Origin of the sequence: Variovorax fucosicus (assembly GCF_030316825.1) — a bacterium.
In the GTDB taxonomy this organism is placed as follows: Bacteria; Pseudomonadota; Gammaproteobacteria; order Burkholderiales; family Burkholderiaceae_C; genus Variovorax; species Variovorax fucosicus.
Map to the genome: position 1 here is coordinate 442,295 of NZ_JASZYU010000004.1, position 56,959 is coordinate 499,253.

The window sequence follows — 56,959 nt, forward strand, 5'->3', positions numbered from 1 at the left end:
GCGGTTCGGTGCGCGCGACTTGCCGTCGACGATGTTGATGCTGCGGCGGTTGATGGGGGTGCTGCTGTCGGCCATTGGCTTGCCTCTTTCGTGGGATATCTCGTGGAGCGCCGAGTATCGGCCGCTTCTGTGATTGGTGCCAATCCATTCCACCAACACTATTGATATGCTGTGTGAATGACAGCATCGATCGACCTGCGCGTCTGGCGCCAGTTTCTGGCCGTGGCCGAAGAGCTGCATTTCGGCCGCGCGGCCGTGCGCCTGCACATGACGCAGCCGCCCGTCACCCAGGCGATCGCCCAGCTCGAAACGGCCATCGGCGTGCGCCTGTTCGACCGCACGCGCCGCAGCGTTGCGCTCACGCCGGCCGGCGAGGCGCTGGTTCCCGACGTGCGGGAGCTGCTAGCGCGCGCGCAGGCGCTGCCGGCGCGTGCGCGTGCCGCCGCAGCTGGCGAGGTCGGGCGCGTGCGGCTGGCCTTCGTCTCGACCATCGGCTTCGAGCGCCTGCCGGCCTGGGTGCGCGAGTTCCGCACGCTCTGTCCGCAAGTGGCACTCGAGCTGGTCGAAGCCACTGGCGATGTGCAACTGGAAGCGCTGGCACGCGGCGAGATCGACGCCGGGCTGATGCTGCATTCGCCCGGTTTCGCCCCTGCCGGCCTGAAGCGCGTGGCGGTCGCAGCCGAGCCGCTGGTGCTGGCGGTGCCGGCGCGCCATCCGCTGGCGCGTGCGAAGCAGCTCATGCTCGACACGGTGCTGGCCGAGCCGCTGGTGGTGTTTCCGCGCCGCATCCTGCCCTCGGTGCACGACGCGATCTTCGCGCTCTACCATGCGGCCGGCCGCGTGCCGGCCATCGCGCAGGAGGCGATCCAGATGCAGACCATCGTCAACCTCGTGTCGGGTGGCCTTGGCGTGGCCTGGGTGCCCGAGAGCGTGACGCAGTTCAGGCGCGAGGGCGTGGTGTACCGCGGTGCGGCCGAGTTCACTGCGACGGGCCGGCGCCGCGCGGCGCTGGACTTGCCCGGCTGTGAAACCAGCCTGGTCTGGCCGGCGCAGAACGACAACCCGGCGTTGGGGCGTTTCGTCGACTTCGTGCGGGAACGCTGAGGGTCCGGGGTGGGCTCAGGGCGGCGGGGCACGCTGCTCCGCGAATGTCCCCCGGCCTGCGGCCTCCTCCTTTATTTCGCTGCGCAGCGTGCCCCACCGCCCTGATCCTGGAAGCGATGTGACTGTTCGCGTTGAACAGGCAGAGCGTGCCCAAGGCCGATGGTGGTGGGTGGCCCCTGCAGCGAAATAAAGGAGGAGCCGAAGGCGGGGGACATTCGCGGAAGGGGCCACCCGCCGCCAGCGGCCCACCCCAGAACGTCAAGATAAGTGCGCGAAGACCGGGGGCGAAACCTAATGCGCCGGCACCAGGAAGTCTTGGCTGATCCGGCCGCCCAACTCGTTCACGCGATCCAGGAACTGCGTCAGATAGGCATGCAGCCCGGTCGCGAGGATCTCGTCGACGCGCGCGTACTGCAGGTCGGCCAGCAGCTTGCCGGCGCGGCGTTGCGTTTCGGCACTCTGGTCGTTGGCGACCTTGGCCAGGTTGCCGACCACTTCGTGCAGGCTCGCATGCAGCGAACGCGGCATGTCGGCGCGCAGGATCAGCAGTTCGGCTACGCGCTCGGGCTTGATCACGTCGCGGTAGACCTTGCGGTAGACCTCGAAGGCCGAGACGCTGCGCAGGATCGCGCTCCAGTGATAGAAGTCGTATTCCTGGTCTTCCTCGGTGGCGGCGCCGAAGAACTCGCTGTTGAGCGCATGGAACTTCACGTCGACCAGCCGCGCGGTGTTGTCGGCGCGTTCCAGGAAAGTGCCGAGGCGCGAGAAATAGAACGCCTCGTCCTGCAGCATGGTGCCGAGCGTGACGCCGCGTGACAGGTGCGAGCGGAACTTGACCCACTCGAAGAACTGCGCCGGGTCTCGCTCGAACTCGCCGGCGCGCAGCATGCGGTTGACTTCGAGCCAGGTGGTGTTCTGCGTTTCCCAGGCCTCGGTGGTGAGCGCGCCGCGCACCGCGCGTGCGTTCTCGCGTGCGGCCCGCAGGCACGACAGGATCGACGAAGGGTTGTCCTCGTCCTTCACCATGAACTCCATCACCTCGTTCGGCAGGATCTGGTCGTGCTTCTTGTTGTACGACGGCAGCAGTTCGCTGATCGACAGCAGGCCTTGCCAGCCGTACTTGGCCACTTCGGCCGATTGCGGCAGCAGCGACGTCTGGTAGTTGACGTCGAGCATGCGCGCAGTGTTTTCCGCGCGCTCGGTATAGCGCGACATCCAATAGAGGTGGTCGGCGGTGCGTGACAGCATCTCGGTGGCTCCCTGTTGTTATGCCGATTGGATTTGCGACTGCGACGACGTGGCTGCGACCGGCTTCATCGCCGAGCGCCGGTCGGCTTCGAGCACCCAGGTGTCCTTGGTGCCGCCGCCCTGCGACGAGTTGACGATCAGCGAGCCTTCCTTCAGCGCCACGCGCGTGAGGCCGCCCGGCACCATCTGCACTTCCTTGCCGGACAGCACGAAGGGCCGCAGGTCGATGTGGCGCGGCGCGATGCCGGCATCGACGAAGGTCGGCGAAGTCGAGAGGCTCAGCGTCGGCTGCGCGATGTAGCCGTCGGGCTTGGCCAGCACGGCCTTCTTGAAATCTTCGATCTCGGCCTGGGTCGAGGCCGGGCCGATCAGCATGCCGTAGCCGCCGGCACCGTGCACCTCCTTGACGACCAGATCCTTCATGTTGGCAACGACGTAGTCGAGTTCGTCCTTGTTGCGGCACATGTAGGTCGGCACGTTCTTCAGGATCGGCTTCTCGCCGAGGTAGAACTCGATCATCTTCGGCACGTAGGGGTAGATCGACTTGTCGTCGGCCACGCCGGTGCCGACCGCGTTCGAGATCGCGACATTGCCGGCGCGGTAGGCACGCATCAGGCCGGCGCAACCGAGTGTCGAGGTCGGGCGGAACACCTCGGGGTCGAGGAAGTCGTCGTCCACGCGGCGGTAGATGACGTCGACGCGCTTCGGGCCGCGCGTGGTGCGCATGTAGACGAAGTCGTCCTTGACGAACAAGTCCTGTCCTTCGACCAGCTCCACGCCCATCTGCTGCGCAAGGAAGGCGTGCTCGAAGTAGGCGCTGTTGTACATGCCGGGCGTGAGCACGACCACGGTCGGCTCGGCTGTGGCCGGCGGCGCGATGGCACGCAGCGTTTCGAGCAGCAGGTCGGGGTAGTGCGCGACCGGCGCGACCCGGTTCTGGTTGAACAGGTCGGGGAACAACCGCATCATCATCTTGCGGTTCTCGAGCATGTAGCTCACGCCGCTCGGCACCCGCAGGTTGTCTTCGAGCACGTAGTACTCACCGTTGCCGTCGCTGTCCGGGGCGCGGATGATGTCGATGCCGGCGATGCTGGAGTAGACGTTGTTCGGCACGCTCACGCCGATCATCTCGGGTCGGAACTGCGCGTTGTTGTTGATCTGCTCGGCCGGAATGATGCCGGCCTTGACGATGTCCTGGTCGTGATAGACGTCGTAGATGAAGCGGTTGAGCGCATTCACGCGCTGCACCAGGCCTTTTTCCATCTCGGCCCACTCGTGCGCGGGAATGATTCGCGGCAGCAGGTCGAACGGGATCAGGCGCTCGGTGCCCGAGCCGTCCTCGTCCTTGGCGCCATACACCGCGAAGGTGATGCCGACCCGGCGAAAGATCATTTCCGCCTCTTCGCGCCGCGAACGCATCACCTCACCGGGTTGCTTCGCGAGCCATTGGTCGTAGCGCTGGTAGTGGCTCCGGATCGCCGCGCCTGCGTAGGGCAGCTTCTCATACATCTCATCGAATTTATGCATAGAACGACCAATCTCCTTCGCCATAGCTTAGCAAGTTCGAGGCCAATCCCCGCCCCTGCCCGCCCTGAATTCGCGCTCACGGCACCCGGTGATGCCAATAGCGCTGTGCCGTCGAACGCTCGCATCGCCACGCGTCCGGCGCCCTACTGTGCCACCACATGGCACCGCAGTGCGCCGAATCGACCACCGCGATGCCGCGCTCCCGGTATCGCTGCATGACCTCGTCGGCCGGGTGGCCGAACCGGTTGCGATAGCCGGCCTGTACGACGGCGATGCGCGGCCTGGCCGCATCGAGCAGCGCTGCGGTCGACGAGGTCTTGCTGCCGTGGTGCGGCACCAGCAACAGGTGCGCGGCGAGCGAAGCCTCGCGCCGGAGCAGCGCACTTTCCTGGTCGCGCTCGATGTCGCCGGCCAGCAGCGCGACCGCATGGCCGTTGGAGATGCGAAGCACGCACGAGACCGCATTGGGTTTGCCGGCCGTTTCGTAGTCGGCCGGCAAGGGATGCAGGAACTCGAAATGCACGCCGTCCCAGTCCCACTGCTGGCCGGCCTCGCAGCGCTGCGAAGGCCGCAGCGCCTGCAACGGATGGGAGGGCTCGATCGAACTGCGCAACCGGGCCTGCGGCTGCATGGCCAGCACCGCGGCGGCGCCGCCGGTGTGGTCGACATCGCGGTGGCTCAGCACCAGCGTATCGAGCCGCTCGTCGAGCGCCCTCAGCAACGGCACCAGCACGCGGTGGCCGGCATCGCTTTCGAGGCTGTAGCGCGGGCCGGTGTCGTAGAGCAGGCTGTGGCCCGCGGTGCGCACCAGCACCGCGTTGCCCTGCCCGATATCGGCGGCCAGCAACCCGAACTCGCCGGCGGACGGCCGCGCGGGCTGCCAGAGCAGCACCGGCAGCAACAGCGGCAACCCGAGCGCGCGCACCGAAGGCGGCAGCCGCATCGCAAGCAACACGCCACCCGCGACACCACACAGGGCCAGCCAGCCTGGCGGCGCACCGGTCGACACGGTGGCGAAAGGCCAGCCCGCGAGCCATTGAAGCAGCAGCGCCAGCGCCTGCACGGCCCAGGCCGCCGCATTCCACAGCGGCGGCACGAGCACGCCGAGCATGGCCAGCGGCGTCACCACCAGCGTCACCCACGGAATCGCCACTGCGTTGGCCACGAGCCCGACCAGCGAGACCTGCTGGAACAGCAGGAGCCCGAGCGGCGCCAGCGCCAGCGTGACCACCCATTGCTCCCGGAACATGTGAAGCAATCGAGCTGCAGCACCTGTCCTGCCTTCGCGGGGCGCTCCTGAATCTGTAGCAAACAGCACGCCGACCGCAATGAAGCTGAGCCAGAAGCCGGCTTGCATCAGGGCCCAGGGGTCGAGTGCCACCACCACGGCGCAGGCGGCGAGCCAGAGGTTGGGCGCGGGCCAGCGCCGCCCGGTCAACCGAAGCAGTGCGACGGTAGCCAGCATGCATACGGTGCGCTGCGACGGCACGCCCCAGCCGCTGAAAACCGCGTAGAGCGTGGCCAGCAGCACCCCTCCCACCAGCGCCGCATGTGGCGCCGGCCACCACAGCATGCAGCGTGCACTGCGTCGCCAGAGCGCACCCACGAACGCCGCCGCAAGCCAGGCGAACATCGTGATGTGGAGCCCCGAGATGCTCATCAGATGCGCCACGCCGGTGGCCCGGAAGATGTCCCAATCGGCCCGATCGATCGCGCTCTGGTCGCCCGTCACCAGCGCGGCGATCACGCCCGCAAGGCGACGGTCGGCGACGCGCGCGAACACCGCGTCCCGCACCGCTTCGCGGGCCCGCTCGACCGGGTGTTGCCATGTGCCACCGATGCGCTCGGGCGCCACGTCGCGCGCACCGGTGCGCACATAGCCGGTGGCCTGAACGCCCTGCTCCCACAGCCACAGCTCCTGATCGAAGCCGTGCGGATTGAGATTGCCGTGCGGCGCCTTGAGCCGCACGGTCATGCGCCAGCGCTCGCCGGCGTGCAGTGCGGCCGGCGGGCGCGGCGTTTCAGGCGGATTGTCGAGTTGCGTCGCGGACGGCGCAGGGCGCCCCCAGAGCCCGGTGTTTTCCGCGTACCAGCCCAGTGAAATCGTGGCGGGCCAGCGCCGCAGCTCGCGAGGTTCGGCATCCTGTGGCTGGCCGGCCCAGCGGGCCGACTCGACTTCGAGCCGGAAGCGCAGCGCACCCTCACCGCGTTGCGGCATCTGGGCGACCACACCGAGCACCTGCAAGTCGCGCCCTTCCAGCACCGGGTCGAGCCCACCCTCCGCATAGACCGCCGCACGCGCGCCCGCCAGCGCGAAGCCCATCAGCGCACCCAGCATCAGCGCCAACGGCCAGCTCGCGCGGCCGACGCGCTGGCGCTTCTGCCCAAGCAGCCACAGACCCAACAGCGACACAGCCCCTGCGCAGGCATAGGCGGCGACCGGCCAGAGCGCCGGCTGCTGCAGTTGCAGGCCCGCGCCCAGCACCGACCCGGCCATCGCCGCAAAGGCCCAGCCCCGGCGCAGGGCAATGCCGCTGTCATGGCCGACGCTCACGATCGGAGTCTCCCTCGCACGATGCCCATCCTCCCCGTTGACGCGCCGTGTGGCGCGTTAATTGCTTGACCGGTGGGCTAGTATGCGTGTGTCACCGCGCCCTTTCACGACACCTCAAAAACATGTCCATTCACGCCGCGCTCCATCACGTCACCCACTACAAGTACGACCGCCCCGTGCAGCTGGGCCCGCAAGTCGTCCGCCTGCGTCCCGCGCCGCACTGCCGCAGCAACGTCATCTCGTATTCGCTGCAGGTCGAGCCGACCGGCCATTTCGTCAACTGGATGCAGGACCCGTTCGCCAACTACCAGGCGCGGCTGGTGTTTCCCGAAAAGACCACCGAATTCAAGGTCACGGTCGACCTCGTGGTCGAGATGGCGGTCTACAACCCGTTCGACTTCTTCCTCGAGCCGCAGGCCGAGAACTTCCCCTTCAAGTACACCGAATCGCAGGCCGACGAACTCGCGCCCTACCTGGTCACCGAGACGCCGACCCCGCTGTTGCAGGCCTACATCGACAAGGTCGATCGCAAGGCGCAACGCACCATCGACTTCCTGGTGGGCATCAACCAGCAGGTGCAGAAAGACGTCAACTACCTGATCCGCATGGAGCCGGGCGTGCAGACGCCGGAAGAGACGCTCACCAGCGGCAGCGGCTCCTGCCGCGACTCGGGCTGGCTGCTGGTGCAGCTGCTGCGCCATTGCGGCCTGGCAGCGCGCTTCGTCTCGGGCTACCTGATCCAGCTCACGCCCGACGTGAAGGCGCTCGACGGCCCGAGCGGCACCACGGTCGACTTCACCGACCTGCATGCCTGGTGCGAAGTGTTCCTGCCGGGCGCCGGATGGATCGGCCTCGACGCCACTTCCGGCCTGCTGGCCGGCGAAGGCCACATCCCGCTCGCCTGCACGCCGACACCCTCGAGCGCCGCGCCGATCGAAGGCGTGGTGGACGATGCCGAGGTCGAGTTCGCCCACGAAATGAAGGTGTCGCGCATCTACGAATCGCCGCGCGTCACCAAGCCCTACACCGAAGAGCAGTGGGCCGAGGTGCTGGCCCTCGGCGAAGCAGTCGACAAGCGCCTCAAGGCCGGCGACGTGCGCCTCACGATGGGCGGCGAGCCGACCTATGTGGCCACCAGTGACCGCGATGCGGCCGAATGGAACACCGATGCGCTCGGCCCCACGAAGCGCGGCTACGCCACCGAACTCGTGCAGAAGCTGCGCGCCGAATACGGCGACGGCGGCTTCCTGCATTTCGGCCAGGGCAAGTGGTATCCCGGCGAGCAATTGCCGCGTTGGGCGCTCTCGATCTTCTGGCGCGCCGACGGGCAAAGGCTGTGGCACGACCCCGAGCTGTTCGCCGACGAGCGCCATCCCACGCACTACACGAGCGAAGACGCACGCCGCTTCACCACCGTGCTGGCCCACAAGCTCGGCCTGACCGAGCGCTACATCCAGGCCGGCTACGAAGACGTCTACTACTACCTCTGGCGCGAACGCCGCCTGCCGGTCAACGTCGACCCGTTCGAATCCAATCTCGACGACGAGCTCGAACGCGTGCGCCTGCGCCGCGTGTTCACGCAGAAGCTCGATGCGGTGATCGGCTACATGCTGCCGATCGAGCCGGCCAGCGCCGAGAACGACGCGCCCGCGCTCGAAGGCCCCGGCTGGAAAACCGGCCCCTGGTTCCTGCGCGACGACCGCCTGTTCCTGATCCCGGGCGATTCGCCGATGGGCTATCGCCTGCCGCTCGATTCGCAGCCCTGGGCCAACAAGAGCGACTACCCCTACCTGATCGACCGCGACCCGAGCGCGCCGCGCGACGTCCTGCCGAGCGCGGCCGTCTATCGGGCCCGCTACACCGGGATGGCAACAGCACCGGCCGGCAGCGCGCTCGGCGATGGCACGGGCGGCGCCAACGGCTCGACCGGCGACCTCGGCGAAGTGCCGTACGCCTTCGGCACGCCGCCGGTGCTGGCCAGCCAGCTGCGCATGCAGGGCGCTGGCGGCCCGGCCGCGGTCGACACCAACAAGCACCCCGTCACGCGCCAGCCGCTGCGCGGCGAGTCGGCGCACTGGGTTACCCGCACCGCGCTCTGCGTCGAAGTGCGCGACCCGCGCCGGGCCAACGGCCCGGCCGCAGAAAAGCTCGGCAGTGCCTCGGGTGTGCTCTATGTGTTCATGCCGCCGCTCAAGCGCCTCGAAGACTACCTCGACCTGGTCGCCGCAGTGGAAGCCACCGCGGCGCAGCTCGGCGTGAAGATCGTGATGGAAGGCTACCCGCCGCCGCGCGACCCGCGTCTGAAGATGCTGGCCGTGACGCCCGATCCGGGCGTGATCGAGGTCAACATCCATCCGGCCCACAACTGGAAGGAACTGGTCGACCATACCGAGTTCCTCTACAACGCCGCATTCGAGACGCGCCTGTCGGCCGAGAAGTTCATGACCGACGGCCGCCACACCGGCACCGGCGGCGGCAACCACTTCGTGATGGGCGGCGCCACGCCGGTCGACAGCCCGTTCCTGCGCCGGCCCGAACTGCTGGCCAGCCTGCTGCTCTACTGGCACAACCATCCCTCGCTGTCGTACCTGTTCTCGGGCATGTTCATCGGCCCGACCAGCCAGGCACCGCGCGTGGACGAAGCGCGCAACGACCAGGTCTACGAGCTGGAGATCGCGCTCAAGGAAATCGCGCGCAACCGCGAGATCTATGGCCAGAACATGCCGGCCTGGCTGGTCGACCGCACGCTGCGCAACATCCTGATCGACGTCTCGGGCAACACGCACCGCAGCGAGTTCTGCATCGACAAGCTCTACTCGCCCGATTCCAGCACCGGCCGCCTCGGCCTGCTGGAACTGCGCGCATTCGAGATGCCGCCCCATGCGCGCATGAGCATTGCGCAGCAGTTGCTGATTCGTGCGCTAGTGGCCCGCTTCTGGGACGAGCCCTACAAGGCGCCCGTCACGCGCTGGGGCACCGAGCTGCACGACCGCTTCCTGCTGCCGACCTTCGTGAAGATGGACTTCGACGACGTCATCAGCGAGATGCGGCAGGCCGGCTTTGCGTTCGATCCGGACTGGTTCGCGCCGCATTTCGAGTTCCGCTTCCCGCTGCTCGGCCAGGTGCAGGCGATGGGGGTCGAACTCTCGCTGCGCAACGCGCTCGAGCCGTGGCACGTGATGGGCGAGGAAGGTGCGGCCGGCGGCACGGTGCGCTACGTGGACTCGTCGCTGGAGCGCATCGAGGTGCGCGTGACCGGCCTCAACGAGAGCCGCTACGTGGTCACCGTCAATGGCAAGGTACTGCCGCTGCAGCCTACGGGCGTGGTGGGCGAGTTCGTGGCCGGCGTGCGCTACAAGGCCTGGAACCCGCCCTCGGCGCTGCATCCGAGCATCGGCGCCCACGCACCGCTGACCTTCGACATCGTCGACACCTGGATGAAGCGTTCGCTCGGCGGCTGCCAGTACTTCGTGGCGCATCCGGGTGGTCGCAACTACGACACCTTCCCGGTCAATGCCTACGAGGCCGAAAGCCGTCGCCATTCGCGCTTTGCGCGCATGGGCCACACGCCCGGCCTGCTCAAGACACCGCCCGCGACGATCGAGCTGCCGGGCAGCCGCGAGTTTCCATTCACGCTGGATCTGCGTCGCTGAAGTGTGAGCCCAACGGCTTTTCACTTCGCCTCGCCGCGTGGCAACTCGGTCACACCGAGGGCAAAAAAAGTGCCATGTCCGCTGTTTATCGCATCGCGCCAGCCACGGCACCGTGACGACGATGTGACAATCAGCAGGCTGTGGAACCCTTGAACGAATCCCTGTTCGGCAATAGCTCGCTCGAAGCCCCTGCGGTTTTGGCGTCCGCGCTTGCGCCGCCCGCCCAGGCGGGCCATTTCGACGAGTTGCGCGGCGTGGCAACGCCGCTCGCGGCACCCCGCCCCGGTACGCTCACGCCGCCGGGCGCCCTGTTGTACGACGCGGCCGGCGAACCTCGACCGCCCGCAGCCCCGGTCGACCCGACGGCGGAGCCCGGCGCCAAATCGCCACTGGCTCCGGCCTGGACGCATTTCTTCGAGGAGATCGGCTCCGGCGGCTTCGACGATCTGCCGCGCCGCGCTGTCAGCCTTGCGCGCCAGATCCGCGACAACGGCGTCACCTACAACGTCTATGCCGATGGCGACGGCCCGCAGCGGCCCTGGTCGATCGATCTGTTTCCGCTGATCGTCTCGCCCGAAAGCTGGGCCCAGATCGAGGCCGGCGTGCTGCAACGCGTGCGCGTGCTCGACCGCGTGATGGCCGACGTCTACGGCCCGCAGCAGCTGCTGGCCGAAGGCCTGCTGCCGGCCGCGCTGGTGCGCGGCCATCCGGGCTACCTGCGCGCCATGCATGGCGTGAAGCCGCCCGGCGACACCTGGCTGCACATCACCGCCTTCGACCTCGCACGCGGACCCGATGGCAACTGGTGGGTGGTGTCGCAGCGCACCCAGGCACCTTCGGGCCTGGGCTACCTGCTGGAGAACCGGCTCGCCATCTCGCGCCAGTTTCCGCAAGCGTTCGAGGCACTGCATGTGCAGCGCCTGGCCGCCACCTACAACGCGATGATGGACGGGCTGCAGGCCATGTGCCCGGCCGGCGCGCCGCCGCACATCGCCCTGCTGACGCCCGGCCCGTACAACGAAACCTATTTCGAGCACGCCTACCTGGCGCGCTACCTCGGCATCACGCTGGTCGAGGGCAACGACCTCACGGTGCGCGACCAGCGGCTCTACCTCAAGACCCTGCAGGGCCTGCGCCCGGTGCACGGCCTCATCAAGCGGCTCGACGACCAGTACCTCGACCCGCTCGAGCTGCGCCCCGACTCCACGCTCGGCGTGCCCGGCCTGCTGCAGGCCATCCGCGCCGGCAACCTGCTGGTGGCGAACATGCCGGGCTCGGCGTTTCTCGAATCGCCTGCGCTGCTCGGCTTCCTGCCAGCGCTGGCGCGCCGACTGATCGGCGAAAAGCTGCGGCTGCCGGCGCTGCCGACCTGGTGGTGCGGCGAGCGCGCTGCCATGGAAGCCGTGCTGCCGCAGCTGGGCGACTGCGCCATCAAGCCCACCTACCCTGGCTCCGCTTCGCACACCAGCTTCGACGCGGTGCTCGGCAGCCAGCTGGGGCGGCGCGAGCTCGACGAATGGGCCGGGCGCATCGTGCGCCAGGGCGATGCCCACACGGTGCAGAGCTACCTGCCGCTGTCGCAGATGCCGACCTGGGCTCAGGACTTCGGCGCCGGCCACATTGCGCCGCGCGCCATGATGCTGCGCGTGTTCGCGGTGAGCGACGGCGCGCAGTCGTGGCGGGTGTTGCCGGGCGGGCTGGCGCGGCTGGCCGGCACCAACGCGCAGATCGCCTCGATGCAGCGCGGAGGCAGCAGTGCCGACGTGTGGGTGCAGACACGCGGCGAGGTCGACCGCACCACCCTGCTGCAGCCCCACGCGACGCCGGCTTCGCTGGCAAGGCACCGCGCACCGGTGACCAGCCGGGCGGCCGAAAACATGTTCTGGCTGGGCCGCTACACCGAGCGCGCCGAAAACGCAGTGCGGCTTTCGCGCCTCACGCTCGATCTGCTGAGCGGCGAAGACCAGTCTTCGCGCCCGTTGCTGGCCTGGCTGCACCGGCTGGCGTTGCGCAATGCGCTGGTGCCGCAAGAGGTGCCGAGTGCGCCGAAGTCGCGCCGCGTTTTCGAGCGTGCATTGATCGCCGAGCTGGGCGACGCCGACAAGGGCGGCAGCGTAGGCTTCAGCCTGCGCTGTATCCGCGAAACCGCTGCCGCCGTGCGCGAACGCCTGTCGCAAGACCATTGGAGCCAGATCGTGCGCGCCGAAGCCGAGTTCCTGCGGCGCGCCGCCGAGCAGGCCGGTGAAGTCAGCGAAGGCAGCTATGCCACCGGTGCCGCACTGCGCTCGCTCGAAGCGGCCAGCGCCGCACTGGCGGCCATGACCGGTGCCCAGACCGACCGCATGACGCGCGACGATGCCTGGCGCCTGCTCTCGATCGGCCGGCACATCGAACGGCTGGCTTTTCTGTCGAGCGCGCTGGCCGCCGGTTTCGAAGACGGTGCGGTGCACGAAGTCAGCGGCTTCGAGGCCATGATCGCGCTGTTCGACAGCACCATCACCTTCCATGCGCGCTACCAGCAGCGCCGCGATGTCGCGACCATGGTCGACCTGCTGGTACTCGACGGCGACAACCCGCGTTCGCTCGCCTGGGTCACGCAGACGCTGCGCGGCCGCATCGCGCGGCTGGCCGGCAGCGCACCGGGCAAGCTCACCGCGCTCTCGTACGAACTGCCGGATCCGGCCAACTGGACGCTCGAGAAACTCTGCGACGCCGGCGCCAAGGCCGACTACCCGGCGCTCGTGCACCTGTTCGAAAGCTGCGAAACCGCCGCCTACCACGTGTCCGATGCGATCGGCACGCGCTACTTCACCCTGACCTCGGAGTCGCTGCGGTCGGTGGGCGCCTGACTGTTGCCTGCGGGCGAGTAAAGTCCAGCTCATGTTGCTGCACGTCACCCACGAAACCCGCTACGACTACGTGCCGCCGGTCGAGACGGCACAGCACCTTGCGCACCTGAAACCGCTGGCGACTGCATCGCAGCGGCTGGTGAGCCACCAGCTGGTCATCACGCCCGAGCCCGTGCAGCGCAGCGAGTCGCCCGATGTCTACGGCAATGCGCGTGCCTTTTTTGCGCTCGATACGACGCACGAGGAACTCGTGGTCACGGCCGAAAGCGTGGTCGAGACCTCCCAACCCCAGCTGGGGCCGAATGCGGAACGCGCACTGCCCTGGGAGCAGGTGCGCGAACGCTTCCGCTACCGCAAGGGCACGCGCTACGACGCCGCCTCGGAGTTTGTCTATCCCTCGCCCTACGTGCCGCGGCATGACGACTTCGCGGCCTATGCGCGCCCCAGCTTCGCGGCCGGCGAGCCCCTGTTCGACGTGGCGATGGACTTGTGCCTGCGCATCTACCGCGAATTCCAGTACGACGCCGACAGCACCGAGGTCAACACGCCTGCCGTTGACGCGCTGGCGCAGCGGCGCGGCGTGTGCCAGGACTTCGCCCACATCATGATCGCCTGCTTCCGCACCATGGGGCTGCCCGCGCGCTACGTGAGCGGCTACCTGTTGACGCAGCCGCCACCGGGCCAGCCGCGCCTGGTCGGCGCCGATGCCTCGCATGCCTGGGTGTCTGTCTACCTGCCCGGGCTCGACGGGCCCGGCGACTGGGCAGACTTCGATCCGACCAATGGCCGCCAGCCTGGCGAGGACTACGTCGCGCTGGCGATCGGCCGCGACTACTCCGACGTGTCACCGATGCGCGGTGTGCTGCACGGCGGCGCGCGCCACACGCTCAAGGTTGGCGTGACGGTACGGCCGCTGGAAGAACTGCGCGAGGAAGCAGCGCGGATCGCGGCGCAAGGCCCGTCGCCATCCCAGTCCCAGTCACAATCCCAGACCTCTTCCTGATTCCGGAGCATCTTTCCCATGAGCGTCTACGACAAGCTGTCCCAACTCGGCATCACCCTGCCGCCCGTTTCCGTTCCTGCTGCCGCCTACTTGCCGTTCGTGCAGACCGGCAAGCTGGTGTTCCTCTCCGGCCATATCGCGAAAAAAGATGGCAAGCCATGGGTCGGCCAGCTCGGCGCCACGCTGACGACCGAAGACGGCAAGGCGGCTGCGCGCGCGGTCGCGGTCGACCTGCTCGGCACGCTGCACGCGGCCGTCGGCGATCTCAACAAGGTCAAGCGCATCGTCAAGCTCATGAGCCTCGTGAACTCGGTCGGCACCTTCACCGAGCAGCACCTCGTGACCAATGGTGCGAGCGAACTCATGGCGGAAGTCTTCGGCAGCGAAAAAGGCGCGCACGCGCGCAGCGCGTTCGGCGTGGCGCAGATCCCGATGGGCGCCTGCGTCGAGATCGAGCTGATCGCAGAAATCGCCTGAAGCAGCCCGGGTTTTGCACCTTCGCGTGCGCGGGAAAACACTCTGCGCCGTGCGGCGCTGCTGTTCCTACAGTCGTCCCACCGGTCACGCCGGTGAGGAGACAAGGAAATGGACTTCGACTACGTCATCGTGGGCGGTGGTTCGGGCGGTGCCACGCTGGCGTCGCGCCTCAGTGAAGACCCCTCCGTCCAGGTCTGCCTGATCGAGGCTGGCGGCGATGGCCGTGGCATTCTGGTTCGGGCGCCGGCCGCCGTGGTGCTCATGCTGCCGGGCCGCCCGAAGATCAACAACTTCGCATTCCAGACGGTGCCGCAGCCCGGCCTGAACGGCCGGCGCGGCTACCAGCCGCGCGGCCGCTGTCTCGGCGGCTCCAGCGCGATCAACGCAATGCTCTATGTGCGCGGCCATCGCACCGACTACGACGACTGGGGCCGCCTCGGCTGCGAGGGCTGGTCGTTCGACGACGTGTTGCCCAGCTTCAAGCGTGCCGAAGGCAACCAGCGTGGCGAAAGCGCGCTGCATGGCGGGAGCGGCCCGCTGCAAGTGGCCGAGCAGCAATCGCCGCGGCCGATCACCGAGGCCTTCATCCAGGCCGGCATCGAATGCGGCCTCGCGCGCAACGATGATTTCAACGGGCCCGAACAGGAAGGCATCGGCCTCTACCAGGTCACGCAGTTCCACGGCGGGCCCAAGAACGGCGAGCGCTGCTCCGCCGCCGCGGCCTACCTGCACCCCGTGATGAACCAGCGCCCCAACCTGCATGTCATGTCCGACACGCAGGCGCAGCGCGTGCTGCTCGAAGGCCGCCGCGCCGTCGGTGTCGAGGTGATGCGCGCAGGGGTGGTCGAGCGCATCGGCGCGCGGCGCGAAGTGGCCTTGTGCGGTGGTGCCTTCAATTCGCCACAACTGCTGATGCTGTCCGGCATCGGCGACCCCGGCGAGCTGGTGCGCCATGGCATCGCGGTGCAGCATGTGCTGCCCGGCGTGGGCCAGAACCTGCAGGATCACACCGACTTCGTCCTCTCGTACAAATCCGGCGAGACAGACCTGTTCGGCATCGGCCTGGCCGGCACGGTGAATCTGGTCAAGGCGATCGCCGAGTGGCGCAAGACCGGCAGCGGCATGATCGCGACGCCGTTCGCCGAGGGCGGAGGCTTCATCAAGTCGTCCCCCGACCTCGCACGGCCCGATCTGCAGTTGCACTTCGTGATCTCGATCGTCGACGACCACGCGCGCAAGCTGCATCCGGGCTACGGCTTCTCGTGCCATGTATGCGTGTTGCGGCCCAAGGGTCGCGGCGAGGTTGGCCTGCACGACGCGAACGCCGCGTCGGCGCCACGCATCGATCCGCGCTTTCTGTCGCACCCCGACGACGTGGCGCTGCTGCTGAAGGGCGTTCGCCGTGCGCGCGAAATCATGCGCGCACCCGCCCTTGCCAGATACCGGCGGCGCGAGCTCTACACCGAGGGCGTGGAAAGCGACGAAGACCTGATCCGGCACATCCGCTCGCGCGCCGACACGATCTACCACCCGGTCGGCACCTGCAGGATGGGCACCGACGCGATGGCCGTGGTCGACCCGCAATTGCGCGTGCACGGCATCGAGGGCCTGCGCGTGGTGGATGCCTCGGTGATGCCCACGCTGATCGGCGGCAACACCAACGCGCCGACGATCATGATCGCGGAGCGCGCGGCCGACTGGATCCGCGCGGCCGATGGTGCACGCGCCTTGCAGCAGGCGCCTGCGGCGATCCGCGTATCACCAGTTGCACCGGCAGCAGCAGTCGACGCGGCGCCGGATCGAATCCCCGAAGTCGCTCGATCAGGCAGCTAGCCGCGGCGGCTCAGAGCTTCGCCTGTTCGAGCTGCGCCCGCGTCGGCAGCCCTTCGGTATCGCCGAGCACCTGCACCGCGCGTGCGCCGATCCAGGCACCGCGGCGCACGGCGTCTTGCACGCTGCGGCCTTCGAGCAAGGCGCTCACCACACCGGCCGCGAAGCCGTCGCCGGCGCCGACCGTGTCGATCACCTGCGCCACCGGAAAACCTTCGACACGGCCCGTTCCGGCCGTGTCGCTGTCGTAGTACGCGCCGGCCGCGCCGAGCTTCACCACCACCAGCTTTGCGCCGCGCCCACGGTAGAAACGTGCGATACCTTCGGGTGTGCTTTCGCCGGTGAGCAGCAGGCCCTCTTCGATGCCGGGCAACACCCAGTCGGCGCGCGCCGCGAGTTCATTGAGCCAGTGGCGCATCGTGTCGGTCGACGACCAGAGCGTGGGCCGCAGGTTGGGGTCGAACGAAATCGTGCGGCCGGCCGCGCGCACCACGTCCATGCACTTGAGCGCAGTCTGCAGGCTGGTGTCGGAGATCGCCGCGAACACGCCGGTGGCATGCAGGTGTCGCGCCGAGCACAACCAGGCTTCGTCGACATCGGCCGGCCCCATCTGGCTCGCGGCCGAGCCCTTGCGGTGGTACTCGACCGGCGGGTCGCTGCCGTCGGTCACGCGGCCCTTGAGCATGAAGCCGGTGCGTTGTGCCGGGTCTGAGATCACGTGCGAGCAATCGATGCCCTCGGCCTTCATGCTGGCGATCAGCGAGCGCCCCATCGAATCGGTGCCGAGCCGGCTGGCCCAGCCGACCTTGAGGCCCAGCCGCGAAAGACCGATCGCCACGTTGGTCTCGGCACCGGCCGTGCGTTTGTGGAAGCCGGTGGCCTCTTCGAGCGGGCCCGGCCGGTCGGCCACCAGCAGCAGCATGGCTTCGCCGAACAGCGCCACGTCGAAAGCGAAAGGTGCACTCATCATGCTGCCCTCAGGGCGCGCAACTGCGCCACTTCGTTGCTGGTGACTGCCAGCAGGTCATCCCCGGTGAGCGGGTACTCGATAGCGCACGGCACTTCGGCCGGCAGCGCACGCAGGATCGAACGCCAGGGCGCCAGCGAATCGGCGAGCGGCACCGCGACCCACTTGGCGGGCAGCCGCTGCACGCCCTTGGCATGCACGTAGCGCACGCGCGAACCAAAAGCCTTCGCCGCCTGGAGCGGGCATTCGCCGAGCCAGTGCCAGTTGCCCATGTCGAAGGTCATGCCGAGCTCGACGCCGGCGCGATCGGCCACGTCGAAAAAATTCTGCAGCGCCGGCACGCTGCCGGCCGCCGCGGTCTGGTCGTTCTCGATCACGAGTTCGACGCGCGTTTCGGCCAGCTGCACCTTCAGGCCCCAGAGCGAGCCGTGCGACGAGGCGCGAAAGTCGCCCAGCGACATCTTGAGGCGGCGCGCGCCGAGCGTGGTGGCGGCCGCGATGCCGCGGTACAGGGCCGCGCTGTCGAGCCAGCCGCCCTCGGCCCAGAGCCGCTCCGGGCTGGAGTAGACGCTGGCGAGCCCGGCCAGTGCCGGCAGTTCGCTGGCCGGGTCGCGCAGCAGTTCGCCGCGCACCTCGACCGAGTCGGCCCCCGCCGCGCACGCAAGCTGCGCAAAAAAGAGCTGGCCATGGCGGCCGACTTCGGCGGCGCCGAACGAAGAAAGGGAAATCAGCACATCGCTCATCAAGAAGAACGCCCCGGGGAAAAACCGGCGCAGTTTCTCATGCTTCGGACGGCCGGCGCCGGGCCCTTCCCCGACGGTTCAGAACCCGATCGGGGATTCCCCCGATCGATATCCCTGTCTAAACTGGGGGCATGTCACACGTCGCCACGCCCTCCTCCGTTCAGCATTTCCGCCAGGCCCTGCTCTGGCCCCTGCGGCTGATGCCGACCGAGGCGGCGCATGCACGCCACCACGGCCCCTGGCAGGTGCTGCGCGACATGGGCGACAAGTCGCCGTGGCAGGAAGTGGTCGACGAATACACCGGCGACGCGAGCCGCTTCCACGAACGCCACTACAACGAGTTCGTGAGCTTTCTGCCCTACGTGCAGCGCTTCCTCTATGGCGAGGGCCGCGCGCGCGGCACCGCGGGCAACGACGGCGACTCGCCGATGCGCGTGTTCCGCCGCAACGACATCGCGGCGGTGCGACTGGTGGCGCGGCCCGGCGATGCGCCGGTCACGCTGCAGGTCGTGCACACCGACCTCTACTTCTTCTTCGATATCGACGTCGTGATACTCAACGTCGAGGTCGGCGCCGACAACCTGAGCCTGGCCCAGGCAGAAGAGTTGCTCTACCGCTTCGGCCGCGCCTACCCGGCCGGCTGGGATGCGAATGGCGCGGCGCTGCACTGCATGAGCAGCGTCGAATGGCTCGCGGCCGACGGCAGCGTGCTGTCGCGCTCGGACGCGCAGCAGCGCGAGGCATTCCTGTCGCACGTGGCCGAGCACCGCGCGCCGCGCATCTCGGCGCATTGGGCCTACGTAATGCAGCCGCTGGTGAGCGACCATTCCGACGAGCCCGGCGCATTGCGCTACCGGCAGATCGAGTACTACCGCATGCCGACCATGGCGTACCTGTCGCTCGACGATCCGAAGCAGCTCAGCCGCAATGACTTCATCCGTCTCGGGCTGGTCACCGGCGCGGGCGAAAGCGATGCCACCCTGCCCTATGCGGAGCGGCACCTGGCCGATTTCGAGCAGAAGTACTGCTATGACCGCTTCTGGGTCGATGCTGGCGCAGCGCCCTACACGCGCTACATCTGCAACGGCCACGCGCTGGTGGTGGTGGGGGATGCGCACTCCGAATTTTTCTGCTGCAGGGATCGCGGTGTGCTGGCCCAGTTCCGCCACCAGCATTTCCTGCTGTTCCTGATCGCGCACTTCCAGAAGGCTTCGCTGCTGATGTTCTCCGACCAGCTGGTCGAGGCGCTCAAGCAGATGAACATCCACAGCACGCCGAGCGTCAAGCGCTTCAAGCGCTCGATCCGCGGCAACTTCGAGCGCTTCCTGCGCTTCACGCACCGCTACTGGTTCCACGAGATCTCGGAGCAGGCCCAGGTGCGGGCACTGTCGCGCCTGTGCGCCACGCACCTCGGGCTCGACCCGCTCTACGACGAGGTGCGCGTGCGCATTGCCGACATGAACACCTACCTCGATGCCGACAGCCTGCGCCGCCAGGCCAACACCGTGGTGCGGCTCACCGTTGTCACGCTGTTCGGGCTGATCGGCACCGTCACCACCGGCTTCCTCGGCATGAACCTGCTGGCCGAGGCCGAGTCGCCGCTGCTGACCAAGCTGCTGTGGTTCGGTGTCGTGTTCATTGCCACCACCTGGCTCACGATCTACACGATGGTGAAGTCGCAGCGCCTGTCGGACTTCATCGACGCGCTGTCGAACGACAGGCTCACGCTGCGCGGCAAGTTGGCGGCGCTGGTGCGGGTGTGGAAGCCGGGATCGGACTGACGAATCGCGCGATGCCGCACGCCGATCACGGCACGAACACGTCGCCGGTGCGCGGCAACCACACTTCGATTGCATCGGGCGCGCCCTGGATCGATTTGGGCAGGCGCTTGATCACCCAGGGCTGGCCGGTCGGCGACGCGGCCGAGCGTACCAGCGCGTCGGCGCAGGCGCGGGCAGTCTCTTCGCCGATCAGCACGGTCGGCTCGTAGTAGCCCGTGGGCGGCGAGCGGCCGGCCCGGCGCGAGGTGCTGAGCACATCCTCGGTCGGCGGCACCGATGCCCCCAATGCGCGCCACGGCTCCCGCCAGGTGCGCACCTTGTCGCGCAGCCCGCGCCCGTAGGTCTGGATGTAGACCACCCTGCCCGTGCACACCCCGTCGGGTGCGGGTGCGGTGCTCTGGTTGACGTTGTTGGGCAGGCCGAGCCCGTAGGGCGGATTCGCGCCCGCATCGGTACCTGCGGCGGCGCCTGCGGCCGGCGGTGGCGCGACGGTGGCCACCGATGCAGGGGCATCCGGCCGCGCGACCATGTCGCGCAGCCACACCACTACCGGCGACGGCACCGGCAGGGTGCCACTGCAGTTTTCCTTGGAGGCGGTCTGGCCCGTGTAGTCGCGCGCCCAGTAGCGCGGCACGCAGGGCGGCGCAACCACGGGCTGCAGGCAGTCGATGCCGTTGCCCGCGTCGAGCAGTTGCTTGCAGGCCGGCGCGCGCTGGTCTTCCGCGTCCTTGGCGCAGGCCGCCTTGGCATCGTCGACGATGCGCACCGAGAGCCTGAACTTGGCCATGAAGTTGTCGCGGCCTTCGCGGCACAACAGGTCGCCGGTGCGCAACAGCTCGGCCGCCAGCAAGGCCGGTGCGTCGCTGCCCACGCTCGCGGCGGTGCCGACGCGAAGACGCGCCCACAGTTGCGAAAGATCCTTGAAGGCCGCGTTCTCCGAGCGTTCGGCCTCGGCCCGCTGCACCCGCCAGGTGTCGATGCCCTGCCAGGCGGCGACGCCGAAGGTGGCGGCGGTGCCGAGCCCGACCGTCGCGGTGACTGCGCCGGCCCGGATCACGCGTGCCTGCAGCCGGCTCACCGTCGCGACCACGGCGGTGGCCGTGCTGCTGCCATTGCCATTGGCCGCGCCGACCGGCGGCGACGACGCGGCCTGGGCCTGCCCGTCGTCCGGCACGAACAGCCCCGGCGCGCCGAGCGCCACCTTGTCGAGCAGTTCGCCTTCGAGCCGCGTGCCGATCTCGGCGCCGAGCCGGAAGTAGCTTTCCCACTGGGCTTCGTCGAAAAACTGGTCGGTGGTCGGCTGCTGCGGAAACAGCGGGTTCGCGGCCTTGAAGTTCACCAGATCCACCGGCAGCGAGGCCGACACATTGGGCTTGACCAGCACCAGCTGCCCGGTGGCGCCGCTCGCATAGCGCACCTGCGCGAGGGCCAGGCAAGCCTGGCTGCTGGGCGAGGCCAGATCGTTGAGCGAGCCGAAGGCTTCCAGCGGCTGCCAGTCGGCGCCGGGGCGCGGCTTCATGAAGGTGATCTCGGCGTTCAGGTCGATGCGGGCGCGGCGGATCAGGTTCTCGAGGTCGCAGAAGCGGTAGTCTGGATCGGCGCCGCAGTCGGCAATCACGATCAGCGCGGCCTGCTGCCGCAGCAGCGCGTAGGCGCCGGTGTTCTCGAAATGGCCGCCGTCGCTCAGGTACCAGTTGGCCGAGCTGCTACCCGGAAACGCGCCGAAGCATTCGAGCAGCATGAAGCGCGTTTTCATCAACAGCTTGCTGCCGCGCACGGCGGCGCCGCGCTGCAGGATGCCGGCATCGGCGCTGTTCCACCAGTAGCCCAGGCGCAGGCCAGCGAACACCGTGAGCGCCGCAATGCCGCGCTTGGTGAGCCGGCCCAGCCCCGGCGCAAATGCGGCACCCGAAATCGCCGTCCACGCCCCCAGCGTCATGGCGCCGTCGCCATGCGCCTGTGCCCAATCGGCGCCGCCGGCCTGCATCCAGCCCAGCGGGCCGATGGTCAGCGGCTGGCTCTTGCGATCCCGGTTGAACAGCTTCTGCCGGGTGTCGTGCGTCTGGTTGATGCATACGTTGGCCAGGTGCACCGGCCCGCCATGCAGGTGCGGCGCATAGCGCAGTTGCGGGATGTCGTCATGCGCATCGACCTCGCCCACCGGCACCTGCGGCGGCTGCAGTCCCGAGACCTCGTCGGTCGGGCTCGCGCCGAGCCGCCGGGCGTTGGCCGCGCCGAGGTAGCCGCGCACGATGCGCGCCTTGTAGAACATGTGCAGCGACGAGATGTTGAGAAACGCGAAGTTGGACCCGGTGAGCACCGCATAGGCGCCAATAACCGTGCCGATGGCGCCGAACCAGGCCCAGCCGCGCCAGAACTCGAGCCCCTGGGGCTGAAACACCGGCAACAGCACCGCCGCATAGATCACCCCGATCCACCATGCCGCCAGGCAGAAGGCCAGCGCCAGCCCGAGCAGGCTGGCGAGCGTGAGCATCAGGTTCTTGCCGATGCCGGGCGCCTGCTGCTTCTGCGACAGCAGCATGGGCAGCACGGCGCGCAAGCCGGCCGCCACGACCAGCAGCACCGCGCCGTAAGAGGCACGCTGCCCCTGGTTCTCTGCGGCCAGCCACCAGGCACTGCGGTCGAGCAGGCCGAGCAGGCCGATCAGCAGCGTGGTGTTGAGCACCGACGCCAGTGCCTCGGTCAGTTCGTTGCGCTGCTGGGGCGCGGTGCGATGGCGGCTGCGCCAAAGCACCCAGAGCAGCGCCACCACCCAGCACAGCGCGAAGCCGACGAACAACGGCGTCAACCAGCGCGGGCCGCTGGCCAGTTCGACCAGCATCGGGCCGAGTTGGCAGGCGCCGATGATCAGCACGCACCACATGCCGATCTGCCTCCAAAGGAAGGCGATCGACGGCTTGTCGCGCACCGACCAATAGGCACAGGCCAGCACGATCGACGCGACGAACGGCCCCGCGGCCGCAAACCACAGCGTGGGCAACTGCGTCGCCCCTTTCACCAGCAGTCCGATGGTGGCCTGCGCCGTGGACGGCTGGGTGTTGTTGAGGTCGACCGCGCGAAACACCGCGTCCCACATCAGCAGGTTGGTGGCGGCCAGGGCCAGGCCGATCAGGCTGGCCGCGATCGCGATCTCGATGTGCGTGCCCAGCAGGTTGCGCAGGTAGAGCGCGGCCGCGAACAGCGTGTCGCGCAGGCCGCCCGGAATCAGGTAGCGCCCGTTGCCGCGCAGCCACCAGCCGAAGCGTGCGCGGTCGACGTCGCCCATCGCGCGCTCGATGTCGCGCACCTCGTCGGCCGACTTCGCGTCGGTACACAGGCGGCCGAGCGTGGCGCCGACGTAGCCGCCGCCCGAGACGGTCGACACGATGTCGAACTTGAGCAACTGCCGCCGCGCCGCCAGCGACTTGAGTAGCCCCAGGCAGAAGGTCGCGCTGCGGATGCCGCCCCCCGACAGCGCCAGGCCCCAGGGGCGATGCCCGTCGTCGACCCCGTGCAGCGCCTCGCGGCGCGTCCTGACCAGCTCTTGAAGCGTCTCGTCCATCCGGCTCCTCGGTGTCGAGCGTGAAATATTTCACGGTCGACCGAGGGCGGCAATTTGGCGGATGGTCTATGGCACAGGTAGGGGTGATAGGCGCACCTGCAGGTCAGGCTCACTCTTTAACGCCACGCACTCACCTCCAGCCGCACCTTGCCCGAGATGCCGGGTGCGGCCGGCGCCGCGCCCATGGTCGACAGCGGCACCACGAACTGCAGCTTGCCGTCGATCACTTCCTGGTAGCTGACCGGCAAGGTGGCGCGGCCGGCGGTGTCGGTTTGCCAGCCGTACTGCACCTGCCACTTTTTCGCCGGGTCGGCGGCCGTCGGCGGCGCGATCTCGATCACCAGGGTGTCGCGGAACAGCGAGCTGCCTTCGTAGTGGCCGTCGACCCAGAACTTCTTGTTGACCTGGTAGTCGGGCACGCGCACGCCGAGTGTCATCGCATAAGCCAGGGTCGGGCGATCCTGCTTCACACGCGCCTTGTTGGCGAGGAACACGGTCGACAGATAGATCGAGCGCTTTTCAGGCGTCGCCGGATTGGTCAGTTCCTTGTGGGTGCGGCAGGCGGGCGAATCTTCTTCGGCGATGCGCCGGCTCAGATACCAGCGCTTGCCGCGCGGTGCGGCCAGCAGTTCGACCTGGTAGAGCGCGTCGACATCGGCATCCTTCGGAATGTCGGGCGGCAGGCTGACGCCGTCGACGTCGAACCACAGGTCGACCCGAACGTCGCCGAACAGGAAGCGCACCAGGTTCTGGTACGCCTCTTCCGAATTCACGATGCCGAAGTAGCCCGAGTGCGAACGGTAGGTATAGGCGGTGGCCACCGGGCGTGTCTGCCCGGCCGGGTCGCGCGACCAGAGCGATGCGTTCTCGATGCGCACCAGCCCGTCGCTGCCGTGGCCCGCGAACATGCGCGACAGTCCCTTGGCCACCTCGTAGTCGCCGCGGTTGGAGCCGACCATGCAGAAAAACCGCTCCGGCGGAAACGCGGCCGGAGGCAGATAGTCCATGCGGCCGTCGACCGCCGGCGTGGCCAGAAACTCGGCCATCTTGTCGCGGTTGAAGGTGTTCATCTCGTTCAGCGTGAGCCAGCCAGGCACGTTGATGCCGCCCACGTCGATGCCGTTGTGCGGCGTGGCATAGGTGAACACCTTGTCGACACAGGCGCGCGCCGCGGCGTCGCCGAGCGCGGGGTTCTGCAGAAACGCACGCACCACCAGCCCGCCCATCGAATGCGCGACCAGGTAGCAGCGAAAGCCTTCGGGCCCCGGCGGGCCTTCGCGGGTCGCGACCAGTTCCTTCACGCGCAGGATCAGCTGGCTCAGCCCCTGCGCATAGAACTTGACGTCGCGTGCGCTGCCGTCGCCGAGCAGCCCGGAGCCGGCGTCGTAGTAGCGGTAGATGATCACCGAGGCGGCGGCAATGCCCTCCACGTCCTTGCCGGTTTCGTCGGGCGAGGGCTTCCAGTCTTCGTCGAGGATGTCGAGCCCGTTCTGGTAGACGCTGCGGTACTGGTAGTCGGCCAGCAGCCGCACCACCGGCGACTCGAACACGAACTTCTGCGCCGGCGCCTTCTTGTCGACCGTGGCGCGGTAGACGGTGGAGCCGACATTGAAACCGCAGAACGGATCGGCCGCCGTTTCGTCGCGCTCCGACTCGGTCATCGCGTAGCCGCGCACATAGATGATGGGGTAGCGCCTGTCGCTCATGGTGTCTCCTTTGCCGCGCGCCTCGCGGCCGAGCCCGACTGTGCCGGCCGCGCCCTGCGGCCGCCATAGCGCACACGGCTTAGGACGCCCGGCCAGCCGGCCCCGCTCCTACAGCGCGCGACGCTCTGCACCGACGGTTTGCCGGCGAGGCGCCACTTAGCTTCAGCTCGCCGCCAACGAAGAGACAAGAGACAACGCCATGCTTGCCCCTACCACCGACGATCCGTTCGCCCGTCTGCAACAGCAACACGGCCGCAGCCTCACGCTGGCGCACCTGGTCGCCGCAGGCCTCGATCAACTTCCGCTGCCCGGATCGGGCCGCACCCTCGCCCGCTGGCAACGGCTCGCTGCGGTGGCGGCGCACGACCTGCCGCTGGTCAAGCTGTTCGAAGGCCACACCGACGCGATCGCGATCCTGGCCGAACTCGACGGCCCGACGCCCGCGCCCGGCACCCGCTGGGGCACCTGGTGCGCCGAGCCGCCCGACGCCCGGCTGGCGTTTGCGCCCCTGGGCGAAGGGCCCGAGCTGCGCATCGACGGCACCAAGGCCTGGTGCTCCGGGGCGCCGAGCATGACCCATGCGGTGGTCAGTGGCTGGAACCTGGACGGCGAACCGTGCCTCGCAGCAGTGGCGCTCGACCAGCCCGGCGTGCGGGTCACCCACAACGGCTGGAAGGCGGTCGGCATGGCGGCGAGCGAAAGCGTCGATGTGCAGTTCGACAACGCACGCGGCCTGCAGGTTGGCACGCCCGGCGACTACACGCGCCGCCCGGGCTTCTGGCAAGGCGGCGCCGGCATTGCGGCCTGCTGGTTCGGCGGCGCGCTGGGCATCGCCACCATGACGCGCGACCTGTCGCGCGGCGCGAGCGACCCGCACCGGCTCGGCCATCTGGGTGCGATCGACGTGGCCATGGCAGGTGCGGCCGCCCTGTTGCGCGAAGCGGCTGCAGCCATCGATGCCCAGCCCGGCGCCAACGTGCAGGCGCTGACGCTGCGCACGCGCCTGGCCATCGAGGCGGCGGCCGAATCGGTGCTGCGCCATGCCGGCCGCGCACTCGGCGCCGGCCCGCTGTGCCGCAACGAACGCTTCGCGCATGCCATGGCCGACCTGCCGGTGTTCATGCGCCAGAGCCATGCGGAGCGCGATCTGGCCGCCCTCGGCCAGTGCCTGACCAACACCACGCAGGCCCTGTCATGGCAGCTGTGATGGACCACGACCGCCTGATCGACAGCGGCGAAGGTACGCCCGAAACGGATTGGCTGGCCTGGCCGGGCCTGGCGAGCATGGCGTCGGTGACCGCCGCAACACTCGCGCCCGACGGCTCGCGGGCCGTGGTGGTCGCGCCGCACCCGGACGACGAAGTGCTTTCCGTCGGCGGGCTGCTCGCGCAGCTCGCCGCGCTCCACCGCGAGATCTGCATCGTTGCCGTGACCGATGGCAGCGCCAGCCATCCGGGCTCCAGCGAATGGCCTGCCGACCAGCTGGCACGCATCCGCCCGATCGAAAGCCAGCGCGCGCTGCAACGGCTCGGCGTGCCCGAAGCGCCCGTGCGGCTCGGCTTGCCGGATGGCGGGCTGCTGGCGCTGCGCAGTCTGCTGGCCGACCGCCTGTTGCCGCTGCTGCGCCCGGGCGATGTGGTCTTCACCACCTGGCGCATGGACGGTCATCCCGACCACGAGGCATGCGGCCACGCCTGCGCGTTTGCGGCCGCACGCGTCGGTGCCCGGCTGGTCGAGGTGCCGGTGTGGGCCTGGCACTGGGCCCGGCCCGGCGACGCCCGCATGCCCTGGCGGCGCGCGCGTCGCGTCACGCTCGGCGCCGACGCCGCGCGCCGCAAGCGCCAGGCGGTTCAGGCCTTCAAGAGCCAGTTAGCGTCCGACCCTTCCACCGGCGCTGGCCCGATCCTGCGCAACAGCACGGTGGCGCGCGCGGCGCGGCCGTTCGAGGTGCTGTTCGCATGAGCGACAAGAAGGGCTACTTCGAAGGCCTGTACGGCGCGGACGAAGACCCGTACGCGCTGCGCACCCGCTGGTACGAACAGCGCAAGCGCGCCGTGCTGATGGCCGCGCTGCCGCACGCGCGCTATGCGCGGGCCTACGAGCCAGGTTGTGGCGCGGCCGAACTCACGGTGGAGCTCGCGCAGCGCTGCGACGCCGTGCTGGCGAGCGATTTTTCCGAACATGCATTGGCGGTGGCCCGCCGTCGCACCGCCGGCCTGCCCAACGTGCAGATCGTGCAGCAGCGGCTGCCGGCCGACTGGCCGCGCGACGCTGCGCCGTTCGACGTGATCGTGCTCAGTGAGGTCGGTTACTTTCTGGATGCACGGGCGATGCAGCAGCTTGCCGAAGATTGCGATGCGTCACTCGCCGTCGACGGCACGCTGGTCGCCTGCGACTGGCGACCCGACTTCGCGGAACGCGCCCTGCCGACCGCGCAGGTGCATGCCGCACTGGCCGGGCTCGGCTTGGCCCGGCTCGTCCTCCACGACGAAGCCGACTTCCTGCTGCAGGTCTGGTGCCGCACCCCGCACTCGGTCGCGCAGCGCGAAGGCATCCGATGATCGGCATCGTCATTCCGGCCCACAACGAGGCCGGGTACATCGGTGCCACGCTCAGCGCCGTGCGGCTGGCCGCGGCGCATGCGGATCTCGGCGGCGAGCCGGTGCGCACGGTGGTGGTGCTCGACAGCTGCAGCGACGCTACCGCGACCGTTGCGAGGCAGCACGACGTATGCACGCTCGAAGTGTCCGCGCGCAACGTCGGCCGCGCGCGCGCCGCCGGCGCCCAATGGCTGCTGGACGAAGGCGCGCGCTGGCTGGCCTTCACCGATGCCGACACCATCGTCTCGCCGCAATGGCTTGTGCACCAGCTCGCGCTCGACGCCGATGCGGTGTGCGGCTCGGTCGGCATCGACGACTGGTCGCCGCACGCCGAACACGACGTGTTGATCCGCACGCACTTCGAGCGCACCTACACCGACGCGGACGGGCACCGCCACATCCATGGCGCCAACCTCGGCGTGTCGGCCGAGGCGTACCGGCGTGTCGGCGGCTTCGCGCCGCTGGCCTGCAGTGAAGACGTGGCGCTGGTGGCCGCGCTGGAACAGGCCGGCGCGCGCATCGCCTGGAGTGCAGCGCCGCGTGTGGCGACCAGCGCACGCAGGGATGCACGGGCGCGCGGCGGCTTCGGCGACGCGCTTCTGGCCGCGATCGCGGCCGGCCTGGCTGCCACGGAACCACCGCTGGCAGCCTGAAACCATTGAAGAGGCGGTTTTGGGTAAGCTGGTGCGACCCGAGTCCATCCGCCACTTCCATGCACCTTGCCCCATTCGCCGCCCGCCTTCTTCTGCTCGCCGTGGCTGGCCTGCTCGTCGCAGGCTGCAGCAACACCAGCGGCTGCGAGGCACGCTACGCGGCGTCGCCGCAGTTCAAGGGCTGCACGTTCCAGAACCTGCCCAACCCGGAGGCCCTGCCCTCGGCCGGAACCTGGAAGATCTGGTCGCGCTTCCTCTTCGCCGGCAAGGTCGACACGGTGCCGGTCGATCCAATCCCGGTGCAGCCGCTGACCACCGCGCAGCTCGAGGCGCTCGACCCGCAGGCCAACCACGTGGTGCGGCTGGGCCACTCGTCGCATCTGCTCAAGCTGCGCGGCAAGTTCTGGCTGATCGATCCGGTGTTCGGCGAGCGCGTTTCGCCTTTCAGCTTCATCGGGCCGCGGCGCTTTCACAAGCCGCCGCTCACGCTGGAACAGCTGCCGCCGATCGAAGGCCTGATCCTTTCGCACGACCACTACGACCATCTGGACGTGCCGACCATCGAGTACCTGGCCAAGCGGGTGCAGCGCTACTTCGTGCCGCTGGGCGTGAAAGCCCGGCTGGTCGAGATGGGTGTGCCGCCCGAGCGCATCGAGGAATTCGACTGGTGGCAGGCCGGCGCGCACGACGGCGTGCAGCTCACCGCCGCGCCGTCGCAGCATTTCTCCGGCCGCACGCTGAACGACCGCGACCGCACGCTGTGGGCCTCATGGGTGATCCAAAGCGGCACGCAGCGCATCTTCTACAGCGGCGACTCGGGCTACTTCGGCGGCTTCAAGCAGATCGGCGAGCGCTTCGGCGGCTTCGACCTGGCGCTGCTGGAGAACGGCGCCTACGACGCCTACTGGCCCGCCGTGCACATGACGCCCGAGCAGACCGTGCAGGCCTTCCGGGACTTGCGCGGCAAGGTGCTGTTCTCGGTGCACAACAGCACCTTCGACCTGGCCTTCCACACCTGGCACGACCCGCTGGACCGCATCGCGGATCTGTCGGCAGCGCAGCAGATCGAGCTGGCCACGCCGGTGATCGGCGAAGTCCTGACGGTGGGTGCGCCGCGCAAGAACGTGCGCTGGTGGGCAGGACTGAAATGATTCAGCGTTGCTCGCGCCGCTCGCGTGCACGCCGAACCTGGCGGCTCTGCACGGCTTCTGCCATCGCACGCTCGCGCGCGGCCTTTTTCTCGCGCCGGCCACGCGACAGCCAGCGGCCGACGAAGAAGCTGGCCAGGCCGCTGATCACGGCGATCACGATGGCGAGGGTTCCGACTTCCATCACTGCACCCGCACGATGCTGGCCGGCTTGAAGCCGAGGTCGGCCGCCTTGCCCTTGCGCGCGCGGGCGGCGCGTGCGTTGTTCAGCGTGCGGATCTCCAGCGTTTCCTCGCGCTCCTTGCCGCCGCGGCCGATGCCTTCGATCTTTACGCTGCGTGTGTAGGCCGCGGCACCCGCGAGGGTGTCCTTGGCTTCGAGGTCGATCAGCGTCAAACCGCGACCGCCCTTGGGAAGGCTTTTCAGTTCGCTGATGTCGAAGGTCAGGATGCGGCCGCCGGTCGAGGCGCAGGCCACATGCGTCGCGGCCGGCAACGGCTCGGCGCCGCTCGCGCCGCCGACCAGCGAGGGCCGGCACAGCTGCTCGCCTTCGCCCACGTCGATGAAGGCCTTGCCGCCGCGCTGGCGCGAGATCATGTTCTCGACCGCGGCGATGAAGCCGTAGCCGCCGGTGTTGGACAGCAACAGGTTCGCGCCGAGCGGGCCGGCGAAATAATGCGCCACGTGCGTGCCGCTGTCGAGGTCGATCAACGTGGTCACCGGCTGGCCATCGCCGCGGCCGCCCGGCAGCGAGGCCACCGGCACGGTATAGACGCGCACGCCCTTGTCCTTGGCGGTGCCGAACACCAGCAACGTGTCGACCGTGCGGCATTCGAATGCGCCATACAGCGCATCGCCGGACTTGAAGCTGTATTCCGGCGCGGGCGCACCGGCGGCGCGCTCGCTGGCCCAGCCCTTCTGCGCACGCACCCAGCCCTTCTGCGACACGATCACGGTGACCGGCTCGTCGACCACCTTGACCTCGGCCACGGCGCGCTTCTCGGCCTGGATCAGCGTGCGGCGCGGGTCTTCGAAGGTCTTGGCGTCGGACTCGATTTCCTTCACCAGCAGACGGCGCAGCGCGGCCGGGCTGCCGAGGATGTCTTCGAGCTTCTTCTGGTCTTCGCGCAGGCCTTTGAGCTCCTGCTCGATCTTGATTGCTTCGAGCCGCGCGAGCTGGCGCAAGCGGATCTCGAGAATGTCTTCGGCCTGGCGGTCACTCAGGTTGAAACGCGCGATCAAGGCGGCCTTCGGGTCGTCCGCGGCGCGGATGATCGCGATCACCTCGTCGATGTTGAGCAGCACCAGCTGCCGGCCTTCGAGGATGTGGATGCGGTCGAGCACCTTGTCGAGCCGATGGCGCGAGCGCTTTTCGACCGTGATCTCGCGGAACGCGATCCACTCGTTGAGCATCTGGCGCAGCGACTTCTGCGTCGGCTTGCCGTCGATGCCGACCATCGTGAGGTTGATCGGCGACGAGGTCTCGAGCGAGGTCTGCGCCAGCAAGGTGGTGATGAAGTCCTCCTGGCTGATGCGCGAGGTCTTGGGCTCGAACACCAGGCGCACGGCCGCATCCTTGCTGGACTCGTCGCGCACCACGTCGAGCATCGAGAGGATGGCGGCCTTGAGCTGGGTCTGCTCGGCCGAGAGCGCCTTCTTGCCGGCACGCACCTTTGGGTTCGTGAGCTCTTCGATTTCTTCCAGCACCTTCTGCGTGCTGACACCCGGCGGCAGTTCGTTGACCACGAGCTGCCACTGCCCGCGCGCCAGGTCTTCGATCTTCCAGCGCGCGCGCACCTTGAGCGAGCCGCGGCCCGTGCGATACGCCTCGGCAATGTCGGAAGCCGCGCTGATGATCTGCGCGCCGCCCGGGTAGTCCGGGCCGGGCACGATGGCGAAGAGTTCTTCTTCGCTCAGCTTGCCGTTGCTCTTGATGAGCGCGACGCAGGCGTCGGCGATCTCGCGCAGGTTGTGGCTCGGGATCTCGGTGGCCAGGCCGACCGCGATGCCGCTCGCGCCGTTGAGCAGCGTGAACGGCAGGCGTGCCGGCAGCAGCCGCGGCTCGATGGTCGAGCCGTCGTAGTTGGGAATGAAGTCGACCGTGCCTTCGTCGATCTCGTCGAGCAGCAGGCTGGTGATGCGGGCCAGCCGCGCCTCGGTGTAGCGCATGGCCGCGGCGCCGTCGCCGTCGCGGCTGCCGAAATTGCCCTGGCCGTCGACCAGCGGATAGCGCTGCGAAAAATCCTGCGCCATGCGCACCAGCGCGTCGTAGGCGGCCTGGTCGCTGTGCGGGTGGAAGCGGCCCAGCACGTCGCCGACCACGCGCGCGCTCTTGACCGGCTTGGCACCGACCGTGCCGTTGGCGCCACCGAAGCCCAGGCCCATGCGCGACATCGAATAGAGGATGCGGCGCTGCACCGGTTTCTGGCCATCCGACACGTCGGGCAATGCGCGGCCCTTGACCACGCTGAGCGCGTATTCGAGGTAGGCCTGCTGGGCGTAGTCGGCCAGCGTGATGCCGTTGCCGTCGTCGGGCGGCGGAAGGTCGAGCATCGGTTGGGAGGTATCGTCCATGGGTCTGTCTGTCGTCGGTTCTTCAAAAAATCGGGGTCACTCGGCCGGCAGGCTCGGCATGCGCGGCGCACCGTCCGGCGGCGGCAGATTGCCACGGCCCAGCGCGCCGCCCTGCGGCACCCCGAGCTCCATCCGGATGCGCCCCGGCAACTTGCCGCCGCTGCGGCCCACGGCAACGCGCGCGCCGGGCTTTAGGTAGGCATAGAGCTGCAGCACCGTCTTCACGTAGTTCTGCGTCTCGCGGTAGTTCGGAATCTTGTTGCCGGCGCGTTGCACCGCGCCCTCGCCCGCGTTGTAGGCGGCCAATGCGAGTTCGATTTCGCCGGGAAACATCGCGATCAGGTCGCCCAGGTAGCGCGAGCCGGCGGTGATGTTGATGCGCGGGTCGTAGAGCTTGCTCTCCAGCGAACGCCGTTTGTCGGCCTGCACGCCGTAGCGCTGCGCGGTCGCGGGCATCAGTTGCATGAGCCCGATCGCACCCTTGGGCGACACGGCCTGGGCATCGAAGCCCGACTCGGTTGCAATCAGGGCCTGCAGCAGTTCGTAGTCGATCGCATGGCGCTTCGAGGCGTCCTGCAAGGCGCTCTTGGCGCTCTTGTAGTTGGGTGATTTTTCGAACAGCGCGAGCAGCGTTTGCGAGGCAGGCGGCAGCTTGCCGGTGCCGGCACCGAGCCCGCGGCCCATCGGCGCCAGGCCCTCGGCCGTGTCGAAGTTCTGGCCGCCCCGAAAGAAGAGCTGGTAGCGCTCGTCGAGCTTTTCGGCCGCGAAATGCGCCACGCCCTTGTCGTCGACATAGCCGTAGATGTCGGCCGCCATCGCGCCTTGCTGCGAAATCAATAGCAGCAAGCCCAGTAACAGCGAACGGAAAAGGCCGGAAAGATTCACAAGATCGAGGGTCGCCTGATGGCGGGCTCAAACGTCGATTTCGACATCGTCGCCACGGAGCTCCATCAGATCACGTCTTGCGGCCGCTTCGCCTTTACCCATGAGCTTGGTGATCTCTCCCTGGGTCTGCGTGAAGTCGAGCCGGCCGAGCTGCACCTGGAGCAGGCGGCGCGTATCCGGATTGAGCGTTGTTTCCCAGAGTTGTTCCGCACTCATTTCGCCCAGGCCCTTGAAGCGGCTGATGCTCCAGGCACCTTCGCGCACGCCGTCCTTGCGCAATTTGTCGAGCGTGGCGGTCAGTTCGCCCTCGTCCAGCGCATAGACCTTGGAGGCCGGCTTCTTGCCGCGCGCCGGCGCATCGACGCGAAACAATGGCGGCTTTGCGACATAGACGTGGCCGGCTTCAATGAGTTTCGGAAAGTGCCGGAAGAACAGCGTGAGCAGCAGCACCTGGATGTGCGAGCCGTCGACGTCGGCATCGGAGAGGATGCAGACCTTGCCGTAGCGCAGGCCGCTCATGTCGGGCGTGTCGTTCGGGCCGTGCGGGTCGACGCCGACGGCGACCGAGATGTCGTGAATTTCGGTGTTGGCGAACAGGCGGTCGCGCTCGACCTCCCAGGTGTTGAGCACCTTGCCGCGCAGCGGCAGGATCGCCTGCGACTCCTTGTCGCGTCCCATCTTGGCGCTGCCGCCGGCCGAGTCGCCCTCGACCAGGAACACCTCGTTGTGGCTGATGTCCTTGCTCTCGCAATCGGTCAGCTTGCCGGGCAGCACGGCCACGCCGGAGCCCTTGCGCTTCTCGACCTTCTGGCCAGCCTTCTGGCGCGTCTGCGCGGCCTTGATGGCCAGCTCGGCCAGCTTCTTGCCGTAGTCGACGTGCTGGTTGAGCCACAGCTCGAGCGCGGGGCGCACGAAGCTGGACACCAGCCGCACCGCGTCGCGCGAATTCAGGCGTTCCTTGATCTGGCCCTGGAACTGCGGATCGAGCACCTTGGCGCTCAGCACATAGGAAGCGCGGGCGAACACGTCTTCGGGCAGCAGCTTCACGCCCTTGGGCAGCAGCGAGTGCAGCTCGATGAAGCCCTTCACGGCCGTGAAGAGACCGTCGCGCAGGCCGCTTTCGTGCGTGCCGCCGGCGCTGGTGGGAATCAGGTTGACGTAGCTCTCTCGCACCGGCTGGCCGTCTTCGGTGAAGGCCACGCACCATTCGGCGCCCTCGCCTTCGGCAAAGTTGTCGGCGTTCTTGTCGGCATGGCCGGCGCCTTCGAACAAGGGGATCACCGGCTCGCCGTTGAGCGTCTGCATCAGGTAGTCGCGCAGGCCGCCCTTGTAGAGCCACTGCTGCGTCTCCTTGGTCTTCTCGAGCACCAGCGTGACGGTCACGCCCGGCATCAGCACCGCCTTGCTGCGCAGCAAGTGGGTCAGCTCGTTGATCGGCAGTGTCGGCGACTCGAAATACTTGGCATCGGGCCAGGCACGCACCGTGGTGCCCTGCTTGCGGTCGCGGCCGCCTTCGGCGTTGGCGCTGCCGCCGCTTTCCTGGGGCCGGATCTGCAGCGGCTCGATCACGTCGCCGGCCGAAAACGCGAGCTGGGCCACCGAGCCCTCGCGGTACGAGATCACTTCGAGCCGCTTCGACAGCGCATTGGTCACCGACACGCCCACGCCATGCAGGCCGCCCGAGAAGCTGTAGGCGCCGCCCGAACCCTTGTCGAACTTGCCGCCCGCGTGCAGCCGGGTGAACACCAGTTCGACCACCGGTGCCTTTTCTTCGGGGTGCAGGCCGAACGGAATGCCGCGGCCATCGTCTTCGATGCTGACCGAGCCATCGGTGTGCAGGGTGACCTTGATCTTCTTGCCGTAGCCCGCGAGCGCCTCGTCGGCCGCGTTGTCGAGCACTTCCTGGATGATGTGCAGCGGGTTGTCGGTGCGGGTGTACATGCCCGGGCGCTGCTTGACGGGCTCGAGGCCCTTAAGGACGCGGATCGAGCCTTCGGAATACGCTTGCGGTGTTGTCTTGCTGGGGGTTGCCATGGGGGCGGATTGTATGCGTCGCCTCACCAAAAACCTGTATGGGCATACAGATTGGGCGCTGCAACAGGCATTCGAGCGGCATTGATGCGGTGCAGGCATCAATAGCGCGCAGATTCCTCAGCAATGGCTGTCGCGCAACCGTCTGCGCGCGGCGGCGCTTCCGGCTACATTGCCCGGATGACCGCCCCCGCCCGCCCCCTCTCGATCGCGCAGGTGCTGCTGTGCGGCGCCATGATCGTCACCCTCTCGATGGGCATCCGCCACGGCTTCGGGCTCTGGCTGCAGCCGATCACGCAGGCGCAGGACTGGAGCCGGCAAACCTTCTCGTTCGCGCTGGCCATCCAGAATCTTTCGTGGGGCATCTTCGGCGTGTTCGCGGGCATGCTGGCCGACAAATTCGGCGCGTTCCGGGTGTTGATCGGCGGCGCGGTGTTCTATGCGCTGGGGCTGTTCGGCATGGCGCATTCGCCCACGCCACTGCTCTTCACGCTGAGCGCGGGCGTGCTGATCGGCGCGGCGCAGGCAGGCACGACCTATGCGGTGATCTACGGCGTGATCGGGCGGCAGATTCCGGCCGAGCGGCGCTCGTGGGCCATGGGCGTGGCGGCGGCGGCCGGCTCGTTCGGGCAGTTCCTGATGGCGCCCATCGAGGGCCGGCTGATCGGCCACCTGGGCTGGCAGACCGCGCTCGCCGTGCTGGCGGTGCTGGTGCTGGTGATCATCCCGCTGGCCTTCGGCCTGCGCGAACCGAAGACGGCAGCGCTGGCCGGGCACCGCGAACAGTCGGTGCTGCAGGCGGTGGGCGAGGCTTTCCGCTATCCGAGCTTCGGCCTGCTGATGGCGGGGTACTTCGTCTGCGGCTTCCAGCTGGCGTTCATCGGCATCCACATGCCGACCTACCTGCGCGACCGCAGCCTGCCGGCCGACGTGGCGGGCTATGCGCTGGCGCTGATCGGGCTGTTCAACGTGTTCGGCACCTACACGGTCGGTTTGCTGGGGCAGACGCTGGCCAAGCGCAAGATCCTCGCGGCGATCTACTTCGCACGGGCGGTGTCGATCGCGCTGTTCCTGCTGGCGCCGATCTCGCCGCTCAGCGTGTATGTGTTCTCGGCGGCGATGGGCTTCCTGTGGCTGTCCACCGTGCCCGCGACCAATGCGATCGTGGCGGGCATCTTCGGCGTGGCGCATCTGTCGATGCTCAGCGGCTTCGTGTTCCTGAGCCATCAGGTCGGCTCGTTCCTGGGCGTGTGGCTCGGCGGCTATCTGTACGACACCACGGGCAGCTACGACATCGTCTGGTACATCTCGATTGCGCTGGGCGTGTTCGCGGCGCTGATCAACCTGCCGGTGAAGGAGCGCGCAATCGTGCGCACCGCGCAGCAGCCGGCCGCGGCATGACGTTGCAGACCCGCCACCGCATCCTGCACGCCGGCGCCTGGCTGGCGGCTGCCGCGGCGCTGGGTGGCGTCTTTGCGCTCTATACGCGGCCTGACTTTCTGGTGCAGATGGTCGACCAGATCTGGGCCTGCTTTTGAGCGGGCTGCACGGTTCGGGCGCGCCGTCCGCCTGGGTGGCGCGCTGGTCGCACCTCGTGCCGCCCGGCGGCACGGTGCTCGACGTGGCTTGCGGTGCCGGGCGTCACATGCGCTGGTTTGCCGGGCGCGGGCACGCCGTCACGGGGGTCGACCGGGCGCCGGAAGCGGTAGCCGCCGCTTCGCACTTCGGCCAGGTGCTGCAGGCCGACATCGAGGCCGGCCCATGGCCATTTGCCGGCCGGCAGTTCGATGCGGTGATCGTCATCCATTACCTCTGGCGCGCGCGGCTGCCCGACATCGTGGCCGCCGTGGCGCCGGGCGGCGTGCTGCTGTACGAAACCTTCGCTGCCGGCAACGAAACGGTGGGCAAACCATCGCGTCCCGACTTCCTGCTGCAGCCGGGTGAGCTGCTGAGCGCGAGCGCCGGGTTGCGCGTTGTCGGCTACGAGGACGGCTTTCTGCCTGATCCCGACCGCTTCGTCCAGCGCATCGCTGCGGTGCGGGTGGCCGGCGCCTCGCCGCGCCACCTGCTCGGGGTGCCGTCGGCCAGTCATTAGAATGTCTGCTTTTCGTCCCATAAAGAGACCCCCTTGGATCAACTGACTGGCAGCATCGTCGCGCTCGTCACGCCGATGCACGAAGACGGCAGTGTCGACTACCCCGCCCTGCGCCGGCTGATCGACTGGCACATCGACGAAGGCACCGACTGCCTTGGCGTCGTCGGCACGACCGGAGAATCTCCGACGGTCGACGTCGAGGAGCACTGCGAAATCATCCGTGTCTCGGTCGAGCAGGCCAAAGGCCGCGTGCCCGTGATGGCCGGCTGCGGCGCCAACTCGACCAAAGAGGCGATCGAGCTCGCCAAATTCGCCCGGGGCGTGGGCGCCGACTCGCAATTGCAGGTCGTGCCCTACTACAACAAGCCGACCCAGGAAGGCCAGTACCAGCACTTCAAGGCGATCGCCGAAGCCGTTGGCGACCTGCCCACCGTGCTTTACAACGTGCCCGGCCGCACCGTGGCCGATATGGCACACGACACCGTGCTGCGTCTCGCGCAGGTGCCGGGCATCATCGGCATCAAGGAGGCGACCGGCAACATCGAGCGCGCCCAGTGGCTCATCCGCGACCTGCCGAAAAGCTTCGCCGTGTATTCGGGCGACGACCCCACCGCCGTGGCACTCATGCTGTGCGGCGGCCAGGGCAACATCAGCGTCACGGCCAACGTGGCGCCGCGCAAGATGCACGAGCTCTGCATGGCCGCGATTGCCGGCGACGTCAAGACCGCGATGCGCATCCAGTTCGAGCTGATGCCGCTGCACCGCAATCTGTTCGTCGAGCCCAACCCCATCCCGCTCAAGTGGGCGATGGCACGGCTGGCACTGTGCGGCGGCACCCTGCGGCTGCCGTTGACCGAACTCGCCGAGGGCAGCCGACCGGCGGTCGAGGCGGCCCTGCGCGCCACCGGCCTGCTCAAGGATTGACCATCGACATCCTGCCGACCGCCGAAGCCGGCAACCTTTTGCCGGCCTTCGACTCTGACGTGGCGGACGCCGCACGCGTTCATTGAATTTCAGACATTCCACAAGGAAGACGACGTTGAAAACCATTTCGCGACTTGCCCTGCTCGGCCTCGTGGCCAGCCTCGCCGCCTGCTCTGCACTGGAGCCCGACAAGATCGACTACAAAAGCGCCGGCAAAGCCCCGACGCTCGAGGTGCCACCGGATCTGACCCAGCTCTCGCGTGAAAACCGCTACGCGCTGCCCGGCGCACCGGTGTCGGCCAATTCGTACCAGGCCGGGGTTGCCAATGCACCCGGCCAACCCACGGCCGTGTCGTCCGTCGGCGATGTCCGTATGGAACGCTCGGGCGCAGAACGCTGGATCGTGGTCAACCGTCCGGCCGACAAGCTCTGGGAACCGGTGCGCGACTTCTGGCAGGAAAGCGGATTCCTGCTGACCACCGACCAGCGCAACCTCGGCATCATGGAAACCGATTGGGCCGAGAACCGCGCCAAGCTGCCGCAGGACATCATCCGCAGCACGCTCGGCAAGCTGGTCGACACGGTCTACTCGACCGGCGAACTGGATCGCTTCCGCACGCGCATGGAACGCACGGCCAGCGGCGGCACCGAGATCTTCATCAGCCATCGCGGCATGGAAGAGGTCTACAGCACGTCGCGCAAGGATCAGACGATCTGGCAGCCGCGAAAGAGCGACCCCGAGCTCGAAGCTGAATTCCTGCGCCGCCTGATGGTCAAGCTCGGCGTTTCGCAAGAGCAGTCGAAGGCCCTGATGGCCGCCGGCCCGGTGGTGCAAACCTCGCGCATCAGCAACGTGGGCGGTCAGCCCGTGGTGCAGATCAGCGAAGGCTTCGAGCGCGCCTGGCGCCGTGTTGGCCTGGCGCTGGATCGCACCGGCTTCACGGTGGAAGACCGCGACCGCGCCGCCGGCACCTACTTCGTGCGCTACATCCCGCCGAACCCCGACAAGAAAGAACCCGGCTTCTTCTCCAAGCTGATCACCTTCGGCCAGGCCGGCAAGGCCGACGCACCGCTCAAGTTCCGCATCCAGGTCAAGAGCCAGGGCGAAGCAAGCACGGTGTCGGTGCAGAACGAAGCCGGTGCACCCGAGACCTCGGCGAACGCCCAGCGTATCGTTCAGGTCATTGCAGACGACCTCAAGTAGCCGGTTCGCCGATGCTTCGCTTCCGAAGCCTCGGTAGCGGCAGCACCGGCAACGCCACGCTGGTCGAGGCGACCAGCGGCGGCCGCACCACCCGCCTGCTGGTCGATTGCGGCTTCGGGCTCAAGCACCTCGATGCACGGCTTGGCCGCGCCGGGCTCCTGGCGCGCCAGATCGATGCGGTGTTCATCACGCACGAGCACGGCGATCACATCGGCTGCGCCCATGCGTTGTCGCGGCGCGACCGCATTCCCGTGTGGATGAGCGAAGGCACCTGGCTCGCGACCGGTGGGCGCGACTTCGAGGGACGCCTAAACCTTGCACGCGATGGCGCCGAGATCGCGGTGGGCGACCTGGCGCTGCAACCCTTCACCGTCCCGCACGATGCACGCGAGCCGTTGCAGCTGGTCTGCACCGACGGTGCACGCCGGCTCGGCGTGCTGACCGATCTGGGCCATGCAACGCCCTATGTGCTGGCGCGGCTGGCCGGGCTCGACGCCCTGCTGCTCGAATGCAATCACGATGGCGATCTGCTCGCGCAGTCGGCCTACCCCGCTTTCCTCAAACAGCGCGTCGGCGGCAACTACGGGCACCTGTCGAACACGGCTGCCGCGGACATCGCGCGCGCCGTGCTCCACGACGGACTGCGCCACGTGGTGGCAGCGCATCTGAGCGAGCAGAACAACCGGCCCGACATCGTGCGGCGCGTGCTGGCCGAAGCGCTGGGCGCCAACGAGGACGAGATCCTGACCGCCAGCGCGGCGGACGGCTCGCCTTGGCTCGATCTCTGACGGCATGAAAAAAGCCGCCAACCGGCGGCTTTACTGTCAGGCGCTGGTGCGCGCCCAGCCTTGCGTCACTTGGGCGCGCTGGCGGCGTCCTTGGCAGCTTGCGTGGCCTTGTTGGCTTCTTCGAGTGCGGCGGCCGAGCCTGGCGCGGGCGTTGCAGCCGGCGGGGTGGCGGTAGCGTCGGGAGCCGGCGCGGCGGGCGCTGCAGCAGGCGGGGTTACGACCACGGGCGGCGGCGTCACGATGGCCGGTGCAGCCTCTTCCTTTTTGCCGCAGGCACTCAGTGCAGCAACGGCAATCAACGAGGCAAGCAGGACGGACTTTTTCATGGAGGCTCCTTTGGTGATGGCAAGAGCAAAAAATTCTAGCCCTCGATGCTGACCGGACGCCCTTCCCACTCGCGATTCGCGGCATTGGCTGACAGCGGCTGTAACCCCATGTTTTACGTGGGTGCTAAAGCCCGAGTGTCGAAGCCGGAAAGGCAGGCCGGCCATGGCGCAGGCATTCGTCGATGGCTTCGCGCAATCCACGTCGGCGCTCCGGTTCGGTGCCGCAAACACCGCGATCGTGGTCGAGGTCGATGCGGCGCAGGCACCAGGTCGGCGTCCAGATAGCGCTCGGCACCAGCGGCAGGCCCGGGCCATGGCAAGCCCGCGCATCGATGATGTGGCTCCAGCTCTGGCGCCAGCTCACGAATCGTGCGTGCTCGCGCTCGAACACCCTGAAATGCTGTGCCAGCAGTACGAGCTGGCGCCCTGATGCGGCCCAGGCCTGCAGTGCTTCGATGGCGGCGCGCTCACCGAGCGGCCAGTCGGCAAAGTCGGGGTCGCTGAACACGATCTCACGCCAGTTCTGCTGCGCCGCTTCGGCCATCGCGGTCTTCAGATGGGCATGAAAAGCCTGCCGGCCATCGAACGGCCCTTCCGGCAGCGGCGCGGACGCGCCTTCTTCAGGCGGCAGCATGCAACCACCCCGCTTCGCACCAGTCTTCGAGCAGCGCCAGCGCGTCGTCGCTGGCACGCACCAGCTCGCGCGCGGCCAGCCCTCGCTGATCTGCCAGGCGACGCATCAACGTGGCATCGCGGCCAGCGGCCCGAAAGCTCTCGCCGTTGATGTAGAGATGCCGCGTGTCGTAGAGCATGCGGCTGCGCCGGTCGAGCGCCACGCCACGGGTGACGTCACCCGCCTCACCGTTCTCGAACCACACATTGGACTTGGGCTCGGTCATCGATTCACCGAGCGCACGGTCGATGGCATCGGGGTCGCGCAGGCCCGCGAGCACCGCCTCGCGCGCGAAGGCCTGCAATGCGGCCGGCATGGCGGCCGGCGTTTCGACCGCGGGCTGGGCCGGGTCGCGGTAGCGCGGCGGTGCAGCGCGACCGGATGGTTCTCCCAGCTCGTCGGCCTGCGCTTCGGCGATGCGCACCAGCAGATCGGCGGCCAACGCATCGGCCGCCGGCGCACGCAGCCCGATCGAGCAGGTCATGCAGTCGCCACCGACTGCCACGCCGTCGTGGGCATAGCGCGGCGGCAGGTACAGCATGTCGCCGGCCTCGAGCACAAAGCTTTGTTCAGGCACGAAGTGCTCGAGGATCTTGAGCGGCACGTTCTTCTGCAGGGTCAGATCCCGCTGCCGGCCGATCGACCAGCGGCGCCGACCCGATGCCTGCAGCAGGAACACGTCATAGCTGTCGAAATGGGCGCCGACGCCACCGCCGTCGCTCGCATAGCTGATCATGAGGTCATCCAGCCGCGCGTCTGGCACGAAACGAAACTGCTGCAACAGCGCGTGAACGTTGTCGTCGTGCGTGTCGACGCCTTGCACCAGCAGCGTCCATCCGGGTTGCGTGGTCGCAGGCAGCGCGCGCCGCGGCAGCGGCCCATGGCGCAGCGTCCAGCCCTTGGCGGCGTGCCGGATCAGGCGCGATTCGACATCGTCGCGCGCCGCCAGTTCGAACAGTGCACTGCGTGTGATCGGCGCCGCCATGGCCGGTACGGCCTGCCGAACCAGCAGCGGTTTCTTCTGCCAATGGCGCCGCATGAATTGCGCAGCGCTGAGGCCGCCAAGCAGGCTCAGGGGTTGTGTGGTCTCCATGGGAGAATTCTGCAATGGAAATCTCTGAACAATGCGTGGTCGGCCTGACCTGGACGCTGAAAGATACGCTCGGCGAAGTACTGGATGTGCTCGACGACCCGGTGGAATTTCTCGTGGGCGGCGACGACCTGTTCGATGCCATCGAAGCGGCGCTGCAAGGCCATGAGCCCGGCGCCAAGGTGCAGTTGCAACTGGAGCCCGAGCAGGGCTTCGGCGACTTCAACGACCAGTTGCTGTTTCTCGAGCCGAGGTCACTCTTTCCCGAAGGCACCGAGGAAGGCATGACCTTCGATGGCGCCGCCCTGCCGCACGGCGTGAGCGCGCAGATGCCCAAGGACGCGATCTATACGGTGACCGAGGTGTATCCGGAGCATCTGGTGCTCGACGGCAACCATCCGCTGGCCGGTATCGCGATCCGTCTCGAATTGACCGTGCGCTCGGTGCGCGAGGCAACCGAAGACGAGATCGGCCGGGGCACGGCCGGCACCGGATTCTTCAAGGTGCCGTCGATGGCGCCGGGCAACGACCTGCTGCACTGAGCGCAGGCCGGGCCGGTAGGTCAGTAGCGGGAGATCTGCCCGTTGTCGATGCGCACCCGCTCCCCGATGCGCAAGTCGCCGGGATGCGGAACATCGAAGACGCGGTAGGCGCCGTTGTCGGTTTGCACCGAAACGCGATAGCTCTCGTAGACGCGCGGCGCGTTGTTCTGCGCCTCGATCGCATTGCCCAGCAGGGCTCCGCCAACGACCCCGAGTGCGGTGGCAGCGCCGCGGCCGCCGCCACGGCCGAACTGATTGCCCACCACGCCGCCGATCACCCCACCCGCCACGGCACCGCCGCCACTGGTGCCATAGCCCTGGGTTTGCGAACGCAGCACCTCGATATTGGCGATATGGCCGAACTCGGCGTAGGCGCCCGGCTGCGCGGCATAAGGATACGGCGCGGCCTGCGCCGGCTGGTACGGATAGCGGCTGGTGTGATAGATCGGCGCCGGCGCGACGCAGGCCGTCAAGGTGGCCAACGCCAGCAGCGATGCGGCAAGAGGGATGAAACGCGGAATTTTTTTCATGATGGAGTGTTCCTCGAAGCTGTGCAGGTATATCCAACGCACCAGCGCTCGATCAGATGACCTGCACCGGTTCGAGCCATCGGAACGCGCCGGGTTCCGCGCTTTACGCAGTGCTTGTGTCTTGCCCGCGGCTAGTGTTTGCCCGTGGAGCCGTAGCCGCCCTCGCCCCGCTCCGACGCGGCAAATTCGTTCACCACATTGAACTGCGCCTGCACCACCGGAACGATCACCAACTGCGCGAGCCGCTCCATCGGCTGCAGCACAAAGGGCGTGTCGCTGCGGTTCCAGGCGCTGATCTTGAGTTCGCCCTGGTAATCGCTGTCGATCAGGCCCACGAGGTTGCCCAGCACGATGCCGTGCTTGTGGCCCAGCCCGGAGCGGGGCAGGATCAGCGCCGCATAGCCAGGGTCGGCCAGATGGATCGCGATGCCGGTGCCGACCAGTTGCCAAGCATTGGGCTCGAGCGTGATCGGCGCATCGAGGCAGGCACGCAGATCGAGGCCAGCGCTGCCGGGCGTCGCATAGGCCGGAAGCTGAGCCGCCATGCGTGCATCGAGAATTCGTACATCCACTTTCACTTGCGAGGTCTTTCCTGTTGTTGTCGGGCGAGTTGTTCAAGCCATTCGCGCAGGCTGCCGGCACCGGGCGGCAGCGCCTTGCGCCAGAGATTGCGGGCCAGCGCAATGCCGCCCACGAACACGGCGAACAGCACCACGAACGGCGCGCCGCTTGCCATCAGCACCAGCAGCAGAAAGACCCAGCCGATGGCGATGCCGAGCAGGACTTTTCGCGTCACCGCTGCGGGATCGGGCGGCGGCACGCTGCCGGGAGCACCGACCGCCGGCGCGGCGGAATGCATCACGCCGCTCTGGGGTGCCGACGACGGCGTCATGCCGACATCGAGTCCGTGTTCATTCGAGGTCGGCGCGCGCTTCGGGCGCGTGGCCTCGGCTGCGAGCTGCTCGACCAGCCGGGCGAAGTCACCATCCGGTGGGGTATTTCCTTGGGTGTTCATGGCGGACTCCGGGTTGGCAGACGCGCGGCGATTTCGGCCACCAACTGGCGCGCGAGCACCAGCTTGGTGGCACGCGGCAGCTCGCGCACGCCGTTCGCATCGACCAGCAGCAGGCTGTTGTGGTCTTGCCCGAAAGTCAGCGGGCCGATGTTGCCCACCAGCAGCGGAATGCCCTTGCGCTCGCGCTTGGCGCTGGCATGGGCCACCAGGTTCTCGCTCTCGGCAGCAAAGCCCACGCAGAACAGCGCACCGCTCTGCGCGCGCTGGCTCTTGGCCAGCGTGGCCAGGATGTCGGGGTTCTCCACGAAGTGCAGCACCGGAGGCTGGCCGCTGCCGTCTTTCTTGATCTTCTGTTCGCTGTGCGAGGCCGGGCGCCAGTCGGCCACCGCGGCCGTTGCGACAAAAACCGTCGCACTCTGCGCCCGATCGACGGCGCTTTCGAGCATCTCCTGCGCCGAAAGCACGTCGATGCGGCCGACCCCGCGCGGGGTCGGCTGGCTGACCGGGCCAGCGATCAATGTGACCTCGGCGCCTGCCTCACGCGCCGCCCGCGCGATCGCAAAGCCCATCTTGCCGGACGAATGGTTGGTGATGCCGCGGATCGGATCGAGCGCCTCGAAGGTCGGCCCGGCCGTCACCAGCACATGCTGGCCGGCCAGCAGCTTGGGCTGGAAATGGGCCACGATGTCTTCCAGCAACTGAATCGGCTCGAGCATGCGGCCGTCGCCGGTTTCGCCGCAAGCCTGGTCGCCGGTGCCCACGCCCAGCGCGATCGCGCCGTCGGCCTGCACCTGTGCCAGGTTGCGCTGCGTCGCCGGGTGCGACCACATCTCGCGGTTCATGGCGGGGGCGATCAGCAGCGGCACGCGTTCCGCCGGCCGGGCCAGGCACAGCAGGCTCAGCAGTTCGTCGGCGCGCCCCTGCACCAGCCGCGCGATGAAGTCGGCGCTGCAGGGCGCCAGCACTATCGCGTCGGCCTCGCGGCTCAGGTTGATGTGCGGCATGTTGTTGGCTTCGCGCGCATCCCATTGCGAGCCATAGACCGGGCGGCCCGACAGCGCCTGCATCGTGACCGGCGTGATGAACTGCTCTGCCGCCTCGGTCATCACCACCTGCACCGTGGCACCGGCCTTGGTCAGCAGCCGGCACAGTTCGGCCGACTTGTAGCAGGCGATGCCGCCGGTGAGTCCGAGGACGATGTGTTTGCCTGAGAGGTCTTGCATGCCGGCAGTTTAAGTGGCCGCACCTATAATCAGCATTTCCCACTGCCCGGACTTGAACGTCTGGAACTGGCATGACCAAATTCGTCTTCGTCACTGGTGGTGTGGTGTCTTCCCTGGGCAAGGGAATCGCCTCCGCCTCGCTCGCCGCCATTCTCGAATCGCGCGGCCTCAAAGTCACCCTCATCAAGCTCGATCCGTACATCAATGTCGATCCCGGCACGATGTCGCCGTTCCAGCACGGCGAGGTGTTCGTCACCGACGACGGTGCCGAGACCGATCTCGACCTCGGCCACTACGAGCGCTTCATCAACACGCGCATGCGCCGCGCCAACAACTTCACGACCGGCCAGATCTACAAGTCGGTGCTCGAGAAGGAACGCCGCGGCGACTACCTCGGCAAGACGGTGCAGGTGATCCCGCACATCACCAACGAGATCCAGGAGTACGTGAAGCGCGGCGCCGGCATCGGCACCGCGCACGAGGTCGACGTCGCGATCGTCGAAATCGGCGGCACCGTCGGTGACATCGAGTCGCTGCCCTTCCTCGAAGCAGTGCGCCAGATGAGCCTGCGCATGGGCCAGAACAACTCGGCGTTCGTGCACCTGTCGTACGTGCCGTGGATCGCCGCGGCCGGCGAACTCAAGACCAAGCCGACGCAGCACACCGCCAAGGAGCTGCGCGCCATCGGCATCCAGGCCGACGCGCTGATCTGCCGCGCCGACCGCCCGATCCCGGACGACGAGCGCGCCAAGATCTCGCTGTTCTCGAACGTGCCCGAATGGGGCGTCATCTCGATGTGGGACGTCGACACCATCTACAAGGTGCCGCGCATGCTGCACGAGCAAGGCCTCGACGGCCTGATCTGCGACAAGCTGCGCATCAACACGCCGCCGGCCAAGCTCAAGCGCTGGGACGACCTGGTGTACGAGGTCGAGCATCCGCAGAACGAGGTCAACATCGCGATGGTCGGCAAGTACGTCGACCTGTCGGACAGCTACAAGTCGCTGAACGAAGCGCTGCGCCACGCCGGCATGAAGAACCATTCGCGCGTGAAGATCGACTACATCGATTCGGAAACCATCACGCCGCAGGATGTGTCGCGGCTGGCCAAGTACGACGCGATCCTGGTGCCGGGCGGTTTCGGCCAGCGCGGCGTCGAGGGCAAGATCTCGGCCGCGAAATTCGCGCGCGAGACCAAGGTGCCCTACCTGGGCATCTGCCTGGGCATGCAGGTCGCCACCATCGAGTACGCACGCAACGTCGCCGGCCTCAAGAATGCCAACAGCACCGAGTTCGAGCCCGACACCGCGTGCCCCGTGATCGCGTTGATCACCGAGTGGAAAGACAACGACGGCACGGTCAAGACCCGCACCGAAAAGTCCGACCTCGGCGGCACCATGCGCCTCGGTGCGCAAAGCTCCGACGTGGCGCCCGGCACGCTCGCGCACAGCATCTATGGCGACGTGGTGACCGAGCGCCATCGCCATCGCTACGAAGCCAACGTCAACTACCTCGACGACCTGCGCCGTGCCGGCCTGGTGATTTCGGCGCTCACGCAGCGCGAGCACCTGACCGAAATCGTCGAACTGCCGCAGGAAGTGCACCCGTGGTTCATCGGCGTGCAGTTCCACCCCGAGTTCAAATCGACGCCCTGGGGCGGCCACCCGCTGTTCAACGCGTTCATCAAGGCCGCGCTCGAACACCAGGCGCAGGGCGAAGGCGCCAAACCGGTCATGAAGGTGGTCGCATGAAGCTTTGCGGTTTTGACATCGGTCTCGAGCGGCCGTTCTTCCTGATCGCGGGCCCTTGCGTGATCGAGTCCGAGCAGTTGCAGATGGACACGGCCGCCACGCTGAAGGAAATCACTTCAGCGCTCGGCATTCCGTTCATCTTCAAGAGCAGCTTCGACAAGGCCAACCGCTCGTCGGGCACGACCTTCCGCGGCCCGGGCCGCGAGAAGGGCCTGGAGATCCTGGCCAAGGTGAAGCGCGAACTCGGCATTCCGGTGCTGACCGACGTGCACACCGAAGACGACATCACCGAAGCCGCCAAGGTGGTCGACGTGCTGCAGACGCCGGCCTTCCTGTGCCGACAGACCGACTTCATCCGCGCCGTGGCGCAGTCGGGCAAGCCGGTCAACATCAAGAAGGGCCAGTTCCTCGCGCCGCACGACATGAAGAACGTGATCGACAAGGCGCGCGCCGCGGCGAAGGAAAAGGGCTTGCCCGAAGACAGCTTCCTGGCCTGCGAACGCGGCGCCAGCTTCGGCTACAACAACCTGGTGTCGGACATGCGTTCGCTCTCGATCATGCGCGAGACCGGTGCGCCAGTGGTGTTCGACGCCACGCATTCGGTGCAGTTGCCGGGCGGCCAGGGCACGAGCTCGGGCGGGCAGCGCGAGATGGTGCCGGTGCTGGCCCGCGCGGCCATCGCGGTCGGCGTGGCCGGCGTCTTCATGGAGACGCACCCCGACCCGGCCAAGGCGATGAGCGACGGCCCCAACGCCGTGCCGCTCAAGCACATGAAGGCCCTGCTCGAGACGCTGGTCGCGCTCGACGCAGTCACCAAGAAAAACGGCTATCTGGAAGACAGGTTTCAGGCATGAGCAGCGGCTACGTCATCGCTCACGTCGAGGTCACGAACCCGACGCAGTACGAGGAATACAAGAAGTGGTCGACCGTGGCGATGCAGGCGCATGGCGCCGAGGTGTGCATCCGCGGCGGCCAGGTCGAGGTGCTCGAAGGCGACTGGGCGCCCACGCGCGTGGTCATGCTCAAGTTCCCGAGTTTCGAGAAAGCCAAGGCCTTCTACGACACGCCCGAGTACCTGAAGGCACGCGAGGCACGTGCCGGCGCCGCCATCATGCGCATGGTCGCCGTCGAAGGCGTTTGACAAGAATTTTGTTCTGAGAAAGAAAAAGCAATGAGTGCAATCGTTGACATCGTCGGCCGCGAAATTCTCGACAGCCGTGGCAACCCAACCGTCGAATGCGACGTTCTGCTGGAGTCCGGCACCATGGGTCGCGCGGCCGTGCCCTCGGGCGCATCGACCGGCTCGCGCGAAGCGATCGAGCTGCGCGACGGCGACAAGGGCCGCTACCTCGGCAAGGGCGTGCTGAAGGCGGTCGAGAACATCAACACCGAAATCTCCGAATCGGTGCTCGGTCTCGATGCCAGCGAACAGGCTTTCCTCGACCGCACGCTGTGCGACCTCGACGGCACCGACAACAAGGCCCGCCTGGGTGCCAACGCCACGCTGGCCGTGTCGATGGCGGTGGCGCGTGCAGCCGCCGAAGAATCCGGCCTGCCGCTGTACCGCTACTTCGGCGGCATGGGCGGCATGCAGTTGCCGGTGCCGATGATGAACGTCATCAACGGCGGCGCACATGCCAACAACAGCCTGGACATCCAGGAGTTCATGATCATCCCGGTGGGCGCCAAGAGCTTCCGCGAAGCGGTGCGCTACGGTGCCGAGACCTTCCATGCACTGAAGAAGATCCTGCACGACCGCGGCATCAGCACGGCGGTCGGCGACGAAGGCGGCTTCGCCCCCAGCGTCGAGAGCCATGAGGCCGCGATCCAGCTGATCCTCGAAGCCATCGACAAGGCCGGCTACGTGGCCGGCGAGCAGATCGCGCTCGGCCTCGACTGCGCCGCCAGCGAGTTCTACAAGGACGGCCACTATGTGCTGGGCGGCGAGAACCTCACGCTCTCGGCCGAGAACTGGACGGACATGCTCGCGACCTGGGTCGACAAATACCCGATCATCAGCATCGAGGACGGCATGCACGAAGGCGACTGGGACGGCTGGAAGCACCTGACCGAGCGCCTCGGCAAGCGCGTGCAGCTGGTGGGCGACGACCTGTTCGTCACCAACACCAGGATCCTCCAGGAGGGCATCGACAAGGGCATCGCCAACTCGATCCTGATCAAGATCAACCAGATCGGCACCCTGACCGAAACCTTCGCCGCGATCGAGATGGCCAAGCGCGCGGGCTACACCGCCGTCATTTCGCACCGCTCGGGCGAGACCGAGGACAGCACCATCGCCGACATCGCGGTGGGCACCAATGCCGGCCAGATCAAGACCGGCTCGCTGTCCCGCTCGGACCGCATCGCCAAATACAACCAGCTGCTGCGCATCGAGGAAGACCTCGGTGACATCGCCAGCTACCCCGGCCGCGCCGCGTTCTACAACCTTCGCTGACCTGCTCGGCCATGCGCTCCCGCATCGTTGTCCCCGTCGTGCTTGCACTGCTGCTGTTCGTTCTTCAGTGGCAGCTGTGGACCGGCCGGGGCAGCGTGCGCGACGTGGCAAAGCTCGAAGACAAGCTGGCGACCCAGAAAGAGGCCAACGCCAAGGCGGCCGTCAACAACGACCGGCTGGGCGCCGAGGTGCGCGACCTGCAGGAAGGCCTCGAGATGGTCGAAGAGCGCGCGCGCCAGGAGCTCGGCATGGTCAAGCCGAACGAAGTGTTCGTTCAGATCACGCGCTGACCACGCCTTTCGATGCCGGCGTTCTTCTCGGCCCCGGCCTTCGTGCTGTGGGGTGCACCGACCACCTGGCTTGAAGTGGTGGCAGCCGTGCTGGCCCTCCTCATGGTCGGCTGCAACATGCGCGAGATCCACTGGGGCTGGCCGCTGGCCATCGCGAGCTCGCTGCTCTACTTCGGCGTGTTCGCGCAGGCCGGCATCTATGGCGACGCCGGTCTGCAGATCTTTTTTGCAGTGGTGGCGCTCTGGGGCTGGGCGCAATGGCTGCGCGGCCACCGGGCCGATGGCAGTGCCCTGCATGTGGCGCGCCTCGCTCCGCGCGGCATGGCCTTTTCGCTGCTCGCCTGCGCCCTGGCATGGCCGGCGGTGGCCTTCTTTCTGATGCGCTTCACCGATTCGGATGTGCCCTGGTGGGACGGTTTCGCGACCGGCCTCAGCCTGGTCGGCCAGTTCCTGCTGGGCCGCAAGTTCATCGAGAACTGGATCGTTTGGCTTGCGGTCAACGCCGTCAGCATCGGGCTCTTCATCCACAAGGGCTTGTGGCTCACGGTTGGCCTGTATGCGGTATTTGCCGCACTCAGCGTGGCGGGCTACCTGGCATGGCGCGGGCGGCTGCGCCCGGTCGTTGCATGACGCCCGTTCTCCCGGCCGGCTGCGTGATCGCGCTGATCGGCGCCGAGAGCACCGGCAAGACCGAGCTTGCGCGCGCGCTCGCCACCCGCCTGCAACAGCGCGGCGTGACAACCACGCTGGTCGCCGAATACCTGCGCGAGTGGTGCGAGCGCGAAGGCCGCACGCCGCGCCCCCACGAGCAGGCCGCCATCGCCGACGAGCAGACCCGGCGCATTGCCGACGCGGCGGCGCAGGGCGTTGTGGTGGCCGACACCACGGCACTGATGACCGCGGTCTACAGCGACCTGCTGTTCGACGACCACTCGCTCTATGCCAGTGCACTGGCCGCCCAGCGCGGCTACGCGCTGACGCTGCTGACCGCGCTCGACCTGCCGTGGGTGGCCGACGGCCTGCAACGCGACGGCCCGCACGTGCGCGAGCCGGTCGATGCGCGCGTGCGAGCCGCACTGGCGGGCGCTGGTCTCGGCTACGCCGTGGTGCATGGCAGCGGCGAAGAACGGCTCGCCAACGCGTGGAATGCCATCAATTCCATCGCATCGTCCGAAGACGCAGCGGGTGCCGCAGCCCGGTCTGGCACAGGAGGCGGCTGGCGCTGGCCCTGCGACAAGTGCTCCGACCCCGCGTGCGAGCACAGGCTTTTCAGCGACTTGCTGGCGCGACGGCCGTAGTGGGGAGCCGGCAGGCTCGAACCCGGTTTTTCAGCCGCGTTCAATGCCATGCAGAAGGTCGAGGAACTGCCTGGCCGGCGTGCTGAGCGGCCGATCGCTGCGCACGATGCTCCCGTAGGTCGCGAGTTTCTGCCGGATCGGGTACCGCACGATGCTCAAGACGCCGTGCTCGGCATCCCGGCGGGCGACCGTTGTCGGAATGACGCCGATCATCTGCGACTTGCGGATCAGGTTGATGGTTGTGAGGATCGAGCCGGTCTCGATCAGTCCGCGCGGCATCATCGCGTGGTGCGACTGGAACTCGCGCTCGATCACCTCGCGCATCGGGCTGTGGGCAGGCTGCAGGATCCAGGGATAGTCGAGCAGATCGGCGAAGGCCACGCGCGCCTGCCTGGCCAGCGGATGCTCGTTGCCGACGACCACGGCCAGGGCCTCGTCGGCAATGGCCTTGAAGGTGCAGGCAGCCGCATCGATGCCGACGGGGCGGCCGACCACCACTTCCAGCACGCCTTCGTGCAACTGGGCAAGCAGCCGGTCGCTGGTGTCCACCGCAATTTCCATGGCCAGCAAGGGATGGGCGGCCTTGAGTGCCGTCAGGGCGTCGGTCAGGCGGCCGGGTGAGGCCGCCATGATGCTGCCGAGCGAGAACTTGCCGACGCTGCCTAGCTGGAATTCGTGCAGCTCGCGATTGAGCGCCTCCATGCTGCCGCGGATCCCGCGAAAGTACCCCATCACCCGCTCGCCCGCCGCGTTCAGCTGCAGGCCGCGGCCCACGCGGTCGAACAGCGGCTGGCCGAGCGCGCTCTCGAGCTCATGCAGCATCTTGGTGGCGGCCGGCTGCGTCAGGCCAAGCTGATCGGCCGCGGCGCGCAGGGTTCGCCGCTCTTCCACGGCCAGCATCAGCGCAACCTGCCGCATGCGGACACGGTTGAGCAATTGGGGGGTTGAATTCTGCCTGTCGAGGGAGCCCACGATTGATTACCTCAGGATATTGATCGATCAATTGCTTTCAGTTTACGGGAATCAATCGCCTCCCTACGATTGCCGCCAACGATTCCTCGAAACAGTCTGGAGACAAGCAGATGAAGAAGCTCATGGCGGCCACGGCTGCAGGGTTGCTGGCGCTCGCCGCGAGCGCCGTGCAGGCCCAGGATTGGCCCACCCGCCCGATCCGGATCATGGTCGGATCTGCGCCCGGCGGCGGCACCGACGCGATGGCCCGCGCAGTCGCCGACCGGCTCGGCCCATTGCTCAAGCAGCCGGTGGTGGTCGAGAACCGGCCCGGCGTTTCCAACACCCTGGCGGCCGACGCCACGGCCAAGTCCACCGACGGCCACACCTTGGTGATGGGCGTGGTCACGGCTCATGCGATCGCGCCGCACCTGCTCAAGCTCAACTACGACAGCAACCGCGATCTGGTGCCCGTCGCCTTCGTCGGCGCCGTACCCAACGTGCTGGTGATTGGCAACAGCGTGGCGGCGGACTCCGTGCAGGCGCTGGTCAAGCTGGCCAGGCAGGAGCCGGGCAAGCTCAACTACGCCACCAGCGGTTCGGGCAGCACACAGCACATCGCAGCCGAGATGTTCAAGGACGCGGCGGGCGTCGACATCACCCACGTGCCCTACAAGGGCAGCGGGCCCGCGCTGGTGGATCTGATCGGCGGCCAGGTGCAGTTGAGCTTCGACACCATGCCCTCGGTGATCGGGCAGATCAGGAACAACAAGATCCGCGCGCTCGCCGTCACCACGGCCAAGCGCAACCCGCAGCTGCCCAACGTACCGACGCTGGCAGAGGCCGGCGTGCCCGGTGTCGAAATGAGCGCCTGGTACGGCATCTACATGCCCGCGACAACGTCCAGGGCGGTGCAGGCCAAGCTGCACGACGCCGTGAACCAGGTGCTCGCGATGCCGGAGACCAAGACCCGCCTCGACGCCATCGGCGCCGAGATCACGCCGATGACCCAGGCGCAGTTCGCACAGTTCCATGCCGCCGAATACAAGCGCTTCGGCGAGGTCATCAAGAAGAACCAGATCAAGCTGGATTAGGCAAACCCCCAATGAACATGCAAACCCTACCCGTTGTCGCCCTCACCTTGGGCGATCCCGCCGGCATCGGCGCCGAGCTGATCGCGCGGCTGCTGGCCAAGCCGGAGGCCACCGCGGTCGCCAACATCGTGCTGATCGGCGACCGCTGGCTGTGGGAAGACGGCCAGCGCATCGCAGGTGTCCCGGTCGCCACCGACGAAGTGAATACCTTGGCCCAGGTGCGTGGGCGCGCCAGCACCGCACGCCCTGCCTTCCTGGCGGTGGAGAGCGTCGATCCGGCGCTGGTGCAGCGCGGCCAGGCCGCGGCGCCGGGCGGCCGCGCGGTGCTGCAGGTGCTCGACCAGTGCATGGACGCAACGCTCGCCGGCGAGGTCGACGCGATCTGCTTCGCGCCGCTCAACAAGCAGGCCATGAAGATGGGCGGCATGCAGCACGAAGACGAGCTGCATCACTTCGCAACGCACCTGGGCGTTACAGGCTACTTCTGCGAGTTCAACACGCTCGGAGAACTCTGGACCTCGCGCATTTCATCGCACGTGCCGCTGAAGGACGTGGCCGGCTATCTGAGCGTCGAGCGCATCGAGCAGGCCGCCGAGCTGATCTACCGCTCGCTGTTGGCGAACGGCGTGTCCCAGCCCAAGGTCGCGATCGCGGCCTTCAATCCGCATGGCGGGGACGGCGGCTCGTGCGGGCGCGAGGAGGTCGAGATCATCCAGCCCGCAGTGCAGCGCCTGCAAGCGCGCAGCTGGCCCACCGAAGCGCCCTTTCACGGCCCCTTCCCGGCCGACACCATCTTCCTGAAAGCGCAGGCGGGCGACTACCAGGCGATCGTGACCATGTACCACGACCAGGGCCAGATCGCCATCAAGCTGATGGGCTTCAGCCGCGGCGTCACGGTGCAGGGCGGGCTGCCGATCCCGATCACCACGCCCGCGCACGGCACCGCCTACGACATCGCGGGCCAGGGCCGTGCCAGCGTCGAAGCCACCTGGCAGGCGTTCCAGATCGCGAGCCGCATGGGCGCCGTGCGCCTGCGCGCCGCCGCCATCACAACCTGACATTCACCTCCCTCCAAAAGATATCGCCATGAAGATCAAGTCCGTACGCGCCCGTGTTTTCGAATGGAAGGGCAAGACCGTTCCACCGCAGGGCAACTTCTGCTCCAACGCCATGGACCTGCTGTACGCGCCGCAGGAAACCATGAGCACCTTCCGCTTCCATTCGTGGACCGTGGTCGAGATCGAGACCGACGACGGCATCGTGGGCCTGGGCAACGTCGCGCTCGCGCCGGCCATCGCCAAGGCCATCATCGACCAGTACCTCGCGCCGCTGGTCATCGGCCAGGACCCGTGGGACTACGAATACCTGTGGCAGCGCATGTACCGCGCCACGCACGCCTGGGGCCGCAAGGGCGTGACGATGGCCGCCATATCGGCGGTCGACCTCGCGATCTGGGACATCCTGGGCAAGTCGGTCAACAAGCCGGTGTTCAAGCTGCTCGGCGGCCGCACCAAGGAAAAGATTCCCTGCTACTACTCCAAGCTCTACCGCACCGACCTGAACGAAATGCAGGCCGAGGCGCAGAAGTTCCTGGACCAGGGTTTCACCGCTTTCAAGATGCGCTTCGGCTACGGGCCGGCGCACCTGCAGAAGGGCGTGGCGGAAAACCTGAAGTCGGTCGAAGCCGTGCGCGAAGTCATCGGCTACGACAACGACCTGATGCTCGAGTGCTACATGGGCTGGAACGTCGAGTACGCCAAGCGCATGCTGCCCAAGCTCGAGAAGTTCCAGCCGCGCTGGCTCGAAGAGCCGGTCATTGCCGACGACATCGACGGCTATGCCGAGCTAAACCAGCTGACCAGCATTCCGATCTCGGGCGGCGAGCACGAGTTCTCGCTCTACGGCTTCAAGCAGCTGCTGGACCGCAAGGCGGTGTCGGTGGTGCAGTACGACACCAACCGCGTTGGCGGCATCACGGCCGCGCACAAGATCAACGCGCTGTGCGAGGCCTACAGCGTGCCGGTGATCCCGCACGCGGGCCAGATGCACAACTACCACCTGACCATGAGCACGCTCGCCTCGCCCATGAGCGAGTACTTCCCGATGCACGACGTGGAAGTGGGCAACGAGTTGTTCTACTACATCTTCGACGGCGAGCCGGTGGCCGAGAACGGCTTCGTGCAGCTCGACGACGACAAGCCGGGCCTCGGCCTGACGCTGAAGACCGAGCACCTCGCGGACTTCAACATCGTCGAATGACGGTGCGCCCGGCCATGTCGTCCCCACTGCCCCACCCGCACGCACGCGTGATCCGGCTGCATGCCGAAGACGATGTCGTGATCTCGCTCGACCAGCTGGTCGCGGGCACGCACATCGCCAGCGAAGGCGTCGCCGTGGCCGGCCTGATCCCGCCGGGCCACAAGATGGCCACGCGTGCGATCGCGCCGGGCGCCGCAGTGCGCCGCTACGGGCAGATCATCGGCTTCGCAAGCCAGCCGATCCGTGCGGGCCAGCATGTGCACACGCACAACCTCGCGACGGGCGACTTCATGCGCGACCATGCGCATGCGGCCGATGCGCGCCCGACGGTGCAGGCCACCGAGGCGGCGACCTTCGAAGGCATCGTGCGTGAAGACGGCCGCGTCGCCACGCGCAATTACATCGGCATCCTGACCTCGGTGAACTGCTCGGCCACGGTGGCGCGCGCCATCGCCGACCACTTCCGCCGCGACATCCACCCCGAAATGCTGGCGGCGTTTCCCAATGTCGACGGCGTGGTGGCGCTCACGCACGGCGCGGGCTGCGCGGTCGATCCCGAGGGCGAAGGGCTCGCCATCCTGCAGCGCACGCTGGGCGGCTACGCCTGCCACCCCAACTTTGCGAGCGTGCTGGTCATCGGCCTGGGCTGCGAGACCAACCAGATTCCCCGGCTGCTCGCCACACAGGGGCTGAAGGACAGCGACCGGCTGCACAGCTTCACGATCCAGGACACCGGCGGCACCACCCGCACCATCGCGCATGGCATCGAGCGGATCAAGGCGATGCTGCCGCAGGCCAACGCCGTGCGGCGGCAAACCGTGCCCGCGAGCCACCTGGTTGTCGGCCTGCAATGCGGCGGCTCCGATGGCTACTCCGGCATCTCGGCCAACCCGGTGCTCGGCGCGGCGGTCGACCTGCTGGTCGCGCAGGGCGGCACGGCCATCCTGTCGGAAACGCCGGAGATCTACGGCGCCGAGCATCTGCTGACGCGCCGCGCGCAAACGCCCGAGGTCGGCCGCAAGCTGGTCGAGCGCATCCGCTGGTGGGAGGCCTATTGCGCACGCAGCGGCGCGGCGATGGACAACAACCCTTCGGCCGGCAACAAGGCCGGCGGCCTGACCACGGTGCTCGAAAAGTCGTTGGGCGGCATCGCCAAGGCCGGCTCGACCAACCTGGTCGACGTGTACGAGTACGCGCAACCGGTGCGGGCCCGCGGCCTGGTGTTCATGGACACGCCCGGCTACGACCCGATCTCGGCCACCGGCCAGGTGGCGGGCGGCGCCAATCTGATCTGCTTCACCACGGGACGCGGTTCGGCCTACGGTTGTGCGCCCTCGCCTTCCTTCAAGCTCGCGACGAACACCGCGCTGTGGGAGCGGCAGTCGGACGACATGGATCTCAATTGCGGCGAGGTGCTCGACGGCACGCAAAGCATCGAGCAACTTGGCGCCCATCTGTTCCGCATGTTGTTGGCCACGGCTTCCGGCCAGCCCTCACGCAGCGAGCGCCACGGCTATGGCCAGCAGGAGTTCGTTCCCTGGCAGATCAGCGTCGTG

Annotated in this window: 50 protein-coding genes (2 of these 50 cut by a window edge); 30 read left to right on the forward strand and 20 right to left on the reverse strand. The window is 67.7% G+C overall.

Annotated features, from left to right (window positions below; translation table 11 throughout):
- On the reverse strand, positions 1-75 hold the 5' portion of the coding sequence (ilvD, locus tag QTI05_RS24350) for a dihydroxy-acid dehydratase (protein ID WP_286619975.1). It extends 1,620 nt beyond the left edge of the window; only the first 75 of its 1,695 coding nucleotides appear in the window; its start codon is at positions 73-75; its stop codon lies beyond the left edge, outside the window.
- Positions 76-177: 102 nt separating this feature from the next.
- On the opposite strand from ilvD, the gene QTI05_RS24355 reads away from it, so the two are divergent.
- Positions 178-1,104 (forward strand): LysR family transcriptional regulator, encoded by a 927-nt coding sequence (locus QTI05_RS24355; RefSeq protein WP_286543334.1) that lies wholly within the window; start codon positions 178-180, stop codon positions 1,102-1,104.
- Positions 1,105-1,395: 291 nt separating this feature from the next.
- On the opposite strand, the gene QTI05_RS24360 is transcribed toward QTI05_RS24355, so the two are convergent.
- The 3 genes from QTI05_RS24360 to QTI05_RS24370 form a co-directional block, all read right to left on the reverse strand.
- Positions 1,396-2,352 carry an alpha-E domain-containing protein gene (locus QTI05_RS24360; RefSeq protein WP_286545238.1) on the reverse strand — a complete coding sequence of 319 codons (957 nt, stop codon included), beginning with the start codon at positions 2,350-2,352 and terminating at the stop codon, positions 1,396-1,398.
- Positions 2,353-2,370: 18 nt separating this feature from the next.
- Positions 2,371-3,879 (reverse strand): circularly permuted type 2 ATP-grasp protein, encoded by a 1,509-nt coding sequence (locus QTI05_RS24365; RefSeq protein WP_286620923.1) that lies wholly within the window; start codon positions 3,877-3,879, stop codon positions 2,371-2,373.
- A 76-nt stretch (positions 3,880-3,955) separates the two neighbouring features.
- Entirely contained in the window at positions 3,956-6,376 is a 2,421-nt protein-coding gene (locus QTI05_RS24370) for a DNA internalization-related competence protein ComEC/Rec2 (RefSeq protein WP_286621136.1), read from the reverse strand.
- A 179-nt stretch (positions 6,377-6,555) separates the two neighbouring features.
- Here QTI05_RS24370 and QTI05_RS24375 point away from each other — a divergent pair, with 179 nt between their 5' ends.
- From QTI05_RS24375 to QTI05_RS24395, 5 genes are all read left to right on the forward strand, one after another.
- Positions 6,556-10,086, forward strand: coding sequence for a transglutaminase family protein (locus QTI05_RS24375; RefSeq protein WP_286620925.1), 3,531 nt, complete (start codon positions 6,556-6,558; stop codon positions 10,084-10,086).
- Between the two features lie 149 nt (positions 10,087-10,235).
- On the forward strand, positions 10,236-12,935 hold the full coding sequence (locus QTI05_RS24380) for a circularly permuted type 2 ATP-grasp protein (RefSeq protein ID WP_444812960.1): 2,700 nt from the start codon (positions 10,236-10,238) through the stop codon (positions 12,933-12,935).
- Positions 12,936-12,966: 31 nt separating this feature from the next.
- The gene (locus tag QTI05_RS24385) at positions 12,967-13,938 is read left to right on the forward strand and encodes a transglutaminase family protein (RefSeq protein WP_286620927.1); all 972 of its coding nucleotides are present in this window, start codon (positions 12,967-12,969) and stop codon (positions 13,936-13,938) included.
- Positions 13,939-13,956: 18 nt separating this feature from the next.
- Positions 13,957-14,415, forward strand: coding sequence for a RidA family protein (locus QTI05_RS24390; protein WP_286620930.1), 459 nt, complete (start codon positions 13,957-13,959; stop codon positions 14,413-14,415).
- 108 nt (positions 14,416-14,523) lie between these two features.
- A complete protein-coding gene (locus QTI05_RS24395) occupies positions 14,524-16,248 on the forward strand; it encodes a GMC family oxidoreductase (protein WP_286620931.1) in 1,725 nt (574 codons plus the stop codon).
- A gap of 10 nt (positions 16,249-16,258) precedes the next feature.
- On the opposite strand, the gene QTI05_RS24400 is transcribed toward QTI05_RS24395, so the two are convergent.
- Both QTI05_RS24400 and QTI05_RS24405 read right to left on the reverse strand, forming a co-directional pair.
- Positions 16,259-17,212, reverse strand: coding sequence for a sugar kinase (locus tag QTI05_RS24400; protein WP_286620932.1), 954 nt, complete (start codon positions 17,210-17,212; stop codon positions 16,259-16,261).
- On the reverse strand, positions 17,212-17,958 hold the full coding sequence (locus QTI05_RS24405) for a sugar phosphate isomerase/epimerase family protein (RefSeq protein ID WP_286620934.1): 747 nt from the start codon (positions 17,956-17,958) through the stop codon (positions 17,212-17,214). The genes QTI05_RS24400 and QTI05_RS24405 overlap by 1 nt, the downstream gene beginning before the upstream one ends.
- Positions 17,959-18,086: 128 nt before the next feature.
- On the opposite strand from QTI05_RS24405, the gene QTI05_RS24410 reads away from it, so the two are divergent.
- Positions 18,087-19,736, forward strand: a complete 1,650-nt coding sequence (locus tag QTI05_RS24410) for a magnesium transporter CorA family protein (protein ID WP_286620935.1) — start codon at positions 18,087-18,089, stop codon at positions 19,734-19,736.
- Between the two features lie 25 nt (positions 19,737-19,761).
- Here QTI05_RS24410 and QTI05_RS24415 read toward each other — a convergent pair whose 3' ends face one another.
- A complete protein-coding gene (locus QTI05_RS24415; RefSeq protein WP_286620937.1) occupies positions 19,762-23,298 on the reverse strand; it encodes a patatin-like phospholipase family protein in 3,537 nt (1,178 codons plus the stop codon).
- Positions 23,299-23,414: 116 nt separating this feature from the next.
- Positions 23,415-25,004, reverse strand: coding sequence for an esterase/lipase family protein (locus QTI05_RS24420; RefSeq protein ID WP_286620938.1), 1,590 nt, complete (start codon positions 25,002-25,004; stop codon positions 23,415-23,417).
- Positions 25,005-25,203: 199 nt separating this feature from the next.
- Here QTI05_RS24420 and QTI05_RS24425 point away from each other — a divergent pair, with 199 nt between their 5' ends.
- The 5 genes from QTI05_RS24425 to QTI05_RS24445 are packed head-to-tail and all read left to right on the forward strand — an operon-like array spanning position 25,204 to position 29,408.
- A complete protein-coding gene (locus tag QTI05_RS24425; RefSeq protein ID WP_286620940.1) occupies positions 25,204-26,211 on the forward strand; it encodes an acyl-CoA dehydrogenase family protein in 1,008 nt (335 codons plus the stop codon).
- Positions 26,199-26,966, forward strand: a complete 768-nt coding sequence (locus QTI05_RS24430) for a PIG-L deacetylase family protein (RefSeq protein WP_286620942.1) — start codon at positions 26,199-26,201, stop codon at positions 26,964-26,966. Before QTI05_RS24425 ends, QTI05_RS24430 begins: the two co-directional genes overlap by 13 nt.
- Positions 26,963-27,565, forward strand: coding sequence for a class I SAM-dependent methyltransferase (locus tag QTI05_RS24435; RefSeq protein ID WP_286620944.1), 603 nt, complete (start codon positions 26,963-26,965; stop codon positions 27,563-27,565). The genes QTI05_RS24430 and QTI05_RS24435 overlap by 4 nt, the downstream gene beginning before the upstream one ends.
- On the forward strand, positions 27,562-28,257 hold the full coding sequence (locus QTI05_RS24440) for a glycosyltransferase family 2 protein (protein WP_286545260.1): 696 nt from the start codon (positions 27,562-27,564) through the stop codon (positions 28,255-28,257). Before QTI05_RS24435 ends, QTI05_RS24440 begins: the two co-directional genes overlap by 4 nt.
- A 59-nt stretch (positions 28,258-28,316) precedes the next feature.
- Entirely contained in the window at positions 28,317-29,408 is a 1,092-nt protein-coding gene (locus tag QTI05_RS24445) for an MBL fold metallo-hydrolase (protein ID WP_286545262.1), read from the forward strand.
- Position 29,409: 1 nt separating this feature from the next.
- Here QTI05_RS24445 and QTI05_RS24450 read toward each other — a convergent pair whose 3' ends face one another.
- From QTI05_RS24450 to QTI05_RS24465, 4 genes are all read right to left on the reverse strand, one after another.
- Positions 29,410-29,589: a hypothetical protein gene (locus QTI05_RS24450; protein WP_286620946.1), complete on the reverse strand. Its 180-nt coding sequence runs from the start codon at positions 29,587-29,589 to the stop codon at positions 29,410-29,412.
- Positions 29,589-31,979 carry a DNA topoisomerase IV subunit A gene (parC, locus tag QTI05_RS24455; RefSeq protein ID WP_286620948.1) on the reverse strand — a complete coding sequence of 797 codons (2,391 nt, stop codon included), beginning with the start codon at positions 31,977-31,979 and terminating at the stop codon, positions 29,589-29,591. Before parC ends, QTI05_RS24450 begins: the two co-directional genes overlap by 1 nt.
- Positions 31,980-32,015: 36 nt before the next feature.
- Positions 32,016-32,795 carry a lytic transglycosylase domain-containing protein gene (locus tag QTI05_RS24460; RefSeq protein ID WP_286620950.1) on the reverse strand — a complete coding sequence of 260 codons (780 nt, stop codon included), beginning with the start codon at positions 32,793-32,795 and terminating at the stop codon, positions 32,016-32,018.
- A 96-nt stretch (positions 32,796-32,891) separates the two neighbouring features.
- Positions 32,892-34,898, reverse strand: a complete 2,007-nt coding sequence (locus QTI05_RS24465) for a DNA topoisomerase IV subunit B (protein WP_286545267.1) — start codon at positions 34,896-34,898, stop codon at positions 32,892-32,894.
- A 177-nt stretch (positions 34,899-35,075) separates the two neighbouring features.
- Between QTI05_RS24465 and QTI05_RS24470 the strand changes: the two genes are divergently transcribed.
- The 6 genes from QTI05_RS24470 to QTI05_RS24495 all read left to right on the forward strand — a co-directional run bounded on the left by QTI05_RS24470 (position 35,076) and on the right by QTI05_RS24495 (position 39,906).
- A complete protein-coding gene (locus QTI05_RS24470; protein WP_286620952.1) occupies positions 35,076-36,296 on the forward strand; it encodes an MFS transporter in 1,221 nt (406 codons plus the stop codon).
- Positions 36,293-36,433, forward strand: coding sequence for a hypothetical protein (locus QTI05_RS24475; RefSeq protein ID WP_286545271.1), 141 nt, complete (start codon positions 36,293-36,295; stop codon positions 36,431-36,433). The genes QTI05_RS24470 and QTI05_RS24475 overlap by 4 nt, the downstream gene beginning before the upstream one ends.
- A 5-nt stretch (positions 36,434-36,438) precedes the next feature.
- Positions 36,439-36,990 carry a class I SAM-dependent methyltransferase gene (locus tag QTI05_RS24480; RefSeq protein ID WP_286545450.1) on the forward strand — a complete coding sequence of 184 codons (552 nt, stop codon included), beginning with the start codon at positions 36,439-36,441 and terminating at the stop codon, positions 36,988-36,990.
- A gap of 33 nt (positions 36,991-37,023) precedes the next feature.
- Positions 37,024-37,914, forward strand: coding sequence for a 4-hydroxy-tetrahydrodipicolinate synthase (gene dapA / locus QTI05_RS24485; protein WP_286620957.1), 891 nt, complete (start codon positions 37,024-37,026; stop codon positions 37,912-37,914).
- 115 nt (positions 37,915-38,029) lie between these two features.
- Complete coding sequence (gene bamC, locus QTI05_RS24490) at positions 38,030-39,118, forward strand: NlpB/DapX family lipoprotein (protein ID WP_286545275.1); 1,089 nt, start codon at positions 38,030-38,032, stop codon at positions 39,116-39,118.
- An 11-nt stretch (positions 39,119-39,129) separates the two neighbouring features.
- Entirely contained in the window at positions 39,130-39,906 is a 777-nt protein-coding gene (locus QTI05_RS24495) for an MBL fold metallo-hydrolase (protein ID WP_286545277.1), read from the forward strand.
- A 65-nt stretch (positions 39,907-39,971) separates the two neighbouring features.
- Here QTI05_RS24495 and QTI05_RS24500 read toward each other — a convergent pair whose 3' ends face one another.
- The 3 genes from QTI05_RS24500 to QTI05_RS24510 all read right to left on the reverse strand — a co-directional run bounded on the left by QTI05_RS24500 (position 39,972) and on the right by QTI05_RS24510 (position 41,998).
- On the reverse strand, positions 39,972-40,232 hold the full coding sequence (locus QTI05_RS24500) for a hypothetical protein (protein ID WP_286545279.1): 261 nt from the start codon (positions 40,230-40,232) through the stop codon (positions 39,972-39,974).
- Positions 40,233-40,356: 124 nt separating this feature from the next.
- A complete protein-coding gene (locus QTI05_RS24505) occupies positions 40,357-40,866 on the reverse strand; it encodes a hypothetical protein (RefSeq protein WP_286620959.1) in 510 nt (169 codons plus the stop codon).
- Positions 40,853-41,998, reverse strand: a complete 1,146-nt coding sequence (locus QTI05_RS24510; protein WP_286545281.1) for a JmjC domain-containing protein — start codon at positions 41,996-41,998, stop codon at positions 40,853-40,855. The genes QTI05_RS24505 and QTI05_RS24510 overlap by 14 nt, the downstream gene beginning before the upstream one ends.
- A gap of 14 nt (positions 41,999-42,012) precedes the next feature.
- Between QTI05_RS24510 and QTI05_RS24515 the strand changes: the two genes are divergently transcribed.
- On the forward strand, positions 42,013-42,537 hold the full coding sequence (locus QTI05_RS24515; RefSeq protein WP_286545282.1) for an FKBP-type peptidyl-prolyl cis-trans isomerase: 525 nt from the start codon (positions 42,013-42,015) through the stop codon (positions 42,535-42,537).
- A 20-nt stretch (positions 42,538-42,557) separates the two neighbouring features.
- Here the strand turns inward: QTI05_RS24515 and QTI05_RS24520 are convergent, their stop codons facing one another.
- The 4 genes from QTI05_RS24520 to coaBC form a co-directional block, all read right to left on the reverse strand.
- Positions 42,558-43,067 (reverse strand): glycine zipper 2TM domain-containing protein, encoded by a 510-nt coding sequence (locus QTI05_RS24520; RefSeq protein ID WP_286545284.1) that lies wholly within the window; start codon positions 43,065-43,067, stop codon positions 42,558-42,560.
- A gap of 131 nt (positions 43,068-43,198) precedes the next feature.
- Positions 43,199-43,645 (reverse strand): dUTP diphosphatase, encoded by a 447-nt coding sequence (dut, locus tag QTI05_RS24525; protein WP_286545286.1) that lies wholly within the window; start codon positions 43,643-43,645, stop codon positions 43,199-43,201.
- On the reverse strand, positions 43,642-44,082 hold the full coding sequence (locus tag QTI05_RS24530) for a hypothetical protein (RefSeq protein WP_286620977.1): 441 nt from the start codon (positions 44,080-44,082) through the stop codon (positions 43,642-43,644). Before QTI05_RS24530 ends, dut begins: the two co-directional genes overlap by 4 nt.
- Positions 44,079-45,305 (reverse strand): bifunctional phosphopantothenoylcysteine decarboxylase/phosphopantothenate--cysteine ligase CoaBC, encoded by a 1,227-nt coding sequence (gene coaBC, locus QTI05_RS24535; RefSeq protein WP_286620979.1) that lies wholly within the window; start codon positions 45,303-45,305, stop codon positions 44,079-44,081. Before coaBC ends, QTI05_RS24530 begins: the two co-directional genes overlap by 4 nt.
- A 71-nt stretch (positions 45,306-45,376) precedes the next feature.
- Here coaBC and pyrG point away from each other — a divergent pair, with 71 nt between their 5' ends.
- Genes pyrG through QTI05_RS24570 form a run of 7 tightly spaced genes read left to right on the forward strand, consistent with a single transcriptional unit; the run spans position 45,377 to position 51,099 of the window.
- On the forward strand, positions 45,377-47,056 hold the full coding sequence (gene pyrG / locus QTI05_RS24540; RefSeq protein ID WP_286545292.1) for a CTP synthase: 1,680 nt from the start codon (positions 45,377-45,379) through the stop codon (positions 47,054-47,056).
- Complete coding sequence (kdsA, locus tag QTI05_RS24545; RefSeq protein ID WP_286545293.1) at positions 47,053-47,910, forward strand: 3-deoxy-8-phosphooctulonate synthase; 858 nt, start codon at positions 47,053-47,055, stop codon at positions 47,908-47,910. The genes pyrG and kdsA overlap by 4 nt, the downstream gene beginning before the upstream one ends.
- Positions 47,907-48,197 carry a DUF1330 domain-containing protein gene (locus QTI05_RS24550; RefSeq protein ID WP_286545294.1) on the forward strand — a complete coding sequence of 97 codons (291 nt, stop codon included), beginning with the start codon at positions 47,907-47,909 and terminating at the stop codon, positions 48,195-48,197. The genes kdsA and QTI05_RS24550 overlap by 4 nt, the downstream gene beginning before the upstream one ends.
- 30 nt (positions 48,198-48,227) lie before the next feature.
- Positions 48,228-49,511 carry a phosphopyruvate hydratase gene (eno, locus tag QTI05_RS24555; protein ID WP_286545295.1) on the forward strand — a complete coding sequence of 428 codons (1,284 nt, stop codon included), beginning with the start codon at positions 48,228-48,230 and terminating at the stop codon, positions 49,509-49,511.
- 11 nt (positions 49,512-49,522) lie between these two features.
- Positions 49,523-49,801 (forward strand): cell division protein FtsB, encoded by a 279-nt coding sequence (gene ftsB / locus QTI05_RS24560; RefSeq protein ID WP_286545296.1) that lies wholly within the window; start codon positions 49,523-49,525, stop codon positions 49,799-49,801.
- A 12-nt stretch (positions 49,802-49,813) separates the two neighbouring features.
- Positions 49,814-50,431 (forward strand): nicotinamide riboside transporter PnuC, encoded by a 618-nt coding sequence (gene pnuC / locus QTI05_RS24565; RefSeq protein WP_286620981.1) that lies wholly within the window; start codon positions 49,814-49,816, stop codon positions 50,429-50,431.
- A complete protein-coding gene (locus QTI05_RS24570) occupies positions 50,428-51,099 on the forward strand; it encodes an AAA family ATPase (RefSeq protein ID WP_286620983.1) in 672 nt (223 codons plus the stop codon). The genes pnuC and QTI05_RS24570 overlap by 4 nt, the downstream gene beginning before the upstream one ends.
- Before the next feature lie 30 nt (positions 51,100-51,129).
- On the opposite strand, the gene QTI05_RS24575 is transcribed toward QTI05_RS24570, so the two are convergent.
- Entirely contained in the window at positions 51,130-52,071 is a 942-nt protein-coding gene (locus QTI05_RS24575; RefSeq protein ID WP_286545301.1) for a LysR family transcriptional regulator, read from the reverse strand.
- A 110-nt stretch (positions 52,072-52,181) separates the two neighbouring features.
- On the opposite strand from QTI05_RS24575, the gene QTI05_RS24580 reads away from it, so the two are divergent.
- The 4 genes in view from QTI05_RS24580 to QTI05_RS24595 are tightly spaced (at most 28 nt apart) and all read left to right on the forward strand, a layout consistent with a single transcriptional unit that may run on beyond the window.
- A complete protein-coding gene (locus tag QTI05_RS24580) occupies positions 52,182-53,144 on the forward strand; it encodes a Bug family tripartite tricarboxylate transporter substrate binding protein (protein WP_286620985.1) in 963 nt (320 codons plus the stop codon).
- A gap of 11 nt (positions 53,145-53,155) precedes the next feature.
- Complete coding sequence (locus QTI05_RS24585) at positions 53,156-54,202, forward strand: 4-hydroxythreonine-4-phosphate dehydrogenase PdxA (RefSeq protein ID WP_286620987.1); 1,047 nt, start codon at positions 53,156-53,158, stop codon at positions 54,200-54,202.
- 28 nt (positions 54,203-54,230) lie between these two features.
- Entirely contained in the window at positions 54,231-55,403 is a 1,173-nt protein-coding gene (locus QTI05_RS24590; protein ID WP_286620989.1) for an L-rhamnonate dehydratase, read from the forward strand.
- A gap of 14 nt (positions 55,404-55,417) precedes the next feature.
- Positions 55,418-56,959, forward strand: partial view of a UxaA family hydrolase gene (locus QTI05_RS24595; RefSeq protein WP_286620991.1) — the 5' portion only. Its footprint extends 6 nt past the window's final position; the window shows 1,542 of its 1,548 coding nt (coding positions 1-1,542); its start codon is at positions 55,418-55,420; its stop codon lies off the right edge, out of view.

Bases quoted from the DNA above. Each gene is read 5' to 3' on its own strand.
- QTI05_RS24355 (WP_286543334.1), top strand. From the start codon at position 178: ATGACAGCATCGATCGACCTGCGCGTCTGGCGCCAGTTTCTGGCCGTG.
- QTI05_RS24360 (WP_286545238.1), bottom strand. From the start codon at position 2,352: ATGCTGTCACGCACCGCCGACCACCTCTATTGGATGTCGCGCTATACC.
- QTI05_RS24365 (WP_286620923.1), bottom strand. From the start codon at position 3,879: ATGCATAAATTCGATGAGATGTATGAGAAGCTGCCCTACGCAGGCGCG.
- QTI05_RS24370 (WP_286621136.1), bottom strand. From the start codon at position 6,376: ATGGCCGGGTCGGTGCTGGGCGCGGGCCTGCAACTGCAGCAGCCGGCG.
- QTI05_RS24375 (WP_286620925.1), top strand. From the start codon at position 6,556: ATGTCCATTCACGCCGCGCTCCATCACGTCACCCACTACAAGTACGAC.
- QTI05_RS24385 (WP_286620927.1), top strand. From the start codon at position 12,967: ATGTTGCTGCACGTCACCCACGAAACCCGCTACGACTACGTGCCGCCG.
- QTI05_RS24390 (WP_286620930.1), top strand. From the start codon at position 13,957: ATGAGCGTCTACGACAAGCTGTCCCAACTCGGCATCACCCTGCCGCCC.
- QTI05_RS24395 (WP_286620931.1), top strand. From the start codon at position 14,524: ATGGACTTCGACTACGTCATCGTGGGCGGTGGTTCGGGCGGTGCCACG.
- QTI05_RS24400 (WP_286620932.1), bottom strand. From the start codon at position 17,212: ATGAGTGCACCTTTCGCTTTCGACGTGGCGCTGTTCGGCGAAGCCATG.
- QTI05_RS24410 (WP_286620935.1), top strand. From the start codon at position 18,087: ATGTCACACGTCGCCACGCCCTCCTCCGTTCAGCATTTCCGCCAGGCC.
- QTI05_RS24415 (WP_286620937.1), bottom strand. From the start codon at position 23,298: ATGGACGAGACGCTTCAAGAGCTGGTCAGGACGCGCCGCGAGGCGCTG.
- QTI05_RS24420 (WP_286620938.1), bottom strand. From the start codon at position 25,004: ATGAGCGACAGGCGCTACCCCATCATCTATGTGCGCGGCTACGCGATG.
- QTI05_RS24425 (WP_286620940.1), top strand. From the start codon at position 25,204: ATGCTTGCCCCTACCACCGACGATCCGTTCGCCCGTCTGCAACAGCAA.
- QTI05_RS24430 (WP_286620942.1), top strand. From the start codon at position 26,199: ATGGCAGCTGTGATGGACCACGACCGCCTGATCGACAGCGGCGAAGGT.
- QTI05_RS24435 (WP_286620944.1), top strand. From the start codon at position 26,963: ATGAGCGACAAGAAGGGCTACTTCGAAGGCCTGTACGGCGCGGACGAA.
- QTI05_RS24440 (WP_286545260.1), top strand. From the start codon at position 27,562: ATGATCGGCATCGTCATTCCGGCCCACAACGAGGCCGGGTACATCGGT.
- QTI05_RS24445 (WP_286545262.1), top strand. From the start codon at position 28,317: ATGCACCTTGCCCCATTCGCCGCCCGCCTTCTTCTGCTCGCCGTGGCT.
- QTI05_RS24450 (WP_286620946.1), bottom strand. From the start codon at position 29,589: ATGGAAGTCGGAACCCTCGCCATCGTGATCGCCGTGATCAGCGGCCTG.
- parC (WP_286620948.1), bottom strand. From the start codon at position 31,979: ATGGACGATACCTCCCAACCGATGCTCGACCTTCCGCCGCCCGACGAC.
- QTI05_RS24460 (WP_286620950.1), bottom strand. From the start codon at position 32,795: ATGGCGGCCGACATCTACGGCTATGTCGACGACAAGGGCGTGGCGCAT.
- QTI05_RS24465 (WP_286545267.1), bottom strand. From the start codon at position 34,898: ATGGCAACCCCCAGCAAGACAACACCGCAAGCGTATTCCGAAGGCTCG.
- QTI05_RS24470 (WP_286620952.1), top strand. From the start codon at position 35,076: ATGACCGCCCCCGCCCGCCCCCTCTCGATCGCGCAGGTGCTGCTGTGC.
- QTI05_RS24475 (WP_286545271.1), top strand. From the start codon at position 36,293: ATGACGTTGCAGACCCGCCACCGCATCCTGCACGCCGGCGCCTGGCTG.
- QTI05_RS24495 (WP_286545277.1), top strand. From the start codon at position 39,130: ATGCTTCGCTTCCGAAGCCTCGGTAGCGGCAGCACCGGCAACGCCACG.
- QTI05_RS24500 (WP_286545279.1), bottom strand. From the start codon at position 40,232: ATGAAAAAGTCCGTCCTGCTTGCCTCGTTGATTGCCGTTGCTGCACTG.
- QTI05_RS24505 (WP_286620959.1), bottom strand. From the start codon at position 40,866: ATGCTGCCGCCTGAAGAAGGCGCGTCCGCGCCGCTGCCGGAAGGGCCG.
- QTI05_RS24510 (WP_286545281.1), bottom strand. From the start codon at position 41,998: ATGGAGACCACACAACCCCTGAGCCTGCTTGGCGGCCTCAGCGCTGCG.
- QTI05_RS24515 (WP_286545282.1), top strand. From the start codon at position 42,013: ATGGAAATCTCTGAACAATGCGTGGTCGGCCTGACCTGGACGCTGAAA.
- QTI05_RS24520 (WP_286545284.1), bottom strand. From the start codon at position 43,067: ATGAAAAAAATTCCGCGTTTCATCCCTCTTGCCGCATCGCTGCTGGCG.
- QTI05_RS24530 (WP_286620977.1), bottom strand. From the start codon at position 44,082: ATGAACACCCAAGGAAATACCCCACCGGATGGTGACTTCGCCCGGCTG.
- coaBC (WP_286620979.1), bottom strand. From the start codon at position 45,305: ATGCAAGACCTCTCAGGCAAACACATCGTCCTCGGACTCACCGGCGGC.
- pyrG (WP_286545292.1), top strand. From the start codon at position 45,377: ATGACCAAATTCGTCTTCGTCACTGGTGGTGTGGTGTCTTCCCTGGGC.
- kdsA (WP_286545293.1), top strand. From the start codon at position 47,053: ATGAAGCTTTGCGGTTTTGACATCGGTCTCGAGCGGCCGTTCTTCCTG.
- QTI05_RS24550 (WP_286545294.1), top strand. From the start codon at position 47,907: ATGAGCAGCGGCTACGTCATCGCTCACGTCGAGGTCACGAACCCGACG.
- eno (WP_286545295.1), top strand. From the start codon at position 48,228: ATGAGTGCAATCGTTGACATCGTCGGCCGCGAAATTCTCGACAGCCGT.
- ftsB (WP_286545296.1), top strand. From the start codon at position 49,523: ATGCGCTCCCGCATCGTTGTCCCCGTCGTGCTTGCACTGCTGCTGTTC.
- pnuC (WP_286620981.1), top strand. From the start codon at position 49,814: ATGCCGGCGTTCTTCTCGGCCCCGGCCTTCGTGCTGTGGGGTGCACCG.
- QTI05_RS24570 (WP_286620983.1), top strand. From the start codon at position 50,428: ATGACGCCCGTTCTCCCGGCCGGCTGCGTGATCGCGCTGATCGGCGCC.
- QTI05_RS24580 (WP_286620985.1), top strand. From the start codon at position 52,182: ATGAAGAAGCTCATGGCGGCCACGGCTGCAGGGTTGCTGGCGCTCGCC.
- QTI05_RS24585 (WP_286620987.1), top strand. From the start codon at position 53,156: ATGAACATGCAAACCCTACCCGTTGTCGCCCTCACCTTGGGCGATCCC.
- QTI05_RS24590 (WP_286620989.1), top strand. From the start codon at position 54,231: ATGAAGATCAAGTCCGTACGCGCCCGTGTTTTCGAATGGAAGGGCAAG.